This is a genomic window from Micromonospora sp. RP3T, assembly GCF_003027925.1.
Lineage (GTDB): Bacteria > Actinomycetota > Actinomycetes > Mycobacteriales > Micromonosporaceae > Micromonospora.
Map to the genome: position 1 here is coordinate 1 of NZ_PYPS01000050.1, position 43,088 is coordinate 43,088.

The window sequence follows — 43,088 nt, forward strand, 5'->3', positions numbered from 1 at the left end:
CCGGTGTTCGGGTTCTGCTTGGTCGCTGAACCAGATACCGGAGACCTCGCTACATCTCGAACACCGACACGCCAAGATCCTCACCCAACAGCTCAAGCCCTCGCACGGACTTCGACACAGGCCCTAGCCCATGGCCGCTCCCACTGGTGAGAGGCCCGAACGGGCCCACCAGACAGGAGCGCCGGCCGAGGTTGCGGTCGCCAGCCGCGAGGCACGGGTCCGAGACTTGGCGCGCGAAATCGTCGAGCGCGACACCGAACTGCTGCGTCGACTGGCCGGGTGATCCACGCGATCACGCCCGGGCGTGACGGTTACATGTGTCGGGCAGTCGTCCCACGTGCCAGGAGCCGAAAAGATCTTGGAAGGAAAGTGCCCCTCCGGGGGCCATTTCGCTCCAAGGTCTCGGGCGGCAGCGTCGATCTGAGACCTGTGGTTGCTGGCTCGTCGAGTTGCGGCGGTATCGGAGGCGCCGCAACTCCTTGGTCGACGGGTCAGTCGGTCGGCAGGTCCGGGCACGCCAACCAGCTCCGCTTCGTCGGGTGGGTCGCCCGCCGGGGAGCGCGCCGTGGTTGACGGTATTCTGTAATGCGCACTACTGTGCGGAGCGTGGATACGACGCAGCTTCTCAAGGGCGTGCTCGACCTGGCGGTGCTGGCCGTGCTCAAGGACTCCGACGGCTACGGCTACGACATCCTGCGGCGGCTGCGCGAGGCCGGCCTCACCGAGGTCGGCGACGCCTCGGTCTACGGCACGTTGCGCCGGCTCTTCAGCGCCGGCCTGCTCACCACCTACGTGGTGCCCAGCGAGTCCGGGCCGCACCGCAAGTACTACGCGCTGAACGCCGCCGGGCGGGACCAGCTCACCCGCTCCGGCAAGACCTGGCGCTCGTTCGCCACCACCATGGACGCACTGCTCGACGATCGGGGGATGGCGGCATGACCGTCACTGGGCAGGAGATCACGGACTACGTCGACCGGGTGCGGGCCGCGCTCGCCGACCTGCCACCGACGCTCCGCGACGAGTTGACCGAGGACCTTCCGGAGCACCTCGCCGAGGTGGCCGCCGAGGGCGACGGCACGCTCGTCGACCGGCTCGGCGCACCGGAGGCGTACGCGTTGGAGCTGCGGACCGCGGCCGGCGCGGAGCCGGGCGGCCGACCGGCCCGCCTGCGTCGGCTGGCCGTCGCGCGGGACCGGGCCGCCACCCAGGCACGCCTGCTCGACCGTCAACTCGGCCCGCTGCTCGGGCACACCCGGGTGGCGGACTTCCTGCGCTCGCTGCGCCCGGCCTGGTGGCTGCTGCGCGGCTATCTGGCCGCGCTGCTCATTGGCGAGATGACGCGCAGCGGCCGGGCCGGCCTGCTGCCCCGGCTCGACGACAGCCTGCTGGGCGGCCTGCTGCTGCTCACCGGCGCGGTCCTCGCGTCGCTGTGGCTCGGCCGTCGCTCCGGTGGCTTCACCGGGTGGCCGCGCCGGCTGCACCTGGTGGGCACCGCCGTGCTGGTGGTCTTCTCGTTCGCGGTGCTCGCCGACGTCGATCGCAACGCCGGCGAGGACGGTTACGCCTCCTACCAGGAGGTCGCGGTCGACCGGCGGTACGACCGGATCGAGGATGTCTTCGTCTACGACCAGCAGGGGCGGCTCATCCGCGACGCCCAGCTCTTCGACCAGAACGGCGTGCCGATCCGGCTCGGTTGGCCGAACTGCGTCGACGCGTCCGGCGCCGTGCCGGCACCGCGCAACGCCTACCCGTACTGCCCGGAACTGGCCCCGTTCGGCCCGCCGGCCGTGGCGCCGGCGCCCGCCGCCCCGCCCACGGCTACCGGCACGCCCGCGCCGCCTACGTCCACCGGCACGCCCGCGCCGACCGCGAGCGCGACGCCGGGATCGTCGGCTACGGCCCTGCCGACCGCGTCTGCCACCGGTGCGTCCGCGGAGCCTGGAGCGCCGGTTCCGGCCAACTGATCCGACGCCGTCGTCCTCACCGCCGCCCGGGCGGCGGTGAGGACGACCGGCTCAGGCGATGGCGGCGATGTCGCCGTCGTCGAAGTAGATTGCCTGGTGCAGTCGGCCGCCCAGCGCGGCGGCGAACCGGGCAACCACCTCATGGCCGGAGATCTTTCCCTGCTCGATCTGGGAGACGCGCCCCTTCGTGACGCCCATGCGGTCCGCCACCTGTTGCTGGGTCAGCCCTCGGGTGCGACGCACCTCGGCGAGCCGGTGACCGATGACCTCGGCGAGGAGTTGCTGCTTGCCCGCCTCGACTGCCTCTTCGCCGCCGGCTCGGGTGACGTGAGCGGTGCGGATGTCCTGCCACCGGGTGTAGTCGCTCATGCCTTCCCCTCCTCTCGTGCCCGATCCTTGAGATAGAGCTCGTAACGGTGCTCGGCCGTCGGAATGGCCTCCTGGTACCACCTCTTCCACTGGCCCGACTTCCGCGAGTAGGTCGATCGCCTGGATGACCCGGGCGTGGAGGTGTGGATCCAATGTGTCGATCCAGTGCCTCACCTCGTCGACGAGGTAGACGTCCCACTCACCAGCCACCGTACGGTGAGTTTAGCAATCGCTAAACCCCTTGGTGCAGTCGACAGGAGGTGAATGCCACTGTTCTTCCGTCTTCCCCGGGCCGGTGGCGGCGTGGCACGCTACCGGCACGTGACAGCCAACTGTGCGACCAGCCAACGGTGACTGACCGCTAGGAGGACGGGCCCATGGGCGAAATGGTGAGCTTCACCGGTAACGGGGGGACGAGCGAGGGGTATCTCGCGATACCCTCCGGCGGTGCGGCCAGCCCGGCGGTCATCGTCATCCAGGACTGGTGGGGCCTCGTGCCCCACGTCCGGGCCGTGGTCGACCGCTTCGCCGAGGCCGGTTTCGTCGCCCTCGCGCCCGACTTCCGGCACGGCGGTCCCGCCGTCAAGCCGACCGAGCCCCGGCAGATGCTGAACAGCAGCCAGATGGACGAGGCGGCCAGCGACATCTCGGCCGCCGCGGAATACCTGGCGAGCCGTCCCGAGGTGGCCGGCAAGGTGGGCTGCGCCGGGTTCTGCGCGGGCGCCAGCCTCGCCCTGTGGGCCGGCACGGCCGCCGAGCGGATCGTCGCCACCACCGCCTTCTACCCCCGGCTCCCGTGGGAGGGCATGCCCACCGACTGGGCCGGCTACGCCGGGAAGGCCGCGCTCGTCCACTGCTCCGAGGCGGACGGTCTCTCCGCCGCCGACGGGGTGCAGGGCGTACGCCGGTCCATCGAGGCCGCCGGCGGCACCTGCCAGACGTTCGACTACCCGGGCACCGCGCACGCGTTCTTCAACGAGGACCGGCCGGAGCAGTTCGACCAGCGGGCCGCCGCCACCGCCTGGGCCCGCACCCTGGAACTGTTCCGGGCGAAGCTTGGCTGAGTCGCGTACCCCGGGGGAGGTGGTCGCCCGCGCCGCGCGGGCGACCGACCTGACCGACCTCGACGGCGCGGTCGGTGACTGCTTCGCCTGCCCGCGGCTGGTGGCGTGGCGCGAGGAGGTGGCCCGGGTCAAGCGGGCCGCGTTCCGCGACCAGGACTACTGGGGGCGGCCGGTGCCGGGCCTCGGGCCGCCGGACGCGCGGATCGCGATCCTCGGCCTGGCGCCCGCCGCGCACGGTGGCAACCGCACCGGCCGGATCTTCACCGGGGACCGCTCCGGTGACGTGCTCTTCGCCGCGCTCCACCGGGCCGGGCTGGCCAACCAGTCGACGAGCGTCGCCGCCGACGACGGCCTCACGCTCCGGGAGACCCGCATCTTCTCGGCGGTGCGGTGCGCGCCGCCGGACAACAAGCCCACCCCGGCCGAGCGGGACACCTGCGCGCCGTGGGTGCACCGCGAGGTCGAACTGATCCGCCCCACGCTGCGCGTGGTGGTCGCGCTGGGCGCGTTCGCCTGGGCCGCGTGGTGGCCGGTGCTCCGCCAGGTGTACGGACAGCGCCCGCCCACACCGCGACCCGTGTTCGGCCATGGGGCACACTGGTCCGGCGAGTCCGTGCCGGCGTTGCTCGGCTGCTATCACGTCAGCCAGCAGAACACGTTCACCGGCCGGCTCACGCCGGCGATGTTGGACGACGTGTTCACCCGGGCCAAGCAACTGTCCGGGGTGGACTGAGGAACACACCTGAGGCGGGGGAATGGACTTCGGCGTGCTGCGCAGGTGGTGGCCGGTCGCGGCGGTCGCGGTGCTGCTCGCGGTCGCCGCCGTCGCCGCCGGGCACTCCGCGATCGGGGCCAGCCGGATCCCGCCCGTGGACAATGTGCCGTACGTTCCGGACTATCCGTCCGAGGCGCCGCCGTCGATCCCGGTCGAACCCCGGGAGGCGGGTGTGCCCTCCGAGGGTGGGGTGCCCGACTGGCTGGGCACCGCCGCGGTGGCGCTGCTCTTCACGATCGTGCTCGCCGTCGTCGGCTACCTGCTCTGGAGCGTGCTCCGCGGCGCGCTGCGCCGGACCACCCGTGCGGTGCCGGTACGGCGCACCCGGCGTACCGCCGAGGGGACCGCCCGCGAGGTGGTGGCCGCCCTGGACGCCGGGCTGGAGGAGTTGGACGACCGCGCCACCGACCCGCGGACCGCGGTGATCGCCTGCTGGGTCCGGCTGGAGGAGGCCGCCGAGGACACCGGGGTGCCCCGGCGGACCGGGGACACGCCCACCGACCTGGTCAGCCGGCTGCTGCGCGGCGACCCCGAGGCCGGCATCCCGGCGATCGCCAGCGCCGACGTGCTGGACGGGTTCGCGCACGTGTACCGGGAGGCCCGCTACGCCACCCACCCGGTCGACGAACGCACCCGCGACCAGGCCCGGGCGGCGCTGCGCCGGCTGCGCGGCGAGCTGACCGGGGTGGCGGCGGGGGAGGTCGGCCCGGCATGAGCACCAGCATCGACGACCTGCTCGGCTCCGGCGAGGAGCCCAGCGGTTCCGCCGCCGAGCGACCGGCCGGCGGGCGGGCCCGGTGGTTGCTGCGGATCGTGCTGGTCACCGCCGCCGCCGTCGTGGTGATCGTGGTCGGCCTCCGGGCGGTCGGCCTACGGGTGCCGCTCTGGATCATCGTGGCGGGCGTGCTCGCGGTGCTCGCCGTGCGCCGGGTCACCGCCGCGCTCTCGCCCCCGCCCCCGCCGCGCGCCGGCACGCGGTCCTCCGGCGGCGAGGAGTCCGGCACCTGGAACTGGTCCGCCCGGGACGCGCTGCGGACCGCCATCAACGGCTGGGAACGACCGCTGGACTGGTGCGCCGACAACCGGGAACGGTTCACCGAGCGGGTGCTGCCCCGCCTCGGTGAGCTGGCCGACGAGCGGCTGCGCCAGCGGCACGGAGTCACCCGCGAGTCCGATCCGGCGCGCGCCCGCGCCCTGCTGGGCGAGCCGCTGTGGACGTTCCTCGGCACCCCCGCCCGCCGCCCCCCGACGCCGCGCGACCTCGCGGCGATCGTCGCCGAACTGGAGAAGATCTGATGAACGAGGACCGGAGCATGCCTCCCGCCGAGGTGGGCCGGCTCGCCCGGACTGTCCTGGACGCGGTCGGCACCGTCGTGGTCGGCAAGCGGGAGGCGCTGGAGCTGGTGCTGGCCGGCATCCTGGCCGGCGGCCACGTGCTGCTGGAGGACCTGCCCGGCCTGGGCAAGACGCTCACCGCGCGGTGCTTCGCGCAGGCGCTCGGGCTGGACTTCCGCCGGCTCCAGTTCACCCCCGACCTGCTCCCCGCCGACGTCACCGGCTCGTTCCTGTACGACCAGAGCAGCGGCGACTTCTCGTTCCGGGCCGGGCCGCTCTTCACCAACCTGCTGCTCGCCGACGAGATCAACCGGACGCCGCCGAAGACCCAGTCGGCGCTGCTGGAGGCGATGCAGGAGAAGCAGGTCTCGGTGGAGGGCGTGACCTACCGGCTGGACGAGCCGTTCCACGTGCTGGCCACCGCCAATCCGATCGAGTACGAGGGCACCTACCCGCTGCCCGAGGCACAACTCGACCGGTTCCTGCTGCGCGTCTCGTTCGGCTACCCGAGCCACGACGAGGAGTGGGACGTGCTGCGTCGGCGCATCGCCCGTCGCCGCGAGGAGGCCGAGATCACGCCGGTCGTGGACGCCGCCACGCTGCGCGCCATGCAGGCCGCGCTGGAGGACGTGGTGGTCGAGGACTCGATCGGCCGGTACATCGTGGCGCTCACCGCGGCCACCCGCGAGCACCCGTCCGTGCTGGTCGGCGCGTCGCCGCGCGGCTCGCTGGCGTTGCTGCTGCTGTCCCGGGTGCGGGCCGTGCTCGCCAACCGGGACTACGTGGTGCCGGAGGACGTCAAGGCGGTGGCGGCGCCCGCGCTGGCGCACCGCATCACGCTGCGTCCGGAGATGTGGTTGCGCCGGGTCGACCCGGCGTTCGTGGTCGGCGAGGTGCTCGAGTCGACGCCCGCCCCGGCCAGCGGCGCGCTGCCCAGCTACGCCGCCGGGCGCTGATGGACGAGCGGGCCGAGCCGGCGGACGGCTGGGCGCCCACCTGGGCGCTCGGCCGGGCCGTGCTGCTCACCGGCGTGCTGCTCGTCGCGGCCGTGCTGCTCGGCCGGATCGACCTGGTGGTGCTGGCCACGCCGTTCGCGCTGGGCACCGCGTACGGGTTGCGCCGCCGCCCGGCCACCCAGCCCGAGTTGGAGCTGAGCGTCGCGGACACCCACCTGGTCGAAGGGTCGCCGATGGCCACCACGGTGGTGGTGGCCAACCCGGACCTGATCGGCTACGACCTGGCGGTGGTCCGGACCCGGATGTCGCAGTGGCTGCGGGTGGAGAAGGTCGGCTTCGGCGGCGCCGAGCTGGACGTGAGCCGCTCCGGCGGCGCGGACCGGCCGTTCGTCACGTCGGTGCCCCGGGGCAGCGCCGTCGATCTGGAACTGACCGGCACCGCGCTGCGGTGGGGCCGGCACCCGTTCGGCCCGGCCGGCGTCCGGGTCGCCGCCGCCGACGGGCTGCTGGTCTCCCGGGCGGTGATCACCGCCCCGATCCGCGCCCGGGTCTACCCGCGCACCGAGCCGTTCGACGCGGTCGAGGCGATGCCCCGGGCCGCCGGGCTGGTCGGCGCGCACCGGTCGCGGCGGCCGGGGGAGGGCGGCGAACTGGCCGGGGTGCGCGTCTTCGCGCCCGGGGACCGGCTGCGCCGCATCGACTGGCGGGTGTCGCTGCGGGCCCGCCAACTGCACGTCGCGGCCACCCTCTCCGACCGGGACGCCGAGGTGGTGGTGCTGCTGGACGTGCTCGCCGAGGCGGGCCGCTCCGGCGGCGTACGCGGGCCGGCGTCGGTGCTCGACACCACGGTCCGGGCCGCCGCCGCGATCGCCGAGCACTACCTGCACCGGGGCGACCGGGTGGCGCTGCTGGAGTACGGTCCGGCGGCCCGACGACTGCGCCCGGCCACCGGGCGCCGGCAGTACCTGACCGTGCTGGAGTGGCTGCTCGACGTGCAGGCCGAGTCGTCCCCGCACGAGCCGTACGACCAGGTGTTCGGCCCGCAGGTGCTCTCCTCGGATGCGCTCGTGGTGGTGCTCACCCCGCTGCTGGACGAGCGTTCGGCGCAGATGTTGGCCCGGCTGGCCCGGGGCGGGCGGTTCGTGGTGGCGGTGGACACCCTGCCGGCGGAGCTGCCGGTGCCGAAGGAACGGGGCTGGGCCGAGGTGGCGTACCGGCTGTGGCGGCTGGACCGGGACACGATGATCGGGCAGCTCCGCGAGCACGGCGTGCCGGTGGTGCGCTGGGCCGGCGCGGGCAGCCTGGACGAGGTGCTGCGCGACGTGTCCCGCCTGGCCATGGCGCCGAGGGTGGGGCTGCGGTGAGTGACCTGGCGGGCGGGCTCGTGGCACGGGTCCGAGCGGTGCGGTACAAGGTGGCCCGGGTCAGCCCGCTGCCGCTGCTGGTACGCGGCGGCATCTTCCTCGTCGTGCTCGCCGGCTTCCTGCTGGCGTACCCGGTGCAGATGCTGGCCCCGCGGTCGCTGCTGGCCCTGGCGGTGGCCGCGGTGCTGCCGGCGGTCGCGCCGCGCCGGCTCTGGCCGACGTTCGCCGCGCTGGTGACGGTCGGCGGCTGGCTGCTGGCCACGCTCGGCTACGACCGGCCGCCGGCGCTGTGGCGGCTGCTCGCCGTGGCCACGCTGCTCTACCTGGCGCACACGCTCTGCGCGTTGGCCGCGTTGCTGCCCTACGACGGGTTGATCGACCCGGACCTGGTGCTGCGGTGGCTGGCCCGGGCCGGTGGCGTGGTGCTGGCCAGCGCCGTGCTCGGCATCGTGCTGGCGTGGCTGGGCGGGCTCGGCGGGACCGACGGGACGCAGGCGGCGACCGTGGTGGGACTACTGGTCGCGGTGGGGCTGAGCGCGTTGCTGGGGTGGCTGCTGCGTCGCAGATGACGGGACGCGGCCAGACGTTGCGCAGGTCACACCGGTTGTGCTCCGTCACAGAAGGGGGTCTCGCGCGGTATTACCGGAGCCGCCCGGGGAAAGATGGATGACGTGAATCCGAAGCGGATCCTTGTCGTGGGTGCCGGGCACGTCGGCCTGTACGCCGCTCTGCGTCTGTCGAAGAAGCTGAGCTCGCGTGAGGCCGAGGTGGTCGTCGTCGACCCGCAGCCCCACATGACGTACCAGCCGTTCCTCCCGGAGGCTTCGGCCGGCAACATCTCCCCGCGGCACGCTGTGGTGCCGCTGCGGCGGGAGTTGCGAAAGTGCACGGTGGTGGCCGGCACGGTCACCCGCATCGACCACGACCGCAAGACCGCCGTGGTGCAGCCGATCAGCGGCCCGACCCGGGAAATCCCGTACGACCACGTGGTGGTCGCCCCCGGCTCGGTCTCGCGCACCCTGCCGATCCCGGGCCTGCACGAGAACGGCATCGGGTTCAAGACCATCGGTGAGGCCATCTTCCTGCGCAACCACGTGCTGGACCGGCTGGACGTGGCGGCCGCCACGACCGACCCGGCGGTCCGCAGCCGCGCGCTGACGTTCACGTTCGTGGGCGGCGGTTACGCCGGCATCGAGGCGCTCGCCGAGATGGAGGACATGGCCCGCGACGCGCTGCGCTACTACCCGGAGCTGAAGCCGGAGGAGATGCGCTGGGTGCTGGTCGAGGCGACCCAGCGGGTGCTGCCCGAGGTCGACCGGGACATGGGTGCCTACACGGTGCAGCAGCTGCTGAAGCGGAACATGGACATCCGGCTGGACACCCGACTGGAGTCCTGCGTCGACGGGGTGGTCAAGCTCTCCGACGGCGACAGCTTCCCGTCCGACACCATCGTGTGGACGGCCGGCGTGAAGCCGTCGCCGATGCTGGACGCCACCGACTTCCCGCGTGACGAGCGGCGCCGGGTGACCTGCCGGCCGACGCTCCAGATCGTGGACGGCGACCGGGTCGTCGAGGGCGCGTGGAGCGCCGGCGACTGTGCCGCCGTGCCGGACCTGACCAAGGAGCCGGGCAACTTCTGCTCGCCCAGCGCCCAGCACGCGGTGCGGCAGGCGGCCCGGATGGCCGACAACATCGTGAACGTGATCCGCGGGCGCGAACCGGTCGACTACAAGCACAAGCACGCCGGCAGCGTGGCCAGCCTCGGCCTGCACAAGGGCGTGGCGCAGGTCTACGGCGTGAAGATGACCGGCTGGCCGGCGTGGTTCATGCACCGGACGTACCACATGTCGCGGATCCCGTCGTTCAACCGCAAGGTCAGGGTGGTGGTGGACTGGTCGCTGGCGTTCTTCCTCAAGCGTGAGGTGGTCGCGCTGGGCCAGCTGCACGACCCGCGTGAGGAGTTCGCGGAGGCGTCCGCCCCGCCGGTCGGCGCGCGCGTCTGACGTTCGTTCCGAAAGGCCCTTCCCGCACGGGAGGGGCCTTTCGTCGTACCCGGGTCAGAACCGCCAGGTCCAGGCGTCGGCGACCCGGAGGCCCGGACCGAAGAGCGCCTCCAGCGCGCGGCGCAGCAGCTCCGCGTGCGGGGCGTCGTCGGTGAGCGCCACGCAGGACGCGCCCCAGGCGTCGACGTCCCGGGCCGCCTGGCGGCGCTGCCGGTCACCGATCGCCGGAGCGACGCCCCGCCGGGCCACGTCGGCCAGCAGCGCCGAGGTGGGACGCTGCCAGGTGCCCATGGTGGCCGAGCCGCCGGGACCGTACGGGCCGATGAAGAACCCCTCCGGCATGCCGAACCCGACGCCGGTGACGGTGGCCCACCGCATCGGTCCGGGGTGCTGCGGGGTGGCCGTGGGCACCGGCACCAGCACCCCGCCCGGGCGTACGCACTGTCGCCAGTGGCCGCCGGTGACGAACTCGGGCAGCGGCGGCCGGTCGATCGTGGGCAGCGGCGTCGGGAAGACGCTGAGCAGGGCGGCGCCGACCGCCAGCGGCACCAGCCGGCGCGCCGCACCCGGCTCGTGCAGCGCCCGGTGCACGGCGAGCGTGAGCACGGTGCCGACCAGCGGCAGCACGGCCAGCGCGAACCGGGTGGGCAGCGCGCCGTCCACCACCGGCAGGCCGGCCAGCAGCGCGTACGGGCCGGGCACGCCGGTCCGCTCGCCGCCGGCGACCACCTCGGGGCCGAGCGAGAACGCGGCCATGACCAGCGCCGCGACGACCAGGGCGCGCACGAGCGCGCGCCGGCCGAGCCAGACCGCACACCCGGCCGCCACCACCAGCAGCGGCCAGCCCAGGAACGTGGTGAACTCCGCCGGGCCGGTGGTCAGCCGGACCGCCTCCGGGCTGCCGAGCACGGTCAGCGCGGAGAGCCGGGTCCAGCCGGTCAGGTCGGCGGAGAAGTAGGCGGGTGGGAACATCCCGTCGGCGACGCCCTGCGGACCGGCGAACTGGAGCCGGAGCGGGTGCGCCAGCACCACCAGCGCGAGCCCGGCGGCGCCGAGCAGCCCGCCGGCGAAGCCGGGCAGTGCCCGACGCGACAGCTCCCGGTCGGCCAGCCCGTACGCGACGGCCAGCACCGCCAGCGTGAGCGCGGTGAGGAAGAGCACCTCCTCGCCGACGAAGACCTGGACGACGGCGGTGCCGGCCAGCCCGACCGCCGAGGAGATCATCCGGCGGCGGTCCGGACCGTCCCGGCGACCGGCCGGGTCGGCGGCGCGCAGCAGCCGGACCACCAGCCAGACCAGCACCGGGACCAGCCACTGCGCGGTCATGTGCAGGTGGCCGTTGCTCTGCGAGACCATGCCCGGCCCGAAGCCGCAGAGCGCCGCGCCGAGCCCGGCGGCGAGCCGGTGGGCCCGCAGCGTCCTGGTGAACAGCAGATACCAGGCGATCGCCGTGCCGGCCAGGTTGCCGGCGACGAGCAGGGCGAACGCGACCGGCGCGCCGAACGCCCACGTGACCGGCGCGAGCAGCACCCCGAGTGCGACGACGGAGGTGTTGGCCATCAGGTTGACCCCGTCCGGCGCGTTGAGCCGGTCGGTGACCAGGCTGAAGTCACCGCGCAGGGCCCGCGCGTCGAGCGCCAGGAACCATTCGTAGAGCGTCTGGTCGGCCGGGTTGAGGGCGAGCGTCCGGGTGCCCGGCGTCGGCCACAGGCCGTGGGTGAGCCCGCCGGCGAACGCCACGAACAGCAGCCCGACCAGCAGGTCCGCGCGGTGCCGGCGAGCGGCGGCCCGTACCCGGTCGACCCGCGCCGCGGCGGTCGCCGGTGCGGGTCGGACCGCCTGGTCGCGGTCGGGCCCGGGGGCCGCGCGGGCGGCGCTGGTCACGGCCCCGACCCTATCGGCCGCCCCCCACGGGGTACGCCGCGGCGCGGCGCAGCCGCTACGGTGAGATCTGCACCGCGCGTGTCGGCGCGGCGGTGTCACCCGCCCGGGTGGTGGAACGGCAGACACGGCCGCCTTAAAAGCGGCTGCCGAAAGGCGTGCGGGTTCGACCCCCGCCCCGGGCACGGAACTCTCAGCTTTCCCACAGCTTGCCGCCGCCCAGCGTGTTGTCGCCGCGTCTACGCTGGGAGGTGCACGTCTACGTGCGAACGACCCCCTGAGGGAGGCCTGAGAAGTGAAGACCTCGAACCCGGTGCTCGCCCGGCTCGGCCAGGCGGCCGAGCGTGAGCGGGCGACCGGGTACGCCCAGCCCGGGCCGTACGGTCAGCCCGGATACCCCCAGCAGTACCCGCCGCAGCAGCAGTACCCGAGCGGCTACGGCCAGCCGGTGGCCCCGCCCGCGGTGACCCCGATGACCCTCGACGACGTGGTCGTCAAGACGGTCCTCATGCTCGCCATCCTGGGTGCCTCGGCCGCCGCGGCCTGGGTGCTCGTGCCGGACGCCCTGGTCGGCGTCGCCTGGATCGGCGCCGCCGTGGTCGGCCTGGTGCTCGGCCTGATCATCTCGTTCTCCCGGATGGCGAACCCGGCGCTCGTGGTGACGTACTCGATCGTCGAGGGCGTCTTCGTCGGCATGGTCAGCAAGGCGTTCGACTCGCTCTACGACGGCATCGTGCTTCAGGCGGTGGCGGCCAGCTTCGGCGTCTTCTTCCTGATGGCGATGATCTACAAGGCGCGGATCATCCGGGCCACCCCGAAGTTCGCCCGGATCATGGTGGCGATCATCGCCGGTCTGTTCGGGGTGATGCTGGTCAACCTGGTGCTGTCGCTGTTCGGCGTCAACACGCACCTGCGGGACGGCAGCCCGCTCGCCATCGGCTTCAGCCTGGTCTGCATCGTGGTGGCGTCGCTGAGCTTCGTGCTCAACTTCGCTCAGATCGAGGAGGGGGTCCGGATGGGGCTCCCGCAGCGCTACGCCTGGACGGCCGCGTTCGGCATCGTGGTCGGCCTGGTCTGGCTCTACATCGAGATCCTGCGACTGCTCAGCTACTTCCAGGGCGACGACTGACCGTCCCGCCCGCCCGTCGACGCCCGCCTGCCGCATCCCGCGGCGGCGGGCGTCGTCCGTAGACTCGGCGGTGATGAGCGCAGCGGAACTGGACCGGGCGGTGGCCCTGCTGGTCCGACAGATCGGTCACTGGCAGCAGCCGCGCTGGTCGGCGCCGGCCGCGGGCGGCAACGTGTCCCGGGCCGACCTGGTGCACAAGCTGGTCCAGGAGCTCGCCAACCTGGCCGCCGACGCCGCCGGTGAGCCGCGCCGCAAGGTGCCCCGGCTGCCCAGCGACCTGTCCCTGCCCGACCAGCTCCGGGTGGTCGCCGCCGACCTGGCCCTGGCCGCCCCTCCGGCCCCGGTCCTGGCCGCCGCCGTCGACGCGGTGACCCGCACCCGCACCACCCTGTAACCCCCTTCCCCGTCCCCGTCCCCGCGATCTTGCACTTGTTGCCCCCATTGATCGGACATGACGGGCGAACTTCGGGCCGGAAGTGCAAGATCGCGGGCGAGGTGCAGCGCGTTTCGGGTTCGGTGGTCCGGGCGGTCGCAGCGCGGCGGTCGTGCCGTGGTCTGTCGGGTGCCCAAGAGGTTGATGGCGTGGATGGGTCGGGCGGATGACGCGGACCGGGCGCGGCGACCGCCGCGCGACGCCGACCCGTTTACGCCATCAAGTTGGTAGGCGGTGGCGACCGGAGCATCTCCCTACCCGGGGGCGGGTCGGTGGCCGGAGGCAGCCGGAGCAGCCGGGGCGGAGTGAGAGTCGGTGATCAGGGCTTCAGCCAGCGGCGCACCTTGCGCTGACGGGCCCGGTCCCGCGCGCGCAGCACCGCCGGCAGGTCGTGCCCGGCGGCCTCGGCCTGCCGCGCGTGCAGCAGGCCGTAGGTGAACGTGTTCTCGCCCTCGGCGTACGCCCGCAGCGCGTGCCGGCGCAGCGCCTCCCGGGTCACCACCGAGTCCTGGTGCGTCCCGAGCAGGTTCTGGAGCGTCTTGAGCCGCTTCACCAGGCGGGCGGCCGGCTTGCCGGCGTCGGGCACCCGGACCTCCACCGCGTACCGGGCCGCCTTGTACTTCTTGCGCGCCTCGTGCAGGGCGGTGTCCCCGGCCGGTCCCCGGTCGGCCAGCGCCCGGTCCAGCCGCTCGTCGGCGCGCCGCACCGCGCGGCGTAACCGGCGGTCCACCCAGCGGCGGTTCACCTCGGCGGTCGGACCGTCGAGCAGACGGTCCAGGCGGGTCAGCAGGTCGGGATGCCTGTCGTCGTCCAGTGCCGCGCGCAGGGCGGTGGTCGACTCGGCCAGGTCGGCGGCGAACCGCTCACCGACCCGCGCGGCCACCGGGCCGAGCACCAGCTCGTCGGGCAGCTCGTGCACCGCCGCGGCGAGTCGGGCGGTCAGCACCTGGACGTCGCGGACCGCGCCCAGGTCGCCGCCGAGCCGGCGCAGCTCGCCCCGGACCGCCTCGCTCTCCCGCCGGTCCCACAGGCCACGGAACGTGCGCAGCGTGGCCCGCAGCCGGCGGATCGCGACGCGCATGTCGTGCACCGCGTCCGCGTCCCCCTGGTACGCCGCCGCGTGGTTGCCGACGATCGCGTCCCGCTGCTTCCGGGCGTACCTGACGACCGGCCCGGCCGGGCCGGTGGGCGGCCGGTCGTCGAACCGGGCGAGCCGCCCGGCGACCGCGCGGTGGGACTTGCTGACCGACACCTCCCGGGCACCGGCCTCGGCCAGCCGGGCGGAAACCGCGTCGAGCAGCTCCTCGTCGCCGTCGACCAGCTCGACCTCGATCTCGTGCCAGGCCCGGGCGGTGCCGTCGACCAGGTCCTCGGACCGGACGTCGTCCTCGGCGACCTCGGCCAGCACGCGACCGTCGGCGTCCAGCAGCCGTCGCACCCGGCGGTGGTTGACGATCCGGGCCGCCGGGGCCACCGGCCGACCCCGGGACGCGCCCCGGATCAGCGCGAGCAGCTCAGCCGGCGGGCCGGCTTCGGCCGGCCCGGCCGGGAACTGGTGCTCGACCCGGGCCCCACCGACCGCGCCCACCTTGAGGTGCCAGCCCGCGTCGTGCCCGCCGGTACGCCGCCGCAGCGCGTGGGCGCTCCGCAGCAGCCGCAGGTCGTCGGTGTCCCAGTAGACGGCGTCCAGCTCCGACCCGGTGGCGTCGGACATCGTCACGACGCCACCGCAGCCGGTCAGATCGGGCAGCCGGAAACCCTCGTCGCCGGAGAATTTGCGCTCACGTTCCACGACGGTCGCCATGCGGGTTCCGGTACCCGGCGTGTGCCCTGGTGAATCGAGCTCAGCTCAGTCGTTCGAGCACCATGGCCATGCCCTGGCCGCCGCCGACGCACATGGTCTCCAGGCCGATGGTCTTGTCGTGCCACTCCAGCGCGTTGAGCAGGGTGCCGGTGATCCGGGCGCCGGTCATGCCGAACGGGTGACCGACCGCGATCGCGCCGCCGGCCACGTTCAGCTTCTCCTCCGGGATGCCGAGCTGCCGGTACGACGGGATCACCTGGGCGGCGAACGCCTCGTTGATCTCCACCAGGTCGACGTCGTCGATGGTCATGCCGGCCCGCTTCAGCGCCTGCTTCGACGCCTCGACCGGGCCGAGGCCCATGATCTCCGGGGAGAGCGCGGTGACGCCGGTGGAGACGATCCGGGCCAGCGGGGTGAGCCCCAGCTCGGCCGCCCGCCCGGCGCTCATGATCACTACGGCGGCGGCGCCGTCGTTCAGCGGGCAGCAGTTGCCGGCAGTGATCCGGCCGTCCGGGCGGAACACCGGCTTGAGGCCGGCCACGCCCTCCAGGGTCACCCCGGGACGCGGGCCGTCGTCGGCGCCGACCACGGTGCCGTCCGGCGTGGTGACCGGCGTGATCTCACGGGCCCAGAAGCCGTCCGCGATCGCCTTCTCGGCCAGGTTCTGGCTGCGGACGCCGAACGCGTCCATGTCCTCACGGGACACGTCGTACACCTGGGCCAGGTTCTCCGCGGTCTGCCCCATGGCGAGGTAGATGTCCGGCAGCCGGCCGGCCACCCGCGGATCGGTCCACACCTCGGCGCCGGCCTGCGTGCGGGCCTGCGAGCGCTCGCGTGCCTCGGCGAAGCGCGGGTTCTCCCAACCGCCGCCGACCAGCGCCTGCGCCTCCGGCGGCAGCGTGTCCGAGTTGCCCCGGGCGTAACGGGAGACCATCTCCACCCCGGCGGAGACGAACACGTCGCCCTCACCGGCCCGGATCGCGTGCATCGCCATCCGGGTGGTCTGGAGCGAGGAGGCGCAGTAGCGGGTCAGCGTGGCGCCGGGCAGCCCGTCCAGGCCCAGCAGCGTGGCGACCACCCGGGCCATGTTGAAGCCCTGCTCACCGCCGGGCAGACCGCACCCGAGGTAGAGGTCGTCGATGGTGGTGGGATCGAGCGCCGGCACCTTGTCGAGGGCGGCCTGGACGATGGTGGCGGCGAGGTCGTCCGGGCGGACCTCGCGCAGGGAACCCTTGAACGCGCGGCCGATGGGGGACCGGGCGGTGGCGACGATGACGGCGTCGCGGGGCGACTCAATCGGCATGAACCAACGTTAACCCGCGGGTAACTTGCGGTGGAAGCCGCGCCCCGGGCGGGAAATGTCACCCCGCCGGCGGCCGGCGGTGGTGCCGGAACGCGACCGCGGCGGCGGACTCGACGGCCGGGAGCAGTGCGTGCGCCCAGACCCGGTAGCCGTCCGCGGAGGGGTGGAAGCCGTCGTGGCAGAGCGTGCCGGCATCGGCCCGGAACACCGGGCCGGTCTCGGTGCCAAGGTCGACGACGGTGCCACCGGCGTCCAGCACGGCCGCCGTCTGGGCCCGCGCCATCCGCCGCCCGGACCAGCCGAGCACCTGGCGCAGCGGAGCGGCGACGGCGCGTATCGCGCCGAGGTCGGGACAGGTGCCGACGACGACCTCGAGGTGGGCCTCGCGCAGCCGGCGGACCGCCGAGCCGAGGTACGCCGCCGCGTCGGCCGGGCGGCTCATCGCGGTGGCGTCGTTCGCCCCGATCAGCACCACCGCCACGTCGGGCCGCTCGCCGAGCAGCGCGCGGGCCACCTGCGTGGCCAGGTCGGTGGCGCGGGACCCGGAGACCCCGACGCTGGACAGGTGCACCCGCCGGCCGGTCGGCCCCTCGGCGAGCAGGTGGGCCAGTTGGCCGCCGATGGTCTCCTCGAACCGGTCGACGCCCACCCCGATCGCCGACGAGTCGCCGAGCAGCACCAGCCGCAGCGGCGGCGCGTCGGCCCGGCCGACCGTGGCGCGCAGCACCAGACCAAGCTCGGGCTGGGCGTACTCCCGGGTGCGGGCGGCGATGGCCTGGCCGGCGAGGACCGCCGCGCCACCCACCGTGCCGGCCAGCAGCGACAGCGCCGCGGCCCGGCCCCACCGGGCCGCCGTCTCGTTCGATCCGCTCATGCCATTCCCTCCAGCGTGGCCGAGTCGGTGGCGGTGCCGCTGGGGGGCATCGCGCCGACGCCGAAGAACGCTCGCCGGCGGAGCTGCGCCCACCGACCGCCCGGCCCGCGGTCGCGGCCCCGGAGCTGGGTGCCGCTGACCTCCGTGCCGGCGTGCCGGGCCGCCTCGTGGGCCGCCTCGGGGAGCGACCGTACGCCTTCCAGCCCGATGCGCGAAGGACGGCGTTCCGGCACCGCGCCCAACGCGGAGAGCACGGTGGGCAGCAGCGCCGCCGCGGCCATCGCGTACCCCTCCGCGGAGGGGTGGAACCGGTCCCAGGCGAACATCCGGCCGGGCTCGGCGGCGAACCGCGGCCCCAGCAGGTCACCGAGGGAGACCGTCCGGCCGCCCGCCTCCACCACGGCCACTGTCTGGGCGGCCGCGAGCTGGCGGCTCCAGCGTCGGGCCAGCCACCGCAGCGGCGGCTGGATCGGCCGGATCGTGCCCAGGTCGGGGCAGGTGCCGACGACCACCTCGCAACCGGCGGCGCGCAGCGTGCGGACCGCGTCGACCAGGTAGCGCACGGCCAACGCCGGCGGGGTGCGGTTGGTGACGTCGTTGCCGCCGACCAGCACCACGGCCACGTCCGGCGTGACCTCCAGGGCGGACTCGACCTGCGGCTTCAGCCCGGCAGACAGCGCGCCCACCACGGCGAACCGGTGCAGCCGGACCGGGCGGTGCAGCCGGCGGGACAGCCCGGTGGCCAGCAGCGAGCCGGGCGTCTCCCGGCGTCGGTGCACGCCGTAGCCGGCCGCGGAGGAGTCACCGAGGATGACCATGGTGACCGGCGGGCCGGGGAACCTCGCGCCGTAGACGCCGTCGCAGCGTGGTGGCGGCGCCTCGGCCATCGGGATGGTGCGCCGGGCCTGCCGGGCCTGGCCGAGCAGCACGCCGCCGGTGGCGGCCGTGGCCGCCACCGTGGCGCCCGTGCCGATCGCCGCGAGGCGGGCGATCTGCCGGGCGCGTCGCCGACGGGCCGGCGCGACGGAACCGACGTCCCCCATGCACCGACAGTATCGCGCCGGTACGACGACCGCTGTCCTCGATCGGGCGGGGCTGGGAGTCGGCCGTTCTGGGTACCGGTGGGGGTGGGGTTGCCCCGGGGCCGCACCCTGGTCCGGCGAAGAGAGGCGGAATCATGGGGAAGACGTTGAAGCGCAGCGCCGCGTTCGCCGCGTTGGCCCGGGCGTTGGCGGCCGGGGCGCGGGGCGGGCCGTCGCTGGGTGCCCGGCTGGCGGCGCTGCCGCGGATGATGCGGGCCACCGGACGAGGGGAGTACGACGGCGGGCTGCGCCTGGCGTTGATGGCCGGCGCGGCGGCGTACGTCGTCTCCCCGATCGACCTGCTGCCGGAGATCCCGCTGGCGATCTTCGGGCTGGCCGACGACGCCGTCATGGTCACCTGGCTGGCCGGCAGCGTGCTCGCCGAGACCGAACGGTTCCTGGAGTGGGAAGCACGCCGCAGCTCCGTCATCCCGGGGCAGGTGGCCCCCTGACGGCACGTACGCTGGGCGGCGAACCGGCTGACCGGCCGCCCTCCGACGGCGGCGCTACGAAGGGCACAACGAGGTGCGGTACTACGACAACGTCGTCGAGCTGATCGGCAACACCCCGCTGGTTCGCCTGCGCAACGTCACCGAGGGCATCCAGGCGACCGTGCTGGCGAAGGTGGAATACGTCAACCCGGGCGGCTCGGTCAAGGACCGGATCGCGCTGCGCATGGTGGAGGACGCCGAGAAGGCGGGCATCCTCGGGCCGGGCGGCACGATCGTGGAGCCGACCAGCGGCAACACCGGCGTCGGGCTGGCCCTGGTGGCCCAGCTCCGGGGCTACCGCTGCGTGTTCGTCTGCCCGGACAAGGTCAGCCAGGACAAGCAGGACGTGCTGCGGGCGTACGGCGCCGAGGTGGTGGTCTGCCCGACCGCCGTCGCGCCGGAGGACCCGCGCTCCTACTACAACGTCTCCGACCGGCTGGCCCGGGAGATCCCCGGCGCGTGGAAGCCCAACCAGTACAGCAACCCGGCCAACCCGCGCTCGCACTACGAGACGACCGGCCCGGAGCTGTGGCGGCAGACCGACGGGAAGATCACCCACTTCGTCGCCGGTGTCGGCACCGGCGGCACCATCTCCGGCATCGGTCGCTACCTCAAGGAGGCGTCCGAGGGCCGGGTGAAGGTGATCGGCGCGGACCCGGAGGGCTCGGTCTACTCCGGCGGCACCGGTCGGCCCTACCTGGTCGAGGGCGTCGGCGAGGACTTCTGGCCGGAGACGTACGACCGGTCCGTCGCCGACGAGATCGTCGAGGTGTCCGACAAGCAGTCGTTCGAGATGACCCGCCGGCTGGCCCGCGAGGAGGGGCTGCTGGTCGGCGGCTCCTGCGGCATGGCCGTGGTGGGCGCGCTGGAGGTGGCCCGCAAGGCCGGCCCGGACGACGTGGTGGTGGTGCTGCTGCCGGACGGCGGCCGGGGCTACCTGTCGAAGATCTTCAACGACCGTTGGATGGCCCGGTACGGCTTCCTGGACGACGCCGGCGCCGAGCCGACCGTGGCCGACGCGCTCGGCGGCAAGCCGGGTGGCCTGCCCGAGCTGGTGCACGTGCACCCGACCGAGACGGTCCGCGACGCCATCGACTACATGCGCGAGTACGGCGTCTCCCAGCTTCCGGTGCTCAAGGCCGAGCCGCCGGTGGTGACCGGCGAGGTGGCCGGCTCGATCGCCGAGCGGGACCTGCTCGACGCGCTCTTCACCGGCCAGGCCCACCTGCACGACACGATCGAGCGGCACATGGGCGAGCCGCTGCCGATGATCGGCGGCGGGCAGCCGGTCAGCGAGGCGGTGACGCTGCTGGAGAAGGCCGACGCGGCGCTCGTGCTGGTCGACGGCAAGCCCAAGGGTGTGCTGACCCGGCAGGACCTGCTGGCCCACCTCGGCGCGCGCTGAGCGGGGTGCGGGGCCCCGGCGACGGGGCCCCTCACACCTCCCGCGCGTAGCGGAGCCGGGCGACCCGCCGTGGGCCGATCCGGTCGGTGCTCCGGGTGCCGGTGGCGTGCCAGCCGCCGCGCTCGTAGAAGCGGCGCGCGGACGCGTTGTCGGCCAGCACCCACAACGCCGCCCGGGTCCACCCACGGGCGCGCGCCGCGTCCAGCGCGTCCAGCATCAGCGCCCGGCCGGTGCCCCGGCCCCGCTCGTCCGGGTCGAGGTGCAGGGCGTGGAGCAGCCCGGTCGCCGGGTCACCCTCGTCGTCCGGCCCGAGATAGCTGAAGCCCACCAGCCGTCCGTCCCGCTCGGCCACGGTCATCCGGTGGTCCGTTCCCTCCCAGGTCAACCGCTCCACCCAGTAGCGGCCCATCGCCTCGGCGGTGGGATCGGCCAGCGCCTCGGGGGGCAGGAACGACGAGTACGCCGCCACCCGGGAACGCTGGTGCAGGGCGCCGACCGCCAGCAGGTCGGTCTCGGTCGCGGGGCGTAGGGAGACGGTCACCCGGGCGACGGTACCCGCCGGGGCGGCACCGGCACCGTCTGGAGGTCCTCGGCGATCACCAGGTCGCCGGCGAAGTGCTCGCGGGCCTCGTCGTGGAAGCGGCGCGGGTCGGCGTACCGCTGGGAGAAGTGGGTGAGCACGAGCGTGCGTACCCCCGACTCGGTGGCCACCCGCGCGGCCTGGCCGGCGGTGAGGTGGCCGACCTCGGCGGCGAGCACGGCCTCCGACGCCAGGAACGTCGACTCGATGACCAGCAGGTCGGCGTGCTCGGCCAGCGCGTACACGCCGTCGCAGAGCCCGGTGTCCATCACGAACGCGAACCGCTGCCCCGGTCGGGTGACGCTCACCTCGTCGGAGGTGACGCGGCGTCCGTCGACGTCCAGGTGGCCCTCGCGGAGCAGCTTGCCCACCGCCGGACCGACGATGCCGTACGCGGACAGCCGCTCCGGCAGCATCCGGCAGCCGTCCGGCTCGACGAGCCGGTAGCCGTACGTCTCGACGGGGTGGCGCAGCCGGCGGGCCTCCAGCGTGCCGACGCCCAGCGTGATCCGCTGCCCGTCGGCGTCGATCGGCTCGACGGCCAGCTCGGCGGTCTCGTGGAAGCTGGACGCGTGCCGCAGTCGGGCGAAGTAGTCGGCCCCGCCGGCCGGGAAGTGCACGGCCACCGGGTGTGGCACGCGGTCCAGCGAGAGGCGCTGGATCATGCCGGGCAGGCCGAGGCAGTGGTCGCCGTGGAAGTGGGTGACGCAGATCCGGGTCAGGTCGGTGGCGGTCACGCCGGTGTGCAGCATCTGGCGTTGGCTGCCCTCGCCCGGGTCGAAGAGGATCACCTCGTCGTCCCAGCGCAGCAGGTAACCGTTGTGGTTGCGGGCCCGGGTGGGGGCCTGACTGGCCGTGCCGAGCACCACCAGCTCACGCATCGACACCGCATCCTCCGGCTGGCATGGAACGACCCCCGGGGCTTCCGCGCTCGCGCGCGGGCCGGCTGGACTGGGCCGGCACCCCGGGGGTCGGGTGGCTGTCGTGGTTTCGCCGCACCGCTGCCACACGGTCTCGACGATCGTGCTGTCCGCCTCGCGGCGGACGATGTTTCACTGTCGAGGACAGCGGCTAGCGGACAGCCACCTCACGAGTCCGATTGCTATACAAGTCTGGACCACCTCCTTTCCCGTGTACCGCCACGCTATCCACTTCCCGGCGGCATCGGCAACGGATTTCGATCACAGACGTTCACTCCACGCCGATCGGGCCCTCGCGCGGGCCGTCCTCGTGCGCCGGCTGCACCGCCAGCGACGGGAAGTCGGCCAGGTCGCCCTCCGGCTCGGCGTCCCACTCCGGGAAGACCAGCGGGCTCTGGAGGTAGAGGCAGAGCAGTTGGGTGAGCTGGTGGAGGCCGTCGAGGTGGGTCCGCTCGTGGCCGTGGGTGGCGTCCACGCCGAAGCCGAGCAGCGCCACCCGCGCGTGCGCGCCGGCCTCGACCGCGGACGCCGCGTCCGAACGGTAGTAGTCGAAGACGTCGCGGACCAGGTCGACGCCGTGCTCCTTGGCGATGGCGGCCAGGTTGCGGGTCAGGTGGTAGTCGAACGGCCCGACCCCGTCGCCCATGGCCAGCGTGGCGGCGGTCTCCCGGGACTGCTGGCCGGGCGCGACCACCGCCGCGTCCACCGAGACGATCTCCGCCACGTCCGGGTCGAGCCCGTGGCTGGCGCCGTGGCCGATCTCCTCGGTGACGGTGACCAGCAGGTGTGCGGTGACCGCCGGGGTGACGCCGGCGTCGACCATCGCCTTGAACGCGGTCAGCACCGCGGCCACCCCGGCCTTGTCGTCCAGGTGCCGGGACTTGACGTACCCGGCGGGGGTGATGGTCGGGTTGGGCAGCAGCGCGACGAAGTCCCCGGCGTCGATGCCGAGCGCCCGCAGGCCGGCCTCGTCGTGCACCGGCTCGTCCACCCGGACCTCGACCAGTTCCCAGCCGACGCCCTGGAGGTCGACCGCCTCGTTGTAGCGGTGCCCGCTCGCCTTCAGCGGCAGCACCTGGCCGGTGACCACCCGCTCCAGGTCGTCGGTGAAGATCCGCACGTGGGCGCCCTCGGCGAAGCGGGCGCTGTGCGTGCCGATCGGGTTGATCTCCAGCCGGCCGTTCTCCTTGAGCCGCTTCACCATGCCGCCGATGGTGTCGGTGTGCACCACGACGGCCCGGTCCGCGCCGGTCGGCCGGGGCCCGGGCAGGCAGGCGCTCAGCGCCCCGCGCCGGGTCAGCGTGGAGCTGATCCCGAGCGCGGAGAGCCGCTCGCCGACGTACTGCTGGATGTGGTCGGTGCGCCCGGACGGGCTGGGGATCTCCAGCAGTTCCACCAGCACCTGGCGCAGGTATTCGAGGTCGAGCGTGAGCGGTTGGGGTTTGCGTGCGGTCATGCCCCAGAGCCTGCCGCACCGGCCGGCGACCAGAGTCGCTGCGGTGCCCGCGTGCCCGGGAAGAGGAGGTCGACGAAGCGTTCGGCGGTCGGCTGCGGCTCGTGGTTGGCCAGCCCCGGCCGTTCGTTGGCCTCGATGAACACGTGCTCCGGGGCGTCCGGCGCGGGCACCAGCAGGTCCAGCCCGGTGACCGGGATGTCCAGCGCCCGGCTGGCCGTCACGCACGCCTCGGCGATCGCCGGGTGCAGCTCGGCGGTCACGTCGTGGATGGTGCCGCCGGTGTGCAGGTTGGCCGTCCGGCGGACCGCCAGCACCTGCCCCTCCGGCAGCACGTCGTGCATCTGGTAGCCGGCCTCGGCCACCACCTCGCGGGTCATGTCGTCGATCGGGATCCGGGACTCGCCACCGGTGGCGGCGGCCCGACGGCGGCTCTGCCGCTCGATCAGCTCGGTGACGTCGTGCACACCGTCGCCGGTGATCTGCGCCGGCCGGCGGACCGCGGCGGCCACCACCTCGTGGTCGATCACCACCACCCGCAGGTCCTCGCCCGCGCGCAGCTCCTCGATCAGCACGTCCGGGCAGAACCGCCGGGCCAGCTCGACGGCCGTGGTCAGCGTCTCCGGCGTTTGGACGCCGACGGTGATCCCGTTGCCCTGCTCGCCGCGCGCCGGCTTGACCACCACCGGGCCGACGTCGGCCAGGAACGCCAGGTCGTCGGGCTCGCCGGTGGCGGTGCGCCCCCGCGGCACGGACAGACCCGCCTCGGTGAGGATGCGCCGGGTCACCCGCTTGTCGTCGCAGCGGCTCATCGCCACCGCCGAGGTCAGCTCCGACAGCGACTCGCGGGTGTGGATGGTCCGGCCGCCGCTGGTCAGCTTCAGCTCACCCCAGTGCGGGTCGGTCACCTCCACCCGGATGCCGCGCCGCATCGCCTCGTCCGCGACGATCTTCGCGTACGGGTTCAGCTCGTCGTAACCCTCGGGCATGGCCGGCAGGAACAGCCGCTCGTTGATCGGGTTCTTCCGCTTCACGCAGAGCGTGCCGGTGCGGTGGAAGCCGAGCCGCTCGTAGAGCCGGATCGCGCCCGAGTTCTCCGCCAGCACGGACAGGTCCACGTACGCCCGGCCGCGCGCGTCGAGCTGGTCGGCGAGCGCGGTGAGCAGCGCCTGGCCGGTGCCGGGCGGCGCGGTGTTGAAGTCCACCGTCAGGCACCAGAGGCTGGCGCCCTGCTCCGGGTCGGCGAAGACCGCGACATGGTCCACACCGGTGATGGTGCCGACCACCTCGCCGGCCGCGTTCTCGGCGACCAGGTGCAGGAACCGGTCGGTGGCGGCGTTGTCCACCAGCACCTCGACCGGGGCGGTGACCATGCCGTTGCGGGCGTAGATCCGGTTAACCGCGTCCGCGTCGTCGGCGTCGCGCAGCGGCCGGACGGCCAACCCGGGGATGTCCTCGCCCTCGGTGGCGGCCGGCCGGCGTTCGCCCAGCGGCAGCCGGTAGGTCAGCGACGGGTCGATGAACAGCTCGTCCGGCAGCCGGGAGACCAGCACGTGCGGGTCGCGCAGGTAGATGCAGATGTCCCGGGCGCCGTTGGCCTCGGAGCGCAGCACGTCGGCGACGTGCACCTGGTCGGTGAAGGTCTGGCCGAAGACCAGCCGGCCCCAGCCGCAGTCCAGCACCACGCCGGAGGCGTCGGTGGCCACGGCGGTGGACGGCAGCGCCGGCTCCGGCGTACCGGGGGCAACCGGGTCACCGCCCGGGCCGGTGCGTTCCCGACGCCGGCCCAGCACCCGTTCCCGGTCGGTGCGAGCCGTGCCGGTGGCGAGGGTGTCGGTCACGGTCAGTCGATTCCGTGGCTCTGGAGCCACATTTCCAGGAGTCCCAGTTGCCACAGCTTGTTTCCGTTCAACGGGGTCAGTTCGGCGTTCGGGTCGGCGAGCAGCGAGTCGACGTAGTCGGCGCGGAACAGGTCACGGCGGCGCGCCTCGGGGGCGCTGAGCGCGTCGCGTACCCGGTCGAGGAGCTTGCCCTCCAGGTGGGTGAGGCCCGGCACCGGGAAGTAGCCCTTCGGCCGGTCGATGACCTCGTGCGGCAGCACCCGGCGGCCGATCTCCTTGAGCACGCCCTTGCCGCCCTGGGCCAGTTTCAGCTCCGGCGGGCAGCTCGCGGCCAGCTCGACGAACTCGTGGTCGAGGAACGGCACCCGGGCCTCCAGCCCGTGCGCCATGGTCATGTTGTCGACCCGCTTCACCGGGTCGTCGGTCAGCATGACCTGCGTGTCGATCCGCAGGCCGGCGTCGACGGCGGTCTGCGCGCCCGGCCGGCCCAGGTGCGCGGCGACGAACTCGCGCGCCGGGTCGCCGGCGGCCAGCCAGTCGGGGTTGAGCACCCGGGCCAGTCCGGCCGCGTCGCGGTCGAAGAACGCCTTCGCGTACGTGTCGAGCGCCGCCTCCCGGTCCACCCCGGCCAGCGGCGGGTACCAGTGGTAGCCGCCCAGGATCTCGTCCGCGCCCTGGCCCGACTGGACCACCTTCACGTGCCGCGCGACCTCCTGGCTGAGCAGCCAGAACGCCACGCAGTCGTGGCTGACCATGGGCTCGCTCATGGCCGCCACGGCGGCCTCCAGCGGCGGCAACAGGTCGCCGGTGGGCACCCGGATCTGGTGGTGGTCGGTGCCGAACGTCTTCGCCACCAGGTCGGAGTAGACGAACTCGTCGCCCTCCCGGCCGCCCACCGCGTCGAAGCCGATGGAGAACGTGGCCAGGCCGGAGCGGGCCTGCCCCTCGCCGGCCAGCAGCGCGACCACCAGGCTGGAGTCGAGGCCACCGGAGAGCAGCACACCCACCGGCACGTCGGCCACCATCCGGCGACGCACCGCGGTGGTGAGCGAGTCGAGCAGCGCGTCCTGCCAGTCCCGCTCGGACCAGCCGGCCCGCTCGGCGGCCCGGCCGAACGTCGGGTCCCAGTAGACCCGCTCGCGGGTGGTGCCGTCCGCCTCGTACACCTTGACGGTGGCCGGCGGCAGCTTGGTGACGCCGGCGAGGATGGTCCGCGGCGGCGGCACGATGCTGTGGAAACTGAGGTAGTGGGCGAGCGCCACCCGGTCGATGGTGGTGTCGACGCCGCCACCGGCCAGCAGCGCCGGCAGCGTGGAGGCGAAGCGCACCACGCCGGGGCTCTCGGCCAGGTACAACGGCTTGATGCCGAGGCGGTCCCGGGCCAGCACCAGGCGGCCGGTGTCCCGCTCGCTGATCGCCACCGCGAACATGCCGACCAGGTGGTCGACGAAGTCGAGCCCCCACTCGGCGTACGCCTTGACCACGACCTCGCTGTCCCCGGCGGAGAAGAAGCGGTGGCCCTTGGCCTGCAACTCGGCGCGCAGCTCGCGGTAGTTGTAGATGCAGCCGTTGAAGACCCCGGTGAGGCCCGCGGCGGCGTCCACGATCGGTTGGCCGCTGGCCGCGGACAAGTCGATGATCTTCAGGCGCCGGTGTCCCAGCGCGGTCGGGCCCTGCGACCAGATGCCGCTGTCGTCGGGCCCTCGGTCACTCATCGTGGCCGCCATCCGTTCCACGGCCGAGACATCGGCCCGTGAACCGTCACGACGGAACTCTCCCGCAAGTCCGCACATACGAGCCAATGCTGCCAGAGCTTGTTGCAGTTCGCCTGTTGAGACGATGACGAACGTGTGACAGCTTGCTACGATGCGCCGTCACCGACGGTGGTTGCCTGTCACGTTTTCGGTTCCTGCCCGCCCGCGCCGAATGCCGGAAACCCACCGACCCTGAGGTGTGACGAACCCCGCAGAGCCGGTTCGGGCCGCCGCCGGCCGGCCGGTCGCCCGTCGGGAGGCCACGGACGGCCCCCGGACGGCAAGGCATTGAGACTCCTGTCTCCGCGGATCGGTTTCCCGGCCGCTGCGCAGAATCCGCCCCTATGCTTGCCGCCGGAATGCGCCACGGCTCATCGGGGCCGCCGGAAAGCCTCAATACGGGGATTCGCGAATGCGCCAGAATTCTTCTTCGAACGACAGCACCGCTGGTGCCGACGACGATGTCGCGCGTCGATCCGCGATCGCTGAGGAACAGTCGTTTCTCGACCTGGCCACGGCCCGGCGCGACACGCTTGCCGACCATCTGTGGACCGAACTGCCGTCGGACCCCGCGGATGCGGTGGAACGGGCGCGGCAACGGCTGCTCCGCCAGCAGTACGAGGAGCTGAGGCGAGCACGGGAAGGGCTGGTCTTCGGCCGGCTCGACGGTCGTGACGGCACCGTCAGGCACGTCGGCCGCGTCGGTCTCCGCAACGAGGGTGGGGACGGCGAGCCGCTGCTGCTGGATTGGCGGGCTCCCGCCGCCCGGCCCTTCTACACCGCGACGGCCGTCGACCCGCAGGGTCAGGCACGGCGTCGTCACATCCGCACGACGGAATCGACAGTTGTCGGCGTGGACGACGAGCCGCTGGACGGCACCACAACGACGGAACTCGTCGGTGAGGGCGCGCTGCTGGCCGCCCTGGATGAGCGACGTACGGGCCGCATGTCCACGGCGATCGCCACGCTGCAGCGTGAACAGGACGACATCATCCGGGCCGAGGCCACCGGCCCGCTCATCGTTCAGGGCGGTCCCGGCACCGGCAAGACCGTTGTCGCGCTGCACCGCGTCGCCTATCTGCTGTTCGCCCACCCGGCGATGGCCGAGCAGGCGGTTCTGGTCCTCGGCCCCTCGCCGCGGTTCCTCCGCTACATCGCCCAGGTGCTGCCCGCCCTCGGTGAGACCGCCGTCGTCTCGGCGACCTGCGACACGCTGCTGCCCGGGATCCGGGTGGGCCGCGACGAGAGCCGGCCGCTCGCCGAGATCAAGGGGCGCGCCCTGTGGCAACCCGCGCTGGAGAACTACGTCACGTCGCGGCTTCCCCGGCCCCGTGAGCTGAAGCTGCGCTGGGAGGGCGAGTTCCACGTCATCCCCGCCGCGACCGTGGCGCAGGCGCTCGCCGCGGCGGTGCCGGGCCGCCCGTACCACCGCGCCCGCGCGGCGTTCGCCGAGCAGCTGCACCACATCCTCGCCGACGCCGTCGTCGCGCAGCGCGAGGCGCTGATGGACGAGATGGAGGAGGGCTTCGAGGACATCCTCGACCGCGTCGACAGGAGCATGCGGCACGACCCCGTCGGCAGGAGAGCCACCGGCAGCGACGTGGACGGACTGCTCTCCGAGGAGGAGGTGGAGGGCCTCCCCGGTCGGATCGCCGAGAACGCCGCCATCGCCCGGTTCGTCGAGGCGTGGTGGCCCAGCCTCGACGCCGAGACCCTTCTGCGTGATCTCCTGGCCGACCGCGCCCTGCTGGCCCGGTTCGCCCCCGGGCTCACCCCGGACGAGATCATCGCCGTCTCGGCCGAGCCGGCACCGTGGGCGTCGAGCGACGTTCCCCTGCTCGACGCGCTCGCCGACCTGCTGGGCGAGGTCGAGACCCCGCAGCCCCAGGGCGGGTTCGTCGCCGACCACGCCCGCCGGCGACGCGACTGGGTGTACGGCCACGTCGTTGTCGACGAGGCGCAGGAGCTGTCCGAGATGCAGTGGCAGATGGTTCTTCGGCGCTGTCCCGGTCGCTCCGTCACCGCGGTCGGCGACATCGACCAGGCGGCGGCCGCGCACCGGCACACCAGCTGGGCCCAGGCGGTGCAGGCGGTCTTCCGGGACCGCTGGACCGCCGCTGAACTGACCATCTGCTACCGGACCCCGCGTGAGGTCATGAGCCTCACCGCACCCGTGCTGCGAGAAGCCGGCAGCCGCAACGCGCCGCCCCGGGCGGTGCGCTCGTCCGGCATCGACCCCTGGGTGCGCATGGTCCCGCCCGCCGAGCTGGCCGGCATCGCCGTCGAAGCGGTGCGGGAGCTGCGGCAACGGTGGCGGGGCGGGACGGTCGGCGTCATCGCCCCCGCCGGCCGCGTCGCCGAACTCCTGACCGTGCTGAGCGATGTGCCGGTGCTCACCGCGACCCAGTCCAAGGGGCTGGAATGGGACGCGACGCTCCTCGTCGACCCCCAGGGGATCGCCGCCGAGCCGCGCGGCTGGAACGGCCTCTACGTCGCGCTCACCCGGTGCACCCAGGAACTCGGACAGGTGGCGCTCACGTAGCGGTCGCCTGCCGGGCACGACGACCGGTGCGGCGTACCCGCCGTGCCGCTCATCGTGCCCGCCGCGCCGCCGGCCTCAGCTACCGGTGCGGGCCACGCCGACCGGGCAGCTCAGCCCGTTGGGCCCGTGGTTGCAGTAGCCGTTCGGGTTCTTCGTCGGGGCCAGGTACTGCTGGTGATAGTCCTCGGCGAAGAAGTAGTCGCCCAGCGGCGTGATCTCCGTGGTGATCTCACCCTTGCCGGCGCGCGCCACGATCGGCGCGAACGCGTCCCGCGACGCCTTCGCGGCGGCGAGCTGCTCGTCGGTGGTGGTGTAGATCGCGGAGCGGTACTGGGTGCCCACGTCGTTGCCCTGGCGCATGCCCTGCGTCGGGTCGTGGTTCTCCCAGAAGACCTTGAGCAGGTCCTCGTAGCTGATCGTCGACGGGTCGTAGACCACCTGGACCACCTCGGCGTGCCCGGTCATGCCCGAGCAGACCTCCTCGTACGTCGGGTTGGTGGTGTACCCGCCCGCGTAGCCGGCCGACGTGGTGAGCACGCCGGGCAGCGTCCAGAACAGGCGCTCGGCGCCCCAGAAGCAGCCCATGCCGAACACGGCGACCTGCGCGCCCTCCGGGAACGGGCCCTTCAGCGAGGACGGCAGCACCTCGTGCCGGTCGGCGATCGGCATGGCGAGCGGGCGACCCGGCAGGGCCTGGTCGGGAGTGATCATCTCGGCCTTCATGCGGCGGAGGAACACGGTGGGACTCCTCTCGTGGCTTTCCCAGCGTGTAACAGCGCCGGTCCCCGGTTCCTTACCCGTTCGGGCGACCGTCAGGCGGGACGGCCGCGCCGGTAACGGCTCTTCGTGTAGTCGTTCACCCACTTCTGGCTGCTTCGCCACGTGCCGTCGTCCGCCTTGACGGCTCTCAGCCGACCTCTCATGGCGGCAACGCGAAGGGCGTTCTCGGTCAGGTCGGCCGTGGCCAACGCGGGAAGCGGCAGCAACTTCACCGGACCGGCCACCGCGGGCATGACGAAGCGGTAGAGGTTCGCGGTGACGCTGCGGGCTATTAGCTCTCCCAACAGCCCGGGGTCGCCGACGTCGGCCCGGCGCATGGCGCGTAGATAGGCATCCCGGTCCCGCTTGTAGATGATGGCGGGCGGATAACCCAGCCTGCCGAGAAGGAGGCTTAGCACCAGGCGGCCTGTTCGGCCGTTTCCGTCGAGGAACGGATGAATGGCTTCAAAGTCGTTGTGAAGCACCGCCAGCCGTTCGGCAAGGGGCGTATCCGTCTTCGCTTGCAGTTCCGCGACACGGTCGAGCCAACTCCGGATCCGTGCATCGACCTCCGGCCAGGACGGCGGCTTCATCCCGCCGGGGAGCGTGCGATCTCGTGCCGTCGGAAGTTGCCGGGCCCTTCGAGGTCGGTGGCGTGCGGGTGCGGGTCCACCGTCCAGACCGGGGTCATCGCGACGTGGTGGATGTGCCGCACCTCCTGAAGTGAGAGCAGTGCTTCGGCCTGCCACTCACCGGGCTCCAACGCTTGGCCTCGATGGCGGTGCTGTTGTGCGCCTCTTGGTGCCAGATCTCGGCCCAGATGGCTTCTGCCTCGGCGGGTGTCGGTAGCCCGCCCAGCCGGTCTCGCAGTTCGCGGACTGCCTCCTCCATGCGCTGGTACACGGCGGCGCGGGAAGGGCGCCCAGGGCCGGACATGACCTGCTCCAATTTTGTTCGTTTCAGGGAATCAAAACGTACCGAACAAATTTGTCGACTCCGGGGAGACGCGCCGAGCGCCTGCTCCCCGGGCTGGCGGCCTCTCAGCCGCCCAGCGCGGCCGAGATCCGCCCGGCGAAGCCGGTCGCCTCGGTGTCGTCGGCGTAGCGGGTCCGGGGCCAGAAGAAGCCGCGCAGCCCGTCACCCTTGGTCCGGGGCACCACGTGGGTGTGCAGGTGCGGGACGGACTGGGACACCTTGTTGTTCATCGCCACGAACGTCCCACCGGAGCCCAGACCGGTCTCCACCGCCGCCGCGATCCGCTGCACCAGCCGGAAGTAGCCGGGCAGCGCGTCGCCCGGCAGGTCGGTCAGCGCCACCAGATGGGTGCGCGGCACCACCAGCACGTGGCCCTTGAACACCGGCCGGGTGTCGAGGAACGCCACCCCGTCCGGCTCGTCCGTCACCACGAAGCCCGGCACCTCACCGGCCACGATCCCGCAGAACACGCACCCAGCCATCCGCCCAGGCTAGGCCCACCCCCACCGGTCCCGCCCGGCGCGCCCCACCCCCGCCCCACAGTGTCGATCATGAGGTGGCAGGGACATTTCGGACCCCGACCACCGTCAACTTCATGATCGACGCGGGTGGGTTGGTCAGGGCCGGTCCAGGTAGGCGTCCCAGTCGTCGTCAGGGATGCCGTTGGGGCCGGTCTCGCCGTTGGCGAGGCGCGTCCGGATGTCCGCCTCCCACCGCAGCGCCCACGTGCGCAGCTCGTCGACCTGCGGTTCGGTGAGGCCGTATGAACGGAAGGTTCGGGTGTCCCGCTCAACCACGCCACCCAACCGATCGGCCAACTCGTCCAGCAAGAAGCCCGCGGTGTGTTGGGCGCCGAGACGCTCCAGCTCCGACCACGCGAGTCGCCCGTTCGCGGCGCGGACGTCTATGTAGTCCCGGTGGGCGGCGCGGTCATGCAGCGCGCGGACCTTGAGCCCGACGGCGTCCTCGAAGGCCAGCACCGGGCCGACAGCCATTCGGGCTGGTGGCGCAAGCGCCTCCTTGAGCAGGTCGACCTCGCATGACGACACATCGTCCGAGATCAACAGGCGAGCCATCCGAGATGTCGACTCGATGATCCGAGCGGAGAACCCGGCTGCGACGTAGGCGGCGGCGAGACGGTCCGTCACGACAGGAAGCGGCATCGCGGCGGACGTGGCGAAGTCGATGTCCTGGGAGGGCCGGTTGACCAGTTCGTGGGCCCATATGGCGTAGCCACCCGCGAGCATCAAGCCCAAGTCGTCGCCGGCGGCAAACCCGATCTTCAACAGGCGACGATGCAGCTCGTCCATTACTCGGCGGCGAGGTCGGGCAGTCGTCGCTCCCAGAGCCGCGTCACCCGGCGCGCGGTCAGCCGCCGGATGCGGGGCCAGTCCTGACGGAGCAGCGCGGCGTTGACGTAGTTGACGATGTCGCGTCGCTGGCCGCAGTCGAGCAGCAAGCAGTAAAAGGTCAGTCGTTCGTGCGGATCGCCGATGTCGTAATCGGTCGGCCCCGACCAGGCCAGCCGCAGAGGCAGGCTGACCCGGCCCGATCGCGGACCGGCCAGCATCTCCAGCGAGGCCGGGATCCGGTCGATCGCGCTGTGCAGGCGGGACGGCAGCGCTTCGGTCGAACTCACCCTCCCAGTATGGCCGACCGGCCCGACGACCTCGCGGTTGTGACCCGCGCCGGGTTCCCGGAACCGGGGTGAACCGGCGGACTAACGTCTCGGGCATGAGTCACGGCTTCGAGACGCTCGCCATCCACGCCGGCCAGGACCCGGAGGCCCGCACCGGCGCGGTGATCCCTCCGATCTACCAGACCAGCACCTACGCCCAGGACGCGGTCGGCGCGCCCCGCGAGGGCTACGAATACAGCCGCTCCGGCAACCCCACCCGGGACGCGTTGCAGGAGTGCCTTGCCGCGCTGGAGGGCGGCCCGGTCGGGCTCGCCTTCGCCAGCGGCCTGGCCGCCGAGGACACGCTGCTGCGGACCGTCTGCAAGCCGGGCGACCACGTGGTGATCCCGGACGACGCGTACGGCGGCACCTACCGGCTGTTCGCGAAGGTGGCCGAGCGCTGGGGCCTGGACTACACCCCGGCGAAGGTTTCCGACCCGGCCGCGGTCCGGGCCGCGATCCGGCCCGGCGCGACCCGGATCGTCTGGGTGGAGACGCCGACGAACCCGCTGCTCGGCATCGCCGACATCGCCGCCCTGGCCGCCGTGGCGCACGACGCCGACGCGCTGCTGGTGGTCGACAACACGTTCGCCTCGCCGTACCTGCAACAGCCGATCGCGTTCGGCGCGGACGTGGTGGTGCACTCCACCACGAAGTACGTCGGCGGGCACTCCGACGTGGTCGGCGGCGCGCTGGTCGCGGCGGACCGCGGGCTCGGCGAGGAACTGCGCTACCACCAGAACGCGATGGGCGCGGTCAACGGCCCGTTCGACGCCTGGCTCACGCTGCGCGGCATCAAGACCCTCGGGGTACGGATGGACCGGCACTGCGACAACGCCGAGCGGATCGCCGCCTTCCTGGACGGCAACGCGAAGGTCGCCGAGGTGCTCTACCCGGGCCTGCCGTCGCACCCGGGTCACGAGGTGGCCGCCAAGCAGATGCGCCGGTTCGGTGGCATGATCTCGTTCCGCGCGGCGGGCGGTGAGGAGCACGCCGTGGAGATCTGCAACCGGGCCCGGCTGTTCGTGCTCGCCGAGTCGCTCGGCGGGGTGGAGTCCCTGATCGAGCACCCCGGCCGGATGACACACGCCAGCGCTGCCGGCTCGCCGCTTGAAGTTCCCGGCGATCTCGTGCGACTGTCTGTCGGCATCGAGACGGTCGACGACCTGCTCGCCGATCTGGAGCAGGCACTGGGCTGACCGCTGGACGGGAGGGTGGCAGTGCCGGACATCTTGCCGACGACCTGGGTCGGGGCGACCGCGAAACAGATCGCCCGCGCGGTACGCCGCGGCGACGTCTCCGCCACCCAGGTGATGGCCGACCACCTCGACCACGTGTCACGGGTCGACGCCGAGCTGGCCGCGTTCCGCGCGGTCCGTGGCGGCGAGGCGATCACCGAGGCGGAGAAGGTCGACGAGCAGGAGGAACTGGCCGACCTGCCGCTGGCCGGGGTGCCGGTGGCGGTCAAGGAGAACACGCCGGTCGCCGGCCTGCCCACCTGGAACGGGTCGGCCGCGATGCGTACTCCCGTGGCGGAGGCCGACCACGAGGTGGTCCGGCGGCTGCGCGGCGCGGGCGCGGTGATCCTCGGGGTGACCCGGATGCCGGAACTCGGCCTCTGGGCCCTCACCGACGACGACACCGGCGTGACCCGCAACCCCTGGGACCGGACGCGTACCCCCGGCGGCTCCTCCGGCGGCGCCGCCGCCGCGGTGGCCGCCGGGCTGGTGCCGATGGCGCACGGCAACGACGGTCTCGGTTCGATCCGCATCCCGGCGGCCTGCTGCGGTCTGGTCGGGCTCAAGCCCGGTCGGGGCGTGGTGCCCTGCCAGCTCGGCGCGGACGACTGGTTCGGTCTCACCGAGCACGGCATGCTGACCGGGACGGTGGCGGACGCGGTGGTCGGCTTCTCGGTGCTGGCCGGCCGCCGGCCGGACAAGCTGGTCCCGCCGCCGCGGCTGCGGGTGGGCGTCTCGCTGCGCTCCCCGGTCCGGGGCGTCTCGCCGGACGCCGCGAACCGGGACGCGGTCGCCGCCGCCGGCCGGCTGCTGGCCGCCGCCGGGCACGACACCGTCCCGACCGACCCGGTCTACCCGACCCGGCTGGGCCTCCAGGGCATCGCCACCTGGTTCGCGGCCGCCGCCGCCGACGTGCGGGCCGCCGGGGTGGCGCCACGCCAGCTCCAGCGGCGCAGCCGCCGGCACGTCGCGCTCGGCGAGTGGGCGCAGCGCCGGGGGTACGTCAGGGAGGCCGACCGGGCCGCCTGGCGCGAACGGTCGGTGCACTTCTTCGACGACCACTCGGTCGACCTGCTGCTCACCCCGGCGCTGGCCGGGCCGCCGCCGGAGGCCGCCGGCTGGTCCGGCCGCTCCTGGCTGGCGAACATGTCGACGAACATCAGGTACGCCCCGTACGCCGCGCCGTGGAACATCGCCGGCCTGCCGTCGATCGTGGTGCCGGTCGGGCGTCGCCCGGACGGGCTGCCGGTCGGAGTGCAGTTCGTCGGCCCGCCCGGCTCCGAGCTGCTGCTGCTCGGGGTGGCCGGCCAGTTCGAGATGCAGGCGCCGTGGCAGCGGCACGCCCCCGGCTATCCCCGTGTCGGGACGGGGTCACCGGCCGTCGCATGATCGTCTAACGTGTGCGCGTCCCTGTCGCGCGCACTCCTCCGGACGGTCCCGATGCACTGCCAGACCTGCGGGGACGCCACCTCGCCCGCCTTCGACGAGTGCCAGCGCTGCGGCACCCGCCACGGCCAGCCCCCGGTGCTCCCCGGCGTGCCCACGTACCCGGTCCGGGGCCTGGGGACGGCCGTCTGCGTCGCGGTCGGCGCGACCGCCGTGCTGTTCACGCTCTCCGCGCTCTTCCCGCTGCTCGGCGTCCGCCTGGCCCGTTCGGCCGCCGAGCAGCTCGACCGGGACGTGCTGCTCGGCGCGGTGCTCGCCGAGGTTCTGCTCACCCTGCCGTTCATCCTGGCCGTGCTGGTGGCCGCCACACTGGTGGTGATCTGGACCTGGCGGGTGCGCCGGAACCTGGACGCGTTCTCCGGCGCCGCGCCGACGCAGAGCCCCGCCTGGGCGATCGCCGGCTGGCTGGTGCCGTTCGCCAACTTCGTCGTGCCGGCCCGGGTGGTGGCCGAGGTGGCGCGGTTCAGCCTGTGGCGCCGCCGCACGCCGTGGCTGGTGCCGCTCTGGTGGGCGGCCTGGCTGGTCTTCTCCGTCGGGGAGCGGGTGGTGGCGCAGTTGGAGGAGCAGCGGTACGGGCGGCTGACCGAGTGGCCGCGCAGCGAGGCCGAGTTCGCCACGTACGTCACGTTCTACCGGGAGGCGCTCGCGCCCCGCCTGCTGCCGGTGCTCGCCTGCCTGGTCGCCGCGATCTCTTTCGTCGTGCTGGTTCGCCGGATCTCCACCGCCCAGCAGGACCGGATCGCGCGGGCCCGACCCGGGTTCCCGGGCTGGCCCGGTCACCCCGGCTGGCCGGGACGTTCCGGCTGGTCAGGCCAGTCCGCTCAGGGCGGCGGGCCCGGTTGGCCAACGGCCGGCGCGGCCGGCCCCGCACCTGTCGCGGGGCTCACGCCCGGTGCGCCCGTGGCGACGTCGCCGCAGCTTCCGCCCGGTGCGGGTGGCACCATCGGGGCATGACGGAACTGGTCGGTCTCGCCGACGTACAGGCCGCGCGGGAGCTGCTCGCCGGCGTCACCCGGACCACCCCGCTGGAGCCGTTCCGGCCGCTCAGCGCCGCGTTCGGTGGGCCGGTCATGCTCAAGTGCGAGAACATGCAGCGCGCCGGGTCGTACAAGGTGCGCGGCGCGTACGTGCGGATCTCCCGGCTCTCGGCGCAGGACCGGGCCCGGGGCGTGGTGGCGGCCAGCGCCGGCAACCACGCCCAGGGCGTGGCGCTCGCCGCCGGCCTGCTCGGCGCGGAGGCCACCGTCTTCATGCCGGTGAACGCGCCGCTGCCGAAGGTCTCCGCGACCAAGAGGTACGGCGCCCGCATCGAACTGGTCGGCACCACTGTCGACGAGGCGCTGGTCGCGGCGCAGACGTTCGCGGAGCGGACCGGCGCGGTGTTCATCCACCCGTTCGACCATCCGGACGTCATCGCCGGTCAGGGCACGGTGGCGTTGGAGATCCTCGAACAGTGCCCGGACGTGCGCACCATCGTGACCGGGGTGGGCGGCGGCGGCCTCGTCTCCGGGATCGCGGTGGTGGCCAAGGCGCTGCGCCCGGACATCCGGGTGATCGGGGTGCAGGCGGCGAGCGCCGCCGCCTTCCCGCCCTCGCTGCGGGCCGGCGAGCCGGTGCGGCTGCCCGCCTTCTCGACGATCGCCGACGGCATCGCCGTGGGTCGTCCCGGCGAACTGACGTTCACCCACGTCCAGCGGCTGGTCGACGACGTGGTCACGGTCTCCGAGGAGGACATCTCGCGGGCGTTGCTGACGTTGATGGAGCGCAGCAAGCAGGTGGTGGAGCCGGCCGGCGCGGTCGGCGTGGCGGCGCTGCTGGCGGCCGTCGTGGAGGTGGAGTTGCCGGTGGTGGCGGTGCTCTCCGGCGGCAACATCGATCCGGTGCTGATGCTCCGGATGATCGAGCACGGGCTGGCGGCGACCGGGCGTTTCCTGCGCATCACGGTGCGCTGCACGGACCGGCCCGGGCAGCTCGCCTCGCTGCTCGGCGAGATCGCCGGGCACCGGGCCAACGTGGTGGACGTGGTGCACCAGCGGGCGAACCCGCAGCTGCGGCTCGGGGAGGTGGAGGTGGCGCTCTCGGTGGAGACCCGCGGGGTGACGCACTCCGACAAGCTGGTCAGCGCGTTGCGGGCCAGCGGCTACCAGGTGGAGCTGACCGGCGACGTGTGAGATCGCGAACGCCCCGGCCGGATGATCCGGTCGGGGCGTTCGAGTGGTGCGGCTCGGGTCCGAGGAGCCTGTCAGCCTCGGTCGGGTCGGACCCGAGCCGGCCGGCGCGGGTCTGCCAGCGGGATCAGCCGGAGTACGGCTCGAAGGACACCACGGTCACCTTGATGTCGGCGCCGCTCGGCGCCGTGTAGGTGCAGGTCTGGCCGGCCTTGCCACCGAGGATCGCCTTACCGAGCGCGGACTCGGGGCTGTAGACGGTCAGCTCGGTGGTGGAGGCGATCTCGCGGGAGCCGAGCAGGAAGGTCTCGGTGTCGTCGGCGTCGTCGTCGAAGTAGATCGTCACGACCATGCCGGGCGACACCGCGTCGGCATCCGGCGCCTCACCGACCTTGGCGGTGCGGAGCAGCTCCTTGAGGTAGAGGATGCGTCCCTCGGCCTTGCCCTGCTCCTCGCGGGCGGCGTGGTAGCCACCGTTCTCCCGCAGGTCGCCCTCCTCGCGCCGGGCGTTGATCTCGGCGGCGATGACCGGCCGGTTGGCGATCAGCTCGTCGAGCTCGCCCTGCAGGCGGTCGTACGCGTCCTGGGACAGCCAGGTGGCGGGCGCCTCGTTTCCGTTGGTGGACACAGGCGATCTCCTCGGTTGGTGCGGACTGGCTGACAGGTGAACTACCAAGCTACCAGTGCCGTGCCCGTCCGGGTGTGCTCGATCACCCGGGGTGCCGGCGGTGGGACCCACCCGGGTGCGAGGTCCGGCGGCTCGCCGGCGCTCCGGCTCAGGCCGGTCGGCAGCGCAACACCTCACCGATGAACGGCCGGGCGCTGGTCGGCACCTCCTGGCTGGCCCGGACGTGCCGCTGGCCGGGCCCGGCGGTCACCGTGGCCTCGACGTGGCCCACCTCGGCGCCGTCGTGCGAGCGGGCCCGCAGCAGGCAGGTGGCCGAGCCGCCCGGCGGCACGGTGACCCGGAAGTCGACCACCACCCGGGAGTCGGTGATCCCGGTGTAACTGATCATCTCGCCCTGGTACTCCGGGTCGCCGTACTGGGTGTAGAGCTTCGCGGCACCCAGCCCGAGCACGGCCAGCACGACCGCCACGGTCAGCGCGAGCAGAAGCGGCCGGCGGCGACCCGGCTCCCGGCGGCGGCCGTAGCGGCCGGGCGGGAAGACCGGCGTGCCCGGTACGACTGTGGCGTGCGTCTCGCTCACCGGCGGGTATCTCCTGGCGTTGTTGTCGGCGGCATCGGCAAGAATGGCAGGGTCCATCTTCCCAGCCCGGCGCTGAGCCAAGGATGGCAGGTCGGCCCCGACCGGCCCGAGTGGTCCCGGCCACTCCGACGGGGTGCCGGCCGGCCAGCACGGGGGCTTTCGCGGGCGCGGGGGGAGATTCCGGCAGGTCAGCCGGTCGGCCCGGGTGGGGTCGGTCGGTGGGCACAGACGAGGAGCGCCCAAGGTGGCAGAGCAACTGCGTCTCATGGCGGTGCACGCCCATCCCGACGACGAGTCGAGCAAGGGCGCCGCCACCATGGCGAAATACGTCGCCGAGGGGGTGGAGGTGCTGGTCGTCACGTGCACCGGCGGCGAGCGGGGCAGCGTGCTGAACCCGAAGATGGACCGGCCGGACGTGTGGGCCAACATCGGCGACATCCGCCGGGCCGAGATGGACGCCGCCCGCGCGGTCCTCGGCGTCGAGCAGGCGTGGCTCGGCTTCGTCGACTCCGGGCTGCCCGAGGGCGACCCGTTGCCGCCGCTGCCGGAAGGCTGCTTCGCCCTCCAGGAGGTGGAGGACGCCGCCGCGCCACTGGTGCGGCTGATGCGGCAGTTCCGCCCGCACGTGGTCACCACGTACGACGAGGAGGGCGGCTACCCGCACCCGGACCACATCATGACCCACAAGGTCACCGTGGCCGCGTTCGAGGCGGCCGGCGACCCGGAGCGCCACCAGGAGCTGGGCGAGCCGTGGCAGCCGCTCAAGCTCTACTACGACGTGGGCTTCTCCCGGGCCAAGATCATGAGCCTGCACGAGGCGATGCTCGCCGCCGGCCGCGAGTCGCCGTACGTGGAGTGGATGAAGCGCTGGGAGGACCGCCCCGACAAGGGCGACCGGATCACCACCCGGGTCGACTGCGCCGCCTACTTCCCGGTCCGCGACGACGCGCTGCGTGCCCACGCCACCCAGATCGACCCCGACGGGTTCTGGTTCCAGGTGCCGATGGACCTCCAGCAGCGCGCCTGGCCCACGGAGGACTTCCAACTCGCCCGATCGCTGGTGGACAGCCCGCTCCCCGAGTCCGACCTCTTCGCCGGCGTGCGCGAGACGTGCCGTGCCCACTGACGTCGGCGCGGGCTACCCTGGTCGTCAGCCGCACATCGGAGGAACACCATGCTGACCGCCGCCCAGGTGCTCGCGGAGAACAACTTCGGTGACACCCGCACGGGTGGTCTGGCCGGTCCGATGGGCCTCTTCCTCATCGTCGCGCTGGGCACCGTCACCGTCCTGCTGATCCGCAACATGAACGCCCGGCTGCGCCGGCTGCCGGACCGGTTCCCGCCCCAGGGCGAGCCGGGGCGGGTCGACGCGGCCGTCGTCGATCCGACAGAGGGGACTGTCGGGCAGGATTCACCGACGAATACTCCCAACGGCCCCCAGCAGCGCCGCAACAGCTGAACACCACGTGAATCACGCCCAAGTCGGTCGTCCACCCCTGTTGCGACCACCGGCTTTGGCTTAGCCTTCCGCCGGGGGGACCGTCAGGCCCCGGACCCTGCGCGGAAGGGGGGCGTCGATGTCGAGGACAGCCACGGGCCCCGACCGTGCGCCGATCCCGGGCCGTCCCGGGGCGGGGCCGTGACCTCCGACCCGGCCGACCGTCCCCCCGACCGGCTCGGCCTGCGCGGCACCCCGTTGAGCGTCGTGCTGCTGACCGCCGCGGTCGCGGTCACCGCGCTGCTGGCCGCGGTGCTCGGTCTCGCCGTACCGGCGCACCTGCCGGTCGACGACCCGCTGCCCGGGCCGGCGCGGTTCGGCCTCGCCGCGGTCACGTTCGCCGTCGCCCAGCTCGCCCGCCTGCGCTTCCGCACCGCGGCCGGCATGGTCAGCATCACCTGGGGCGAGGCCGCGCTCGTGGTCTGCCTCTGGCTGGTCCCCGCCGGCTGGCTCCCGGGCGCGGCGCTGCTCGGCGCCGGCGCCGCCTGGACCACCATGTCGCTCGTCGCCGACCGCCGCCCGGTGCTGGAACTGGTCCGCATCGCCGGCTCGCTCACCGCCGCCACGGCGCTGGCCGGGGCCGTCGCGAGCGCGCTCGGCCGGCCGCTGCTCGCCGCGCCGACCCCCGAGCTGGCCCTGGCGCTGGGCGCCGGCGCGGTCACCTACCTGCTCACCACCGCCTGGCTGGGCGCCGCCACGATCGCCCTGCGGCACGGCATCCCGATCGGGCCGCCGCTGCTGGCCGCGCTCCGCGGCAAGCTGCCCATGTTCGTCGGCAACGTCGCGGTCGGCCTGGTGGTGGTCGCGCTGCTCGAACTCGACGCACGCTGGCTGCTTCTCCTGCCGCCCCCGCTGTGGCTGCTGCAACAGACCTACCGGCACCGGCTCCGGGCCGACCAGGAACGGCGGACCTGGCGGGCGTTCGCCGAGGCCACCGCCGCGCTCAACCAGCTCGACGAACGCGGTGTCGCGACCGCCGCGGTCACCGGCGCGCTCACCCTGTTCGGGGCCGAGCTGGTCGAGGTGGACGTGGCGCGCGGGGAGGGGCACTGGCGCCGCTACCGGGCCGACCTCGGCGGTCAGGTGCGGGACGTCGAGGTGGACCCGACCGCGGAAGCCGGCACCGGCGAGCACGAGCTGGTCCGGCGGCTCGCCGTCGGCACCGTCGAGGTGGGCCGGCTGCGGGTGCGCTTCGCCCGGTCCGCCCCGCCCAGCCCTGCCGAACGTGACGGGGTGGCCGCGTTCTCCGACGCCCTGGCCGCCGCGCTGCACGACGCCGCGACCCACCGCGAGCTGCGGCTGGTCACCGCCCGGTCGTCGTACGAGGCGGTGCACGACCAGCTCACCGGGCTGCTCAACCGGGCGGCGCTGCTGGCCCGGGGCGACCAGGCGCTGCGGCAGCGTCCGCACGACCACCCGGTGGCCCTGCTCCTGCTGGACGTGAACCAGTTCAAGGAGGTCAACGACACGCTGGGGCACGCCGCCGGCGACGAGCTGCTGCGGCTGACCGCCAACCGGCTGGCCGTGCTGACCCGGCCGGGCGACCTGCTCGGGCGGCTCGGCGGCGACGAGTTCGCGCTGCTGCTGACCTCGGTCCCGGTGATCGACGACCGGACGGCCCCGCTGACGTACGCGCTGCGTCAGGCCCGGGAGGTCGCCGAGCGGCTCGCCGCCCCGACCGAGGTGGCCGGCGTGCGGATGTCGGTCGAGGTGGCGGTCGGCGTGGTGGCGGCCGACGCGGGCACCGCCGACCTGACCGAGCTGCTGCGGCGTGCCGACATCGCGATGTACCAGGCCAAGGAAGGTGGCGGCAGCGTCGCCGCGTACGACAGCTCACGGGACGCGGCGAGCACCGACCACCTGGCGTTGCTCGCGGAGCTGCGCGAGGCGCTGGCCGCCGACGACCAGTTGGTGCTCGCGTTGCAGCCGGCGGTCGACCTGGCCACCGGCGCGCCGACCGGGGTGGAGGCGTTGATCCGGTGGCGGCATCCGCGCCGGGGCTGGCTGGGACCGTCCGACTTCATCCGGCCGGTGGAGAACAGCGAGCAGCTCGGCAGCTTCACCCGCTACGTGCTGGACAAGGCGCTGGCGGTGGCCGCCGGGTGGGCACGGGAAGGGCTGGACGTCCCGATCTCGGTGAACCTGTCGGCGCGCAGCCTGCTCGACCCGCGGTTGCCCACCGAGATCGAGGAGGCGCTGCGCCGGCACCAGGTTCCGCCGAGCCGGCTGGTCCTGGAGATCACCGAGACGGTGGTGATGAGTGAGCTGGAGGTCATCGACGAGGTGCTGGCCACGCTGCGGGAGATGGGTGTGCAGCTCGCCGTGGACGACTTCGGCACCGGCTTCTCGTCGTTGACGTTCCTGACCCGGATCGCTGTCGACGAGTTGAAGGTGGACCGCTCCTTCGTGATCCGGATGGCCGACTCGCCGGAGGCGGCGGCGATCGTGCGTACCACCGTCGGGCTCGCCCACGAGCTGGGCCTGCGAGTGGTGGCCGAGGGCGTGGAGACCGCCGAGCAGCGCACCGCGCTGGCGGAGCTGGGTTGTACCGCCGCCCAGGGCTACCACTTCTTCAAGCCGATGCCGGCGGACAAGATCGGCGCGGTGCTCGGCTCGCTGCGCGACACGGCCCGCGGCAACGTCTTCCCCCTGCGCGCCGACGGCGCCTCCTAACTCGAAAATCGACCGTGACTTGACGTGCGGCAGCATCCCGCGTCGCGAAGCGGCGCGGGATGGGTCTTGTGGGGTGGTGCGTTAGGCGGCGAGGTCGAGGGTGACGCGGTAGCCGAGGGCTTC

General features: G+C 73.4%; 41 protein-coding genes, 1 tRNA gene and 1 pseudogene. 23 read left to right on the plus strand and 20 right to left on the minus strand.

Translation table 11 applies throughout. The annotated features are described in order from the left end of the window. Positions 1-606 precede the first annotated feature (606 nt). Complete coding sequence (locus C8054_RS28720) at positions 607-939, plus strand: PadR family transcriptional regulator (RefSeq protein WP_107162285.1); 333 nt, start codon at positions 607-609, stop codon at positions 937-939. After that, positions 936-1,964 carry a hypothetical protein gene (locus tag C8054_RS28725; RefSeq protein WP_107162286.1) on the plus strand — a complete coding sequence of 343 codons (1,029 nt, stop codon included), beginning with the start codon at positions 936-938 and terminating at the stop codon, positions 1,962-1,964. The genes C8054_RS28720 and C8054_RS28725 overlap by 4 nt, the downstream gene beginning before the upstream one ends. Before the next feature lie 51 nt (positions 1,965-2,015). Here the strand turns inward: C8054_RS28725 and C8054_RS28730 are convergent, their stop codons facing one another. Continuing rightward, complete coding sequence (locus tag C8054_RS28730; RefSeq protein WP_107162287.1) at positions 2,016-2,333, minus strand: helix-turn-helix domain-containing protein; 318 nt, start codon at positions 2,331-2,333, stop codon at positions 2,016-2,018. Continuing rightward, positions 2,330-2,543, minus strand: a pseudogene (locus tag C8054_RS33295) (hypothetical protein). Before C8054_RS33295 ends, C8054_RS28730 begins: the two are co-directional and overlap by 4 nt. A gap of 167 nt (positions 2,544-2,710) precedes the next feature. Between C8054_RS33295 and C8054_RS28740 the strand changes: the two are divergent. From C8054_RS28740 to C8054_RS28775, 8 genes are all read left to right on the plus strand, one after another. Beyond that, a complete protein-coding gene (locus C8054_RS28740) occupies positions 2,711-3,397 on the plus strand; it encodes a dienelactone hydrolase family protein (RefSeq protein WP_107162288.1) in 687 nt (228 codons plus the stop codon). 19 nt (positions 3,398-3,416) lie between these two features. Continuing rightward, positions 3,417-4,130, plus strand: a complete 714-nt coding sequence (locus C8054_RS28745; RefSeq protein WP_107162289.1) for a uracil-DNA glycosylase — start codon at positions 3,417-3,419, stop codon at positions 4,128-4,130. Positions 4,131-4,152: 22 nt separating this feature from the next. Then, positions 4,153-4,887, plus strand: a complete 735-nt coding sequence (locus C8054_RS28750; protein WP_107162290.1) for a DUF4129 domain-containing protein — start codon at positions 4,153-4,155, stop codon at positions 4,885-4,887. Beyond that, complete coding sequence (locus C8054_RS28755) at positions 4,884-5,468, plus strand: hypothetical protein (protein ID WP_107162291.1); 585 nt, start codon at positions 4,884-4,886, stop codon at positions 5,466-5,468. The genes C8054_RS28750 and C8054_RS28755 overlap by 4 nt, the downstream gene beginning before the upstream one ends. After that, entirely contained in the window at positions 5,468-6,463 is a 996-nt protein-coding gene (locus tag C8054_RS28760; RefSeq protein ID WP_107162292.1) for a MoxR family ATPase, read from the plus strand. Before C8054_RS28755 ends, C8054_RS28760 begins: the two co-directional genes overlap by 1 nt. Further along, complete coding sequence (locus tag C8054_RS28765; protein ID WP_107162293.1) at positions 6,463-7,827, plus strand: DUF58 domain-containing protein; 1,365 nt, start codon at positions 6,463-6,465, stop codon at positions 7,825-7,827. The genes C8054_RS28760 and C8054_RS28765 overlap by 1 nt, the downstream gene beginning before the upstream one ends. Positions 7,828-7,832: 5 nt before the next feature. Further along, complete coding sequence (locus tag C8054_RS28770; RefSeq protein WP_107162323.1) at positions 7,833-8,396, plus strand: hypothetical protein; 564 nt, start codon at positions 7,833-7,835, stop codon at positions 8,394-8,396. 102 nt (positions 8,397-8,498) lie between these two features. After that, a complete protein-coding gene (locus C8054_RS28775) occupies positions 8,499-9,830 on the plus strand; it encodes an NAD(P)/FAD-dependent oxidoreductase (protein ID WP_107162294.1) in 1,332 nt (443 codons plus the stop codon). A 54-nt stretch (positions 9,831-9,884) separates the two neighbouring features. Here the strand turns inward: C8054_RS28775 and C8054_RS28780 are convergent, their stop codons facing one another. After that, on the minus strand, positions 9,885-11,714 hold the full coding sequence (locus C8054_RS28780; protein WP_107162295.1) for a hypothetical protein: 1,830 nt from the start codon (positions 11,712-11,714) through the stop codon (positions 9,885-9,887). 101 nt (positions 11,715-11,815) lie between these two features. Here C8054_RS28780 and C8054_RS28785 point away from each other — a divergent pair. The 3 genes from C8054_RS28785 (at position 11,816) to C8054_RS28795 (ending at position 13,234) form a co-directional block, all read left to right on the plus strand. Next, positions 11,816-11,896 (plus strand) — tRNA-Leu (locus C8054_RS28785). 110 nt (positions 11,897-12,006) lie between these two features. Continuing rightward, positions 12,007-12,840: a Bax inhibitor-1/YccA family protein gene (locus C8054_RS28790; RefSeq protein WP_107162296.1), complete on the plus strand. Its 834-nt coding sequence runs from the start codon at positions 12,007-12,009 to the stop codon at positions 12,838-12,840. A gap of 73 nt (positions 12,841-12,913) precedes the next feature. Next, positions 12,914-13,234, plus strand: coding sequence for a hypothetical protein (locus tag C8054_RS28795; RefSeq protein ID WP_107162297.1), 321 nt, complete (start codon positions 12,914-12,916; stop codon positions 13,232-13,234). A gap of 358 nt (positions 13,235-13,592) precedes the next feature. On the opposite strand, the gene C8054_RS28800 is transcribed toward C8054_RS28795, so the two are convergent. Genes C8054_RS28800 through C8054_RS28815 form a run of 4 tightly spaced genes read right to left on the minus strand, consistent with a single transcriptional unit; the run spans position 13,593 to position 18,297 of the window. After that, on the minus strand, positions 13,593-15,077 hold the full coding sequence (locus C8054_RS28800) for a CYTH and CHAD domain-containing protein (protein WP_107162298.1): 1,485 nt from the start codon (positions 15,075-15,077) through the stop codon (positions 13,593-13,595). A gap of 40 nt (positions 15,078-15,117) precedes the next feature. Then, on the minus strand, positions 15,118-16,380 hold the full coding sequence (locus C8054_RS28805) for an acetyl-CoA C-acetyltransferase (protein WP_107162299.1): 1,263 nt from the start codon (positions 16,378-16,380) through the stop codon (positions 15,118-15,120). A 58-nt stretch (positions 16,381-16,438) separates the two neighbouring features. Further along, entirely contained in the window at positions 16,439-17,254 is an 816-nt protein-coding gene (locus C8054_RS28810) for an SGNH/GDSL hydrolase family protein (RefSeq protein WP_107162300.1), read from the minus strand. Further along, on the minus strand, positions 17,251-18,297 hold the full coding sequence (locus C8054_RS28815; RefSeq protein ID WP_107162301.1) for an SGNH/GDSL hydrolase family protein: 1,047 nt from the start codon (positions 18,295-18,297) through the stop codon (positions 17,251-17,253). Before C8054_RS28815 ends, C8054_RS28810 begins: the two co-directional genes overlap by 4 nt. Positions 18,298-18,431: 134 nt before the next feature. On the opposite strand from C8054_RS28815, the gene C8054_RS28820 reads away from it, so the two are divergent. Together C8054_RS28820 and C8054_RS28825 are read left to right on the plus strand one after the other, a co-directional pair. Then, a complete protein-coding gene (locus C8054_RS28820) occupies positions 18,432-18,788 on the plus strand; it encodes a YkvA family protein (protein ID WP_107162302.1) in 357 nt (118 codons plus the stop codon). Between the two features lie 73 nt (positions 18,789-18,861). After that, positions 18,862-20,232, plus strand: a complete 1,371-nt coding sequence (locus tag C8054_RS28825) for a cystathionine beta-synthase (protein WP_107162303.1) — start codon at positions 18,862-18,864, stop codon at positions 20,230-20,232. A 31-nt stretch (positions 20,233-20,263) separates the two neighbouring features. Here the strand turns inward: C8054_RS28825 and C8054_RS28830 are convergent, their stop codons facing one another. The 5 genes from C8054_RS28830 to C8054_RS28850 form a co-directional block, all read right to left on the minus strand. Further along, positions 20,264-20,773: a GNAT family N-acetyltransferase gene (locus tag C8054_RS28830; RefSeq protein ID WP_107162304.1), complete on the minus strand. Its 510-nt coding sequence runs from the start codon at positions 20,771-20,773 to the stop codon at positions 20,264-20,266. Then, positions 20,770-21,699 (minus strand): ribonuclease Z, encoded by a 930-nt coding sequence (locus tag C8054_RS28835; RefSeq protein ID WP_107162305.1) that lies wholly within the window; start codon positions 21,697-21,699, stop codon positions 20,770-20,772. The genes C8054_RS28830 and C8054_RS28835 overlap by 4 nt, the downstream gene beginning before the upstream one ends. Positions 21,700-22,003: 304 nt before the next feature. After that, entirely contained in the window at positions 22,004-23,188 is a 1,185-nt protein-coding gene (locus C8054_RS28840) for an osmoprotectant NAGGN system M42 family peptidase (protein ID WP_107162306.1), read from the minus strand. Further along, complete coding sequence (gene ngg, locus C8054_RS28845; protein ID WP_107162307.1) at positions 23,185-25,026, minus strand: N-acetylglutaminylglutamine synthetase; 1,842 nt, start codon at positions 25,024-25,026, stop codon at positions 23,185-23,187. The genes C8054_RS28840 and ngg overlap by 4 nt, the downstream gene beginning before the upstream one ends. Positions 25,027-25,028: 2 nt before the next feature. Beyond that, the gene (locus tag C8054_RS28850; protein ID WP_107162308.1) at positions 25,029-26,819 is read right to left on the minus strand and encodes an N-acetylglutaminylglutamine amidotransferase; all 1,791 of its coding nucleotides are present in this window, start codon (positions 26,817-26,819) and stop codon (positions 25,029-25,031) included. Positions 26,820-27,192: 373 nt separating this feature from the next. Between C8054_RS28850 and C8054_RS28855 the strand changes: the two genes are divergently transcribed. Then, positions 27,193-29,322, plus strand: a complete 2,130-nt coding sequence (locus C8054_RS28855) for a UvrD-helicase domain-containing protein (protein ID WP_107162309.1) — start codon at positions 27,193-27,195, stop codon at positions 29,320-29,322. Between the two features lie 75 nt (positions 29,323-29,397). Here the strand turns inward: C8054_RS28855 and msrA are convergent, their stop codons facing one another. The 6 genes from msrA to C8054_RS28880 all read right to left on the minus strand — a co-directional run bounded on the left by msrA (position 29,398) and on the right by C8054_RS28880 (position 32,695). Beyond that, entirely contained in the window at positions 29,398-30,060 is a 663-nt protein-coding gene (gene msrA / locus C8054_RS28860; protein WP_107162310.1) for a peptide-methionine (S)-S-oxide reductase MsrA, read from the minus strand. A 74-nt stretch (positions 30,061-30,134) separates the two neighbouring features. Continuing rightward, positions 30,135-30,674 (minus strand): Fic family protein, encoded by a 540-nt coding sequence (locus C8054_RS32410; protein WP_199199968.1) that lies wholly within the window; start codon positions 30,672-30,674, stop codon positions 30,135-30,137. After that, entirely contained in the window at positions 30,671-30,844 is a 174-nt protein-coding gene (locus C8054_RS32415) for a hypothetical protein (RefSeq protein WP_199199969.1), read from the minus strand. Before C8054_RS32415 ends, C8054_RS32410 begins: the two co-directional genes overlap by 4 nt. 277 nt (positions 30,845-31,121) lie before the next feature. Then, the gene (locus C8054_RS28870; RefSeq protein WP_107162311.1) at positions 31,122-31,538 is read right to left on the minus strand and encodes an HIT family protein; all 417 of its coding nucleotides are present in this window, start codon (positions 31,536-31,538) and stop codon (positions 31,122-31,124) included. A 135-nt stretch (positions 31,539-31,673) separates the two neighbouring features. After that, positions 31,674-32,366 carry a nucleotidyl transferase AbiEii/AbiGii toxin family protein gene (locus tag C8054_RS28875; RefSeq protein WP_107162312.1) on the minus strand — a complete coding sequence of 231 codons (693 nt, stop codon included), beginning with the start codon at positions 32,364-32,366 and terminating at the stop codon, positions 31,674-31,676. Further along, positions 32,366-32,695 carry a hypothetical protein gene (locus C8054_RS28880; RefSeq protein WP_107162313.1) on the minus strand — a complete coding sequence of 110 codons (330 nt, stop codon included), beginning with the start codon at positions 32,693-32,695 and terminating at the stop codon, positions 32,366-32,368. The genes C8054_RS28875 and C8054_RS28880 overlap by 1 nt, the downstream gene beginning before the upstream one ends. Before the next feature lie 95 nt (positions 32,696-32,790). Here C8054_RS28880 and C8054_RS28885 point away from each other — a divergent pair, with 95 nt between their 5' ends. Genes C8054_RS28885 through ilvA form a run of 4 tightly spaced genes read left to right on the plus strand, consistent with a single transcriptional unit; the run spans position 32,791 to position 37,589 of the window. Then, entirely contained in the window at positions 32,791-33,933 is a 1,143-nt protein-coding gene (locus tag C8054_RS28885) for a cystathionine gamma-synthase (RefSeq protein WP_107162314.1), read from the plus strand. Between the two features lie 15 nt (positions 33,934-33,948). Continuing rightward, the gene (locus C8054_RS28890) at positions 33,949-35,361 is read left to right on the plus strand and encodes an amidase (RefSeq protein WP_107162315.1); all 1,413 of its coding nucleotides are present in this window, start codon (positions 33,949-33,951) and stop codon (positions 35,359-35,361) included. Positions 35,362-35,412: 51 nt separating this feature from the next. Beyond that, positions 35,413-36,372 carry a DUF4328 domain-containing protein gene (locus tag C8054_RS28895; RefSeq protein WP_107162316.1) on the plus strand — a complete coding sequence of 320 codons (960 nt, stop codon included), beginning with the start codon at positions 35,413-35,415 and terminating at the stop codon, positions 36,370-36,372. Then, complete coding sequence (ilvA, locus tag C8054_RS28900; RefSeq protein ID WP_107162317.1) at positions 36,369-37,589, plus strand: threonine ammonia-lyase; 1,221 nt, start codon at positions 36,369-36,371, stop codon at positions 37,587-37,589. Before C8054_RS28895 ends, ilvA begins: the two co-directional genes overlap by 4 nt. 124 nt (positions 37,590-37,713) lie before the next feature. On the opposite strand, the gene greA is transcribed toward ilvA, so the two are convergent. Then, a complete protein-coding gene (gene greA / locus C8054_RS28905; RefSeq protein WP_107162318.1) occupies positions 37,714-38,214 on the minus strand; it encodes a transcription elongation factor GreA in 501 nt (166 codons plus the stop codon). Between the two features lie 148 nt (positions 38,215-38,362). Further along, entirely contained in the window at positions 38,363-38,794 is a 432-nt protein-coding gene (locus C8054_RS28910; protein WP_107162319.1) for a DUF4307 domain-containing protein, read from the minus strand. 244 nt (positions 38,795-39,038) lie between these two features. Here C8054_RS28910 and mca point away from each other — a divergent pair, with 244 nt between their 5' ends. From mca to C8054_RS28925, 3 genes are all read left to right on the plus strand, one after another. Further along, complete coding sequence (gene mca, locus C8054_RS28915) at positions 39,039-39,920, plus strand: mycothiol conjugate amidase Mca (RefSeq protein WP_107162320.1); 882 nt, start codon at positions 39,039-39,041, stop codon at positions 39,918-39,920. Positions 39,921-39,968: 48 nt separating this feature from the next. Further along, positions 39,969-40,253 carry a hypothetical protein gene (locus C8054_RS28920; protein ID WP_107162321.1) on the plus strand — a complete coding sequence of 95 codons (285 nt, stop codon included), beginning with the start codon at positions 39,969-39,971 and terminating at the stop codon, positions 40,251-40,253. Positions 40,254-40,475: 222 nt separating this feature from the next. Next, positions 40,476-42,965: a bifunctional diguanylate cyclase/phosphodiesterase gene (locus tag C8054_RS28925; protein ID WP_233220229.1), complete on the plus strand. Its 2,490-nt coding sequence runs from the start codon at positions 40,476-40,478 to the stop codon at positions 42,963-42,965. The last annotated feature ends 123 nt before the right edge of the window (positions 42,966-43,088 follow it).

Excerpts from the sequence above, each read along its gene's own strand:
- C8054_RS28725 (WP_107162286.1), top strand. The coding sequence starts at position 936 with ATGACCGTCACTGGGCAGGAGATCACGGACTACGTCGACCGGGTGCGG.
- C8054_RS28730 (WP_107162287.1), bottom strand. The coding sequence starts at position 2,333 with ATGAGCGACTACACCCGGTGGCAGGACATCCGCACCGCTCACGTCACC.
- C8054_RS28740 (WP_107162288.1), top strand. The coding sequence starts at position 2,711 with ATGGGCGAAATGGTGAGCTTCACCGGTAACGGGGGGACGAGCGAGGGG.
- C8054_RS28750 (WP_107162290.1), top strand. The coding sequence starts at position 4,153 with ATGGACTTCGGCGTGCTGCGCAGGTGGTGGCCGGTCGCGGCGGTCGCG.
- C8054_RS28755 (WP_107162291.1), top strand. The coding sequence starts at position 4,884 with ATGAGCACCAGCATCGACGACCTGCTCGGCTCCGGCGAGGAGCCCAGC.
- C8054_RS28760 (WP_107162292.1), top strand. The coding sequence starts at position 5,468 with ATGAACGAGGACCGGAGCATGCCTCCCGCCGAGGTGGGCCGGCTCGCC.
- C8054_RS28765 (WP_107162293.1), top strand. The coding sequence starts at position 6,463 with ATGGACGAGCGGGCCGAGCCGGCGGACGGCTGGGCGCCCACCTGGGCG.
- C8054_RS28795 (WP_107162297.1), top strand. The coding sequence starts at position 12,914 with ATGAGCGCAGCGGAACTGGACCGGGCGGTGGCCCTGCTGGTCCGACAG.
- C8054_RS28800 (WP_107162298.1), bottom strand. The coding sequence starts at position 15,077 with ATGGCGACCGTCGTGGAACGTGAGCGCAAATTCTCCGGCGACGAGGGT.
- C8054_RS28805 (WP_107162299.1), bottom strand. The coding sequence starts at position 16,380 with ATGCCGATTGAGTCGCCCCGCGACGCCGTCATCGTCGCCACCGCCCGG.
- C8054_RS28810 (WP_107162300.1), bottom strand. The coding sequence starts at position 17,254 with ATGAGCGGATCGAACGAGACGGCGGCCCGGTGGGGCCGGGCCGCGGCG.
- C8054_RS28815 (WP_107162301.1), bottom strand. The coding sequence starts at position 18,297 with ATGGGGGACGTCGGTTCCGTCGCGCCGGCCCGTCGGCGACGCGCCCGG.
- C8054_RS28820 (WP_107162302.1), top strand. The coding sequence starts at position 18,432 with ATGGGGAAGACGTTGAAGCGCAGCGCCGCGTTCGCCGCGTTGGCCCGG.
- C8054_RS28840 (WP_107162306.1), bottom strand. The coding sequence starts at position 23,188 with ATGACCGCACGCAAACCCCAACCGCTCACGCTCGACCTCGAATACCTG.
- C8054_RS28850 (WP_107162308.1), bottom strand. The coding sequence starts at position 26,819 with ATGTGCGGACTTGCGGGAGAGTTCCGTCGTGACGGTTCACGGGCCGAT.
- C8054_RS28855 (WP_107162309.1), top strand. The coding sequence starts at position 27,193 with ATGCGCCAGAATTCTTCTTCGAACGACAGCACCGCTGGTGCCGACGAC.
- C8054_RS32410 (WP_199199968.1), bottom strand. The coding sequence starts at position 30,674 with ATGAAGCCGCCGTCCTGGCCGGAGGTCGATGCACGGATCCGGAGTTGG.
- C8054_RS28870 (WP_107162311.1), bottom strand. The coding sequence starts at position 31,538 with ATGGCTGGGTGCGTGTTCTGCGGGATCGTGGCCGGTGAGGTGCCGGGC.
- C8054_RS28875 (WP_107162312.1), bottom strand. The coding sequence starts at position 32,366 with ATGGACGAGCTGCATCGTCGCCTGTTGAAGATCGGGTTTGCCGCCGGC.
- C8054_RS28885 (WP_107162314.1), top strand. The coding sequence starts at position 32,791 with ATGAGTCACGGCTTCGAGACGCTCGCCATCCACGCCGGCCAGGACCCG.
- C8054_RS28895 (WP_107162316.1), top strand. The coding sequence starts at position 35,413 with ATGCACTGCCAGACCTGCGGGGACGCCACCTCGCCCGCCTTCGACGAG.
- ilvA (WP_107162317.1), top strand. The coding sequence starts at position 36,369 with ATGACGGAACTGGTCGGTCTCGCCGACGTACAGGCCGCGCGGGAGCTG.
- C8054_RS28920 (WP_107162321.1), top strand. The coding sequence starts at position 39,969 with ATGCTGACCGCCGCCCAGGTGCTCGCGGAGAACAACTTCGGTGACACC.